The sequence below is a fragment of the Achromobacter sp. ACM03 genome, assembly GCF_014851665.1.
Taxonomy (GTDB): Bacteria; Pseudomonadota; Gammaproteobacteria; order Burkholderiales; family Burkholderiaceae_B; genus Achromobacter; species Achromobacter aegrifaciens.
This window is the reverse complement of sequence record NZ_JACVAD010000011.1, coordinates 114,580-168,869: the sequence shown is the minus strand read 5'-3', so window position 1 is coordinate 168,869 and position 54,290 is coordinate 114,580. Positions and strand designations below refer to the sequence as shown.

64 protein-coding genes, 1 tRNA gene and 1 other RNA gene (2 of these 66 only partly in view) are annotated in these 54,290 nt (G+C 62.4%); 12 read left to right on the top strand and 54 right to left on the bottom strand.

The annotated features are described in order from the left end of the window. From rfaD to gyrA, 13 genes are all read right to left on the bottom strand, one after another. Window positions 1-918 carry the 5' portion of an ADP-glyceromanno-heptose 6-epimerase gene (gene rfaD / locus IB257_RS30405; protein ID WP_054450903.1) on the bottom strand. Its footprint begins 72 nt before the window's first position, so the window shows 918 of its 990 coding nt (coding positions 1-918); its start codon is at window positions 916-918; its stop codon lies off the left edge, out of view. Further along, window positions 915-1,856 (bottom strand): D-glycero-beta-D-manno-heptose-7-phosphate kinase, encoded by a 942-nt coding sequence (gene rfaE1 / locus IB257_RS30400; protein ID WP_054450899.1) that lies wholly within the window; start codon window positions 1,854-1,856, stop codon window positions 915-917. The genes rfaD and rfaE1 overlap by 4 nt, the downstream gene beginning before the upstream one ends. Further along, on the bottom strand, window positions 1,853-3,067 hold the full coding sequence (gene lapB / locus IB257_RS30395) for a lipopolysaccharide assembly protein LapB (protein ID WP_192493290.1): 1,215 nt from the start codon (window positions 3,065-3,067) through the stop codon (window positions 1,853-1,855). Before lapB ends, rfaE1 begins: the two co-directional genes overlap by 4 nt. Window positions 3,068-3,125: 58 nt before the next feature. Further along, on the bottom strand, window positions 3,126-3,440 hold the full coding sequence (locus IB257_RS30390) for a lipopolysaccharide assembly LapA domain-containing protein (RefSeq protein WP_013392395.1): 315 nt from the start codon (window positions 3,438-3,440) through the stop codon (window positions 3,126-3,128). Window positions 3,441-3,579: 139 nt separating this feature from the next. Continuing rightward, window positions 3,580-3,939, bottom strand: coding sequence for an integration host factor subunit beta (locus tag IB257_RS30385; protein WP_013392394.1), 360 nt, complete (start codon window positions 3,937-3,939; stop codon window positions 3,580-3,582). Between the two features lie 3 nt (window positions 3,940-3,942). Then, window positions 3,943-5,655, bottom strand: a complete 1,713-nt coding sequence (gene rpsA / locus IB257_RS30380) for a 30S ribosomal protein S1 (protein WP_026382780.1) — start codon at window positions 5,653-5,655, stop codon at window positions 3,943-3,945. Between the two features lie 197 nt (window positions 5,656-5,852). Next, the gene (gene cmk, locus IB257_RS30375) at window positions 5,853-6,542 is read right to left on the bottom strand and encodes a (d)CMP kinase (RefSeq protein WP_054450894.1); all 690 of its coding nucleotides are present in this window, start codon (window positions 6,540-6,542) and stop codon (window positions 5,853-5,855) included. Window positions 6,543-6,555: 13 nt separating this feature from the next. Further along, window positions 6,556-7,878, bottom strand: a complete 1,323-nt coding sequence (gene aroA, locus IB257_RS30370; protein WP_119450902.1) for a 3-phosphoshikimate 1-carboxyvinyltransferase — start codon at window positions 7,876-7,878, stop codon at window positions 6,556-6,558. Window positions 7,879-7,883: 5 nt separating this feature from the next. Beyond that, a complete protein-coding gene (locus IB257_RS30365; RefSeq protein ID WP_054450889.1) occupies window positions 7,884-8,786 on the bottom strand; it encodes a prephenate dehydrogenase/arogenate dehydrogenase family protein in 903 nt (300 codons plus the stop codon). Next, entirely contained in the window at window positions 8,783-9,904 is a 1,122-nt protein-coding gene (hisC, locus tag IB257_RS30360) for a histidinol-phosphate transaminase (protein WP_054451323.1), read from the bottom strand. Before hisC ends, IB257_RS30365 begins: the two co-directional genes overlap by 4 nt. Before the next feature lie 11 nt (window positions 9,905-9,915). Beyond that, window positions 9,916-11,001: a prephenate dehydratase gene (pheA, locus tag IB257_RS30355; protein WP_054450886.1), complete on the bottom strand. Its 1,086-nt coding sequence runs from the start codon at window positions 10,999-11,001 to the stop codon at window positions 9,916-9,918. Next, window positions 10,994-12,124 carry a 3-phosphoserine/phosphohydroxythreonine transaminase gene (gene serC, locus IB257_RS30350; RefSeq protein ID WP_192493289.1) on the bottom strand — a complete coding sequence of 377 codons (1,131 nt, stop codon included), beginning with the start codon at window positions 12,122-12,124 and terminating at the stop codon, window positions 10,994-10,996. The genes pheA and serC overlap by 8 nt, the downstream gene beginning before the upstream one ends. Further along, complete coding sequence (gene gyrA / locus IB257_RS30345) at window positions 12,124-14,793, bottom strand: DNA gyrase subunit A (RefSeq protein ID WP_192493288.1); 2,670 nt, start codon at window positions 14,791-14,793, stop codon at window positions 12,124-12,126. Before gyrA ends, serC begins: the two co-directional genes overlap by 1 nt. Window positions 14,794-15,207: 414 nt before the next feature. Here gyrA and ompA point away from each other — a divergent pair, with 414 nt between their 5' ends. The 5 genes from ompA (at window position 15,208) to ssrA (ending at window position 19,346) form a co-directional block, all read left to right on the top strand. Continuing rightward, window positions 15,208-15,789, top strand: a complete 582-nt coding sequence (gene ompA, locus IB257_RS30340) for an outer membrane protein OmpA (RefSeq protein ID WP_013392385.1) — start codon at window positions 15,208-15,210, stop codon at window positions 15,787-15,789. A gap of 160 nt (window positions 15,790-15,949) precedes the next feature. Continuing rightward, window positions 15,950-16,675 carry a bifunctional 2-polyprenyl-6-hydroxyphenol methylase/3-demethylubiquinol 3-O-methyltransferase UbiG gene (gene ubiG, locus IB257_RS30335; RefSeq protein WP_054450880.1) on the top strand — a complete coding sequence of 242 codons (726 nt, stop codon included), beginning with the start codon at window positions 15,950-15,952 and terminating at the stop codon, window positions 16,673-16,675. Then, window positions 16,672-17,346, top strand: a complete 675-nt coding sequence (locus tag IB257_RS30330; protein WP_054450877.1) for an HAD-IA family hydrolase — start codon at window positions 16,672-16,674, stop codon at window positions 17,344-17,346. The genes ubiG and IB257_RS30330 overlap by 4 nt, the downstream gene beginning before the upstream one ends. 341 nt (window positions 17,347-17,687) lie before the next feature. After that, window positions 17,688-18,866, top strand: a complete 1,179-nt coding sequence (locus tag IB257_RS30325; RefSeq protein ID WP_119450907.1) for an MFS transporter — start codon at window positions 17,688-17,690, stop codon at window positions 18,864-18,866. Between the two features lie 91 nt (window positions 18,867-18,957). Continuing rightward, window positions 18,958-19,346, top strand: a transfer-messenger RNA (tmRNA) gene (ssrA, locus tag IB257_RS30320). A gap of 670 nt (window positions 19,347-20,016) precedes the next feature. On the opposite strand, the gene IB257_RS30315 is transcribed toward ssrA, so the two are convergent. Then, a complete protein-coding gene (locus IB257_RS30315; protein WP_192493287.1) occupies window positions 20,017-21,084 on the bottom strand; it encodes a hypothetical protein in 1,068 nt (355 codons plus the stop codon). Between the two features lie 383 nt (window positions 21,085-21,467). On the opposite strand from IB257_RS30315, the gene IB257_RS30310 reads away from it, so the two are divergent. The 4 genes from IB257_RS30310 (at window position 21,468) to IB257_RS30295 (ending at window position 22,985) form a co-directional block, all read left to right on the top strand. After that, on the top strand, window positions 21,468-21,614 hold the full coding sequence (locus IB257_RS30310; protein WP_192493286.1) for a hypothetical protein: 147 nt from the start codon (window positions 21,468-21,470) through the stop codon (window positions 21,612-21,614). A gap of 31 nt (window positions 21,615-21,645) precedes the next feature. Continuing rightward, on the top strand, window positions 21,646-22,326 hold the full coding sequence (locus IB257_RS30305) for an SOS response-associated peptidase (RefSeq protein WP_192493285.1): 681 nt from the start codon (window positions 21,646-21,648) through the stop codon (window positions 22,324-22,326). A 53-nt stretch (window positions 22,327-22,379) separates the two neighbouring features. Next, window positions 22,380-22,673, top strand: coding sequence for a hypothetical protein (locus IB257_RS30300; RefSeq protein ID WP_192493284.1), 294 nt, complete (start codon window positions 22,380-22,382; stop codon window positions 22,671-22,673). 87 nt (window positions 22,674-22,760) lie between these two features. Beyond that, window positions 22,761-22,985, top strand: a complete 225-nt coding sequence (locus IB257_RS30295; RefSeq protein ID WP_192493283.1) for a CrpP-related protein — start codon at window positions 22,761-22,763, stop codon at window positions 22,983-22,985. Between the two features lie 51 nt (window positions 22,986-23,036). Here IB257_RS30295 and IB257_RS30290 read toward each other — a convergent pair whose 3' ends face one another. The 27 genes from IB257_RS30290 to IB257_RS30160 form a co-directional block, all read right to left on the bottom strand. Continuing rightward, a complete protein-coding gene (locus IB257_RS30290; RefSeq protein ID WP_192493282.1) occupies window positions 23,037-23,273 on the bottom strand; it encodes a DNA-3-methyladenine glycosylase in 237 nt (78 codons plus the stop codon). A gap of 269 nt (window positions 23,274-23,542) precedes the next feature. Further along, window positions 23,543-23,953 carry a hypothetical protein gene (locus IB257_RS30285; protein ID WP_192493281.1) on the bottom strand — a complete coding sequence of 137 codons (411 nt, stop codon included), beginning with the start codon at window positions 23,951-23,953 and terminating at the stop codon, window positions 23,543-23,545. Further along, window positions 23,932-24,471 (bottom strand): lysozyme, encoded by a 540-nt coding sequence (locus tag IB257_RS30280; RefSeq protein WP_192493280.1) that lies wholly within the window; start codon window positions 24,469-24,471, stop codon window positions 23,932-23,934. Before IB257_RS30280 ends, IB257_RS30285 begins: the two co-directional genes overlap by 22 nt. After that, on the bottom strand, window positions 24,468-24,719 hold the full coding sequence (locus tag IB257_RS30275; RefSeq protein ID WP_192493279.1) for a holin: 252 nt from the start codon (window positions 24,717-24,719) through the stop codon (window positions 24,468-24,470). The genes IB257_RS30280 and IB257_RS30275 overlap by 4 nt, the downstream gene beginning before the upstream one ends. A gap of 45 nt (window positions 24,720-24,764) precedes the next feature. Then, complete coding sequence (locus IB257_RS30270) at window positions 24,765-25,085, bottom strand: hypothetical protein (protein ID WP_192493278.1); 321 nt, start codon at window positions 25,083-25,085, stop codon at window positions 24,765-24,767. Window positions 25,086-25,826: 741 nt separating this feature from the next. Continuing rightward, on the bottom strand, window positions 25,827-25,994 hold the full coding sequence (locus IB257_RS30265; RefSeq protein WP_192493277.1) for a hypothetical protein: 168 nt from the start codon (window positions 25,992-25,994) through the stop codon (window positions 25,827-25,829). Window positions 25,995-26,007: 13 nt separating this feature from the next. Next, a complete protein-coding gene (locus IB257_RS30260; protein WP_175214197.1) occupies window positions 26,008-26,670 on the bottom strand; it encodes a hypothetical protein in 663 nt (220 codons plus the stop codon). Window positions 26,671-26,672: 2 nt separating this feature from the next. After that, complete coding sequence (locus tag IB257_RS30255) at window positions 26,673-26,957, bottom strand: hypothetical protein (protein WP_125471450.1); 285 nt, start codon at window positions 26,955-26,957, stop codon at window positions 26,673-26,675. Beyond that, the gene (locus IB257_RS30250) at window positions 26,958-30,752 is read right to left on the bottom strand and encodes a host specificity factor TipJ family phage tail protein (protein ID WP_192493276.1); all 3,795 of its coding nucleotides are present in this window, start codon (window positions 30,750-30,752) and stop codon (window positions 26,958-26,960) included. Then, window positions 30,745-31,134, bottom strand: a complete 390-nt coding sequence (locus tag IB257_RS30245; protein ID WP_192493275.1) for an NlpC/P60 family protein — start codon at window positions 31,132-31,134, stop codon at window positions 30,745-30,747. Before IB257_RS30245 ends, IB257_RS30250 begins: the two co-directional genes overlap by 8 nt. Next, entirely contained in the window at window positions 31,131-31,667 is a 537-nt protein-coding gene (locus IB257_RS30240) for a DUF1833 family protein (protein ID WP_192493274.1), read from the bottom strand. Before IB257_RS30240 ends, IB257_RS30245 begins: the two co-directional genes overlap by 4 nt. Before the next feature lie 418 nt (window positions 31,668-32,085). Then, the gene (locus tag IB257_RS30235) at window positions 32,086-34,878 is read right to left on the bottom strand and encodes a phage tail tape measure protein (protein ID WP_192493273.1); all 2,793 of its coding nucleotides are present in this window, start codon (window positions 34,876-34,878) and stop codon (window positions 32,086-32,088) included. Between the two features lie 2 nt (window positions 34,879-34,880). Next, entirely contained in the window at window positions 34,881-35,186 is a 306-nt protein-coding gene (locus tag IB257_RS30230; protein WP_088141933.1) for a DUF1799 domain-containing protein, read from the bottom strand. Window positions 35,187-35,194: 8 nt separating this feature from the next. Continuing rightward, complete coding sequence (locus IB257_RS30225; RefSeq protein WP_088141932.1) at window positions 35,195-35,506, bottom strand: phage tail assembly chaperone; 312 nt, start codon at window positions 35,504-35,506, stop codon at window positions 35,195-35,197. Between the two features lie 2 nt (window positions 35,507-35,508). Next, window positions 35,509-36,087 carry a phage tail protein gene (locus IB257_RS30220; RefSeq protein WP_192493272.1) on the bottom strand — a complete coding sequence of 193 codons (579 nt, stop codon included), beginning with the start codon at window positions 36,085-36,087 and terminating at the stop codon, window positions 35,509-35,511. Window positions 36,088-36,223: 136 nt separating this feature from the next. Continuing rightward, window positions 36,224-36,583 carry a DUF3168 domain-containing protein gene (locus IB257_RS30215; RefSeq protein ID WP_192493271.1) on the bottom strand — a complete coding sequence of 120 codons (360 nt, stop codon included), beginning with the start codon at window positions 36,581-36,583 and terminating at the stop codon, window positions 36,224-36,226. After that, a complete protein-coding gene (locus IB257_RS30210) occupies window positions 36,573-37,100 on the bottom strand; it encodes an HK97 gp10 family phage protein (RefSeq protein WP_192493270.1) in 528 nt (175 codons plus the stop codon). Before IB257_RS30210 ends, IB257_RS30215 begins: the two co-directional genes overlap by 11 nt. After that, window positions 37,093-37,446 (bottom strand): head-tail adaptor protein, encoded by a 354-nt coding sequence (locus IB257_RS30205; RefSeq protein WP_192493269.1) that lies wholly within the window; start codon window positions 37,444-37,446, stop codon window positions 37,093-37,095. Before IB257_RS30205 ends, IB257_RS30210 begins: the two co-directional genes overlap by 8 nt. Beyond that, entirely contained in the window at window positions 37,443-37,919 is a 477-nt protein-coding gene (locus tag IB257_RS30200) for a phage gp6-like head-tail connector protein (RefSeq protein WP_192493268.1), read from the bottom strand. Before IB257_RS30200 ends, IB257_RS30205 begins: the two co-directional genes overlap by 4 nt. Window positions 37,920-37,921: 2 nt before the next feature. Next, window positions 37,922-38,176 (bottom strand): hypothetical protein, encoded by a 255-nt coding sequence (locus IB257_RS30195; RefSeq protein ID WP_192493267.1) that lies wholly within the window; start codon window positions 38,174-38,176, stop codon window positions 37,922-37,924. Window positions 38,177-38,229: 53 nt separating this feature from the next. Further along, entirely contained in the window at window positions 38,230-39,474 is a 1,245-nt protein-coding gene (locus IB257_RS30190) for a phage major capsid protein (protein ID WP_192493266.1), read from the bottom strand. A 2-nt stretch (window positions 39,475-39,476) separates the two neighbouring features. Beyond that, on the bottom strand, window positions 39,477-40,316 hold the full coding sequence (locus IB257_RS30185) for a head maturation protease, ClpP-related (protein WP_192493265.1): 840 nt from the start codon (window positions 40,314-40,316) through the stop codon (window positions 39,477-39,479). After that, window positions 40,294-41,580, bottom strand: coding sequence for a phage portal protein (locus IB257_RS30180; protein ID WP_192493264.1), 1,287 nt, complete (start codon window positions 41,578-41,580; stop codon window positions 40,294-40,296). Before IB257_RS30180 ends, IB257_RS30185 begins: the two co-directional genes overlap by 23 nt. A gap of 8 nt (window positions 41,581-41,588) precedes the next feature. Further along, window positions 41,589-43,295 (bottom strand): terminase large subunit, encoded by a 1,707-nt coding sequence (locus IB257_RS30175; protein ID WP_192493263.1) that lies wholly within the window; start codon window positions 43,293-43,295, stop codon window positions 41,589-41,591. A gap of 3 nt (window positions 43,296-43,298) precedes the next feature. After that, window positions 43,299-43,838 carry a terminase small subunit gene (locus IB257_RS30170; RefSeq protein ID WP_192493262.1) on the bottom strand — a complete coding sequence of 180 codons (540 nt, stop codon included), beginning with the start codon at window positions 43,836-43,838 and terminating at the stop codon, window positions 43,299-43,301. 117 nt (window positions 43,839-43,955) lie between these two features. Continuing rightward, window positions 43,956-44,093 (bottom strand): hypothetical protein, encoded by a 138-nt coding sequence (locus IB257_RS30165; RefSeq protein ID WP_192493261.1) that lies wholly within the window; start codon window positions 44,091-44,093, stop codon window positions 43,956-43,958. A 121-nt stretch (window positions 44,094-44,214) separates the two neighbouring features. Further along, window positions 44,215-44,547: an HNH endonuclease signature motif containing protein gene (locus tag IB257_RS30160; RefSeq protein WP_192493260.1), complete on the bottom strand. Its 333-nt coding sequence runs from the start codon at window positions 44,545-44,547 to the stop codon at window positions 44,215-44,217. Window positions 44,548-45,121: 574 nt separating this feature from the next. On the opposite strand from IB257_RS30160, the gene IB257_RS30155 reads away from it, so the two are divergent. Next, a complete protein-coding gene (locus tag IB257_RS30155; RefSeq protein WP_192493259.1) occupies window positions 45,122-45,454 on the top strand; it encodes a hypothetical protein in 333 nt (110 codons plus the stop codon). A 103-nt stretch (window positions 45,455-45,557) separates the two neighbouring features. Here IB257_RS30155 and IB257_RS30150 read toward each other — a convergent pair. The 11 genes from IB257_RS30150 to IB257_RS30100 all read right to left on the bottom strand — a co-directional run bounded on the left by IB257_RS30150 (window position 45,558) and on the right by IB257_RS30100 (window position 51,084). Continuing rightward, window positions 45,558-45,677, bottom strand: a tRNA-Ser gene (locus IB257_RS30150). A 62-nt stretch (window positions 45,678-45,739) separates the two neighbouring features. Further along, window positions 45,740-46,015: a hypothetical protein gene (locus IB257_RS30145; RefSeq protein ID WP_192493258.1), complete on the bottom strand. Its 276-nt coding sequence runs from the start codon at window positions 46,013-46,015 to the stop codon at window positions 45,740-45,742. 242 nt (window positions 46,016-46,257) lie between these two features. Further along, on the bottom strand, window positions 46,258-46,911 hold the full coding sequence (locus IB257_RS30140) for a hypothetical protein (protein ID WP_192493257.1): 654 nt from the start codon (window positions 46,909-46,911) through the stop codon (window positions 46,258-46,260). Beyond that, a complete protein-coding gene (locus IB257_RS30135; RefSeq protein ID WP_192493256.1) occupies window positions 46,911-47,324 on the bottom strand; it encodes a hypothetical protein in 414 nt (137 codons plus the stop codon). Before IB257_RS30135 ends, IB257_RS30140 begins: the two co-directional genes overlap by 1 nt. 8 nt (window positions 47,325-47,332) lie before the next feature. Next, on the bottom strand, window positions 47,333-48,097 hold the full coding sequence (locus tag IB257_RS30130; RefSeq protein WP_192493255.1) for a replication protein P: 765 nt from the start codon (window positions 48,095-48,097) through the stop codon (window positions 47,333-47,335). After that, window positions 48,069-48,920, bottom strand: a complete 852-nt coding sequence (locus IB257_RS30125; protein WP_225589300.1) for a helix-turn-helix domain-containing protein — start codon at window positions 48,918-48,920, stop codon at window positions 48,069-48,071. The genes IB257_RS30130 and IB257_RS30125 overlap by 29 nt, the downstream gene beginning before the upstream one ends. After that, window positions 48,917-49,411 carry a nuclease domain-containing protein gene (locus IB257_RS30120; RefSeq protein WP_192493254.1) on the bottom strand — a complete coding sequence of 165 codons (495 nt, stop codon included), beginning with the start codon at window positions 49,409-49,411 and terminating at the stop codon, window positions 48,917-48,919. Before IB257_RS30120 ends, IB257_RS30125 begins: the two co-directional genes overlap by 4 nt. Further along, window positions 49,408-49,707 (bottom strand): hypothetical protein, encoded by a 300-nt coding sequence (locus tag IB257_RS30115; protein ID WP_192493253.1) that lies wholly within the window; start codon window positions 49,705-49,707, stop codon window positions 49,408-49,410. Before IB257_RS30115 ends, IB257_RS30120 begins: the two co-directional genes overlap by 4 nt. Then, the gene (locus IB257_RS30110; RefSeq protein ID WP_192493252.1) at window positions 49,700-49,915 is read right to left on the bottom strand and encodes a hypothetical protein; all 216 of its coding nucleotides are present in this window, start codon (window positions 49,913-49,915) and stop codon (window positions 49,700-49,702) included. The genes IB257_RS30115 and IB257_RS30110 overlap by 8 nt, the downstream gene beginning before the upstream one ends. 83 nt (window positions 49,916-49,998) lie before the next feature. Further along, complete coding sequence (locus IB257_RS30105; protein ID WP_192493251.1) at window positions 49,999-50,514, bottom strand: phage regulatory CII family protein; 516 nt, start codon at window positions 50,512-50,514, stop codon at window positions 49,999-50,001. A gap of 252 nt (window positions 50,515-50,766) precedes the next feature. Continuing rightward, the gene (locus IB257_RS30100) at window positions 50,767-51,084 is read right to left on the bottom strand and encodes a hypothetical protein (RefSeq protein WP_225589299.1); all 318 of its coding nucleotides are present in this window, start codon (window positions 51,082-51,084) and stop codon (window positions 50,767-50,769) included. A gap of 74 nt (window positions 51,085-51,158) precedes the next feature. Between IB257_RS30100 and IB257_RS30095 the strand changes: the two genes are divergently transcribed. Continuing rightward, entirely contained in the window at window positions 51,159-52,238 is a 1,080-nt protein-coding gene (locus IB257_RS30095; protein WP_192493250.1) for a S24 family peptidase, read from the top strand. 3 nt (window positions 52,239-52,241) lie between these two features. On the opposite strand, the gene IB257_RS30090 is transcribed toward IB257_RS30095, so the two are convergent. Both IB257_RS30090 and IB257_RS30085 read right to left on the bottom strand, forming a co-directional pair. After that, entirely contained in the window at window positions 52,242-52,610 is a 369-nt protein-coding gene (locus tag IB257_RS30090; RefSeq protein WP_192493249.1) for a hypothetical protein, read from the bottom strand. Window positions 52,611-52,612: 2 nt separating this feature from the next. Then, window positions 52,613-53,482, bottom strand: coding sequence for an exonuclease domain-containing protein (locus IB257_RS30085; protein ID WP_192493248.1), 870 nt, complete (start codon window positions 53,480-53,482; stop codon window positions 52,613-52,615). A 371-nt stretch (window positions 53,483-53,853) separates the two neighbouring features. Between IB257_RS30085 and IB257_RS30080 the strand changes: the two genes are divergently transcribed. Further along, a protein-coding gene (locus IB257_RS30080) for a hypothetical protein (RefSeq protein ID WP_192493247.1) crosses the window boundary here: on the top strand, window positions 53,854-54,290 show its 5' portion. 274 nt of this gene lie beyond the right edge of the window; 437 of the gene's 711 nt are visible here — the first part of the coding sequence; the start codon lies at window positions 53,854-53,856; its stop codon lies off the right edge, out of view.

Genomic DNA, 54,290 nt, shown 5'->3' with positions numbered 1-54,290 from the left:
CCCCGCTGCGCGCAGGCGCGTGACATCGGCCTGCGTGTAGCTCTGATAGCGCCCTTTCAGGTCGTCCGGGAACGGGATGTAGCGGATCAGATCCAGTTCCACCAGTTGCGCCAGCGTCAGCTCGGCTTCGCCGCGCTCCGCGCGCAGCGCATTGACCACGCCGGCCGCCACATCGTTGAAGGGCTGCGCGCGGCCCGTGCCGCAGTTGAAAATGCCCGACTGCTCGGGGTGGTCCAGGAAATGCAGGTTGACCGCGACCACGTCTTCGACGGAAATGAAGTCGCGGCTCTGGCCGCCATCCACGTAGCCGTCCCAGCCCGCGAACAGGCGCACGTGCCCATGCTCCAGGAACTGGTTCATGTTGTGGAACGCCACCGAAGCCATGCGGCCCTTGTGCTGTTCGTGCGGACCGTAGACGTTGAAGTAGCGCAGGCCCACCACCTGTGCGGTCAGGCTGTCCATGCGCTGGCGCAGGACCTGATCGAACAGCAGCTTGGAATAGCCATAGACGTTCAGCGGGCCTTCGTTGGCGGGGTCTTCCACGTAGATCGAGGAACCGCCGTAGACCGCCGCCGACGAGGCGTACAGGAACGGAATGCGGCGCTCCTGGCAGAACTCGAACAGCTCCAGCGTGACGCGGTAGTTGTTGTCGAGCATGTAGCGGCCGTTGCGCTCGGTCGTGTCCGAGCACGCGCCCTGGTGCAGCACGGCACGCACTTCCCGCAGGCTGCCGTCGAGGACGCGGCGGCGGAAGTCGTCCTTGTCCATGTAGTCCGCGATCTGGCAATCGACCAGGTTGACGAACTTGTCGCCTTCGGTCAGGTCATCGACCGCGATGATGTCCTTGATGCCGCGGCGGTTGAGCCCGCGCACCAGGTTGCTGCCTATGAAGCCCGCGGCTCCGGTAACGACGATCATGAGAGTTCTCCTGCCAATTCCGCGGCGGTGACGATGGACGTGCCAAGCTTGCCCACGGCGATGCCGCCGGCCTTGTTGGCCCAGCCCATCGCGTCGACCCACGGCAGATCGATGGCGCGCGACACGGCCAGCGTCGCCAGCACGGTGTCGCCTGCGCCGGACACGTCGAACACTTCGTGCGCCTGCGCGTCGATGTGGTCGCGTCCCGCGTCGGTAAACAAAGTCATGCCCTGCTCGGAACGGGTCACGAGCAAGGCTTCCAGATCCAGGTCGGCGCGCAGGCGCTGCGCGCGATCGGTGAGTTCGGCCTCGGAACTCCAGCGGCCCACGGCCTCCTGCATTTCCGAGCGGTTGGGGGTGACGAGCGTCGCCCCGCGGTAACGGGTGTAATCGTGGCCCTTCGGGTCCACCAGCACCGGCACGCCGGCGTTGCGGGCCAGCGCGATCAGCGATTCGACCCGCGCCAGCACGCCCTTGGCATAGTCGGACAGCACGACGATGTCGTGGTTGGCCAGATGGCGCGCGAAAGCGGCATCGACGTTGTCCAGCGCGGCCTGTGCCGGATGCTGTTCGAAGTCCACGCGCAGCAGCTGCTGCTGGCGACCCAGCACGCGCATCTTCAAGGTCGTGTGCAAGGACGGATCGGCGACCAGCTCGGCCTGTATGCCGGCTTCGGCGGACAAGCGCCGGACGCTGTCGCCCGCCTCGTCTTCGCCCAGCACGCCGACCAAGGTCACATGGCCGCCCAGGGCCGCCACGTTGCGCGCGACGTTGGCCGCGCCGCCCAGGCGGTCTTCGCGGCGCGCCACGCGTACCACGGGCACCGGCGCTTCGGGCGAAATGCGTTCGACTTCGCCGAACCAGTACCGGTCCAGCATCACATCGCCCACCACGAGGACGCGGCTATGCGAAATGGCTTCGGCGGGAAATGCATTCATTCAAGTTCTTCCAAGCGGCGCGGCGCGTAGGTTTCCCAGGCGTTGCAGCCGGGACATTGCCAGTAAAAGCGACGCGCCTGAAAACCGCAACTGCGGCATGCGTAGCGGTCCAGCCGCTGCGTATGCTTGTGGATCAGGCTGCGCAACAACGTCAGGTCGGCGCCCGGCACTGGCGCCTGCTCGGCGCCGCTTTCCGGATTGGCCAGCTCGGCCTCCAGCAGACGGTCCAGCCCCAGCAGCGACGGATGGCTGCGCAAGGCATTGCGGGCAAATGCCCATGACGGCGCGGAGCCCTGCTGGGCGCGCAGTTCGCGGAACAGCACGTTGAACAGGTCCAGCGACGCGTGGCGCGCATACTGCTTCTGCAGCACGTCGAGCCCGGCCGCTTCCTGATTGGCGGCGCGGTAGTTCGCCAGGACCTGCTCGGCCACCAGGCCAGCGTACTCGGGAGCGTCGGTCATGATCGACTCCAGGTACAGGCGTTCGCGCTTCGGGTCCTGTTCGATCAGGGCCAGGCGGGCGCGCAGCATGGCGGTGCGCACCATGGCGCCTTTGCTCGACGCCGGATCGATGGTCGACAAGGCATGGTCGGCGGCATCCAGCGCCTTGTGGGCCGCGTCGATGTCGGCGGGCTTGGCCGACAGCGCGGTTTGCGCCTGTTCGCAGTAATAGTGCACGAGCTGCGGCACCGGCTCGTCGACCAGGCCCTGCAGCGTCTTCACGGCTTCGATGGCGCGCGGCCAATCGTGCTCGGATTCGTAGATGCGGATCAGCGAACGCAGCGCGGGCAAGGCGTAGCGGGTGTCCTTGAGCTGCTCGAAGCCGTGTTCGGCGCGGTCCAGCATGCCGGCCTTGAGGAAATCCTGCGCCAGCTCGTGCTGCGCATGCTCGCGTTCGGCGGCGGGCAGGTCGGAACGGTTCAGGAGGCTCTGGTGCACGCGGATGGCGCGCTCCATTTCGCCCCGGCGGCGGAACAGGCTGCCCAGCGCAAAGTGCAGCTCGGTGGTTTCCGGGTCCAGCTTGGCCACTTCGACGAAGGCGTCGATGGCGCGGTCCGGCTCTTCATTGAGCAGGAAGTTCAGCCCGCGGAAATAGGAGTCGGGCAGGCTGCGGGTTTCCCGCAGCATTTGCCGGATATCGAAGCGCGCGGCCAGCCAGCCCAGCGCGAACAATACCGGCACGAAAATCAACCACCAAGGTTCAAAATCCACTATGCGGGCTCTTGCGGTAATTCAGTGCGGAAAGGGATTCAGTGCTGACGCAACGGCATCACAGCGGCGACATCGGGGCCACGGCCTCCGGCGGCACGGCGGGCGTGGTGCCGGCGACGGCGGCCTGGACACGGTCCAGCTCGCGGCGCAGGCGCATGGCTTCGCGGCGGCGGCGCATGGCGGCGGGCACGGTCAGCAACAAGCCAAACAAGGCGCCCAAGACGAACACGACCAGCATCACAACGATGAGGGGCACGTCCTGCACCACGTAATCGGCGTAGAACTTCACGGCGACCGGATCCGTGTTTTTCAACGCGAACATCAATACTGCAACAAACACGAGCAATCGCAGGGCCCAGACTAGGTAGCGCATGGCGCATGCTCCAAAGAATTCAAGACTATCAATTGTAAGCGACGGATCCCGCCTGGCGCCAAAAAACAAAGCCCCTTGATTGCTCAAGGGGCTAGGTTCTCGGTCCGATCCGCCCGAAGGCGGCCTTACTGCCGTGCCGTCAATGCATGGCGTGCAGACTCACCATCGACGGCATCGGTTCACTCGATCCAGAAGATTGAGCGTCCTCGTCATTGCCGCCGGCCAAGTCCACCCGCTCGCGCAATTCCTTGCCCGCCTTGAAGTGCGGCACCTGTTTTCCAGGCACCAGCACCTGTTCGCCGGATTTCGGATTGCGACCGATGCGCGGAGACCGCTGCGACAGCGAGAAGCTGCCAAAACCGCGGATCTCGATGCGCTGACCCGAGGCCAGGGCCTGGGTCATTGCGTCGAGCACGGTCTTGACCGCGTAATCGGTGTCGCGGGCGGCCAGCTGAGGATAGCGGGCCGCCAAGGCGGCGATCAGCTCCGACTTGGTCACGAATTAACCGTCGTTGCGCTGTTGGTCCAGCTTGGCCTTCAGCAGCGCGCCGAGGTTGGTGGTGCCGGACGAAGCGCTGGCGTCGGACATGCGCTGGATCGTTTCGGCGGTTTCGGCGTTGTCGCGGGCCTTGATCGACAGCTGGATCGAACGCGTCTTGCGGTCGATGTTGACGATCATGGCTTCGATGTTCTCGCCGGCGGTCAGAACGGTGGTGGCGTCTTCAACGCGGCCCGAGGAGATCTCGGAAGCGCGCAGGTAGCCTTCAACGTCCACGGACAGCGTGACAACAGCGCCCTTGGCTTCGACCGACTTGATGGTGCCCGGAACAACGGCGCCCTTGTCGAACGTGGCAACGAAGTTGTTGAAGGGGTCGCCTTCCAGCTGCTTGATGCCCAGCGAGATGCGTTCCTTGTCGGTATCGATGCCCAGAACCACGGCTTCGATCTCGTCGCCCTTCTTGAAGTTGCGCACGGCTTCTTCGCCGGTTTCCGTCCACGACAGGTCGGACAGGTGAACCAGGCCATCGATGCCGCCGGGCAGGCCGACGAACACGCCGAAGTCGGTGATCGACTTGATGGCGCCGCGGACCTTGTCACCACGCTTGAAGTTGGTGGCGAACTCTTCCCACGGGTTCTGGCGGCACTGCTTCATGCCCAGCGAGATGCGACGACGGTCTTCGTCGATTTCCAGGACCATGACTTCGACTTCTTCGCCCAGGGTCACGACCTTGCGCGGATCGACGTTCTTGTTGGTCCAGTCCATTTCGGAGACGTGCACCAGGCCTTCGATGCCGGCTTCGACTTCAACGAACGCGCCGTAGTCGGTCAGGTTGGTGACCTTGCCGAACAGGCGGGTGCCTTGCGGGTAGCGGCGAGCCAGGCCCACCCACGGATCTTCGCCCAGCTGCTTGACGCCCAGGGAGACGCGGCTCTTTTCCTGGTCGAACTTGAGCACCTTGGCTTCGACTTCCTGACCCACTTGCAGGACTTCGGAGGGGTGACGCACACGGCGCCAGGCCATGTCGGTGATGTGCAGCAGGCCGTCGATGCCGCCCAGGTCCACGAACGCGCCGTAGTCGGTGATGTTCTTGACCACGCCCTTGACCACAGCACCTTCGTGCAGGGTTTCGAGCAGCTTCTGGCGCTCTTCGCCCATGCTGGCTTCCAGCACCTGGCGACGCGACAGAACGACGTTGTTGCGCTTGCGGTCGAGCTTGATGACCTTGAATTCGAGGGTCTTGCCTTCGTACGGGGTGGTGTCCTTGACCGGACGCAGGTCCACCAGCGAACCCGGCAGGAACGCGCGGATGCCGTTGGTCATGACGGTCAGGCCGCCCTTCACCTTGCCGGTGATGGTGCCGGTAACCAGTTCGCCGTTTTCCAGGGCCTTTTCCAGTTGCAGCCAGGCCGACAGGCGCTTGGCGCGGTCACGCGACAGGATGGTGTCGCCGTAGCCGTTTTCCAGGGAATCGATGGCCACCGAGACGAAATCGCCAGGTTGCACTTCGAGCTCGCCCTGGTCGTTCAGGAACTCTTCCAGGGGGATCAGCGCTTCGGACTTCAGGCCGGCGTTGACGACGACGAAGTTGTGGTCGACGCGCACGACTTCGGCGCTGATGACCTCGCCGGACTTCATGTCCTGGCTCTTGAGGCTTTGTGCGAAAAGGTCGGCGAAGCTTTCGCCGCCGGTGGCGGTAGTGGAAACGGAAGACATGGGGTTGAAATCCATTGGGCCGAAATGGCCGTTAAAAACACACCGCAGCGGATTGCCCGCCACAGTGGAGTCAAAATGCCTGCTTGCCGGTTTACCCTTGCGGGGTGTCCCGTGGGGGCTGCGCCTGGCTTGAACAGGGCCGATAAAAAAAACAGAAAACTGCGGAGGATTCGAGAGAAAAGTCCGGGACCGGTAATTCAATCCGCGGCGGCGTTCTTCCAGAAATCCAGTATTGCCTGCACCGTTTCTGCAATCGTCAAATCAGACGAATCCAGCACGTGTGCATCCGCTGCGGGAGCCAAGGGAGCGGTAGTCCGCCCCATATCGCGGGCGTCCCGCTCGCGCATATCCCGTAGGAGGTCATCAAGATTAGCAGAAATTCCCTTTTCGATCAACTGCTTACAGCGCCTCTGCGCCCGCGCGACCACATCGGCTACCAGGAAGACCTTCAGGGGCGCATCGGGAAACACCACCGTACCCATGTCGCGCCCGTCCGCAACCAGGCCCGGAGCCAGCCGGAAGGCGCGCTGGCGCTCGAGCAGCGCCTGGCGCACGCCCGGGAAGGCGGCCACGCGCGAGGCGAAGTTGCCGACTTCCTCGCGACGGATATCGTGGCCGACATCCACGCCCTCGAGGTAGACATGAGGCCCTTCGAAACGCACATCCAGGGTTTCGGCCACGCGCGCCACGGCGGGCTCGTCCTCGGGGGACAAGCCGCGGTTGAGCGCCGCCAGCGCGGTCAGGCGATAGAGCGCGCCGCTGTCGAGCACGGCCCAGCCCAGGGCCTTGGCGACGCGGTGGGCCACCGTGCCCTTGCCGGACGCGGTGGGGCCGTCGATGGTGATGACGGGGACAGTGGAGGAAGTTGCAGGGGAAATCGAAGTCATGGGCGATTCTTCGCTAGGCCGCTACCAGGCCCGCGTAAACATCAAAGTAACCCGGGAAGGTCTTGCTGACGCAGCCCGGGTCGAGAATACGGACGGCCGCCGGCCCGAAAGCCGCCAGCGAAAAGCACATTGCCATGCGGTGGTCGTCCCAGGTGCCGATGTGCGCATCGCGCCAGGCATCCTGCGCCGGCGGCGTCACGCGCAGCCAATCCGGCCCCGATTCCACCTGCGCGCCCAGCTTTTCCAGTTCGGTCTGCATGGCGTGGATGCGGTCGGTTTCCTTGACGCGCCAACTGCCGATGTTGCGCAGGCGGCACGGGCCGTCGGCGTACAGCGCCAGGGCGGCCGCGGTCATGGCGGCGTCCGGGATCAGGTTGAAATCGGTGTCGAAGGCCTTCAGGCGTTCGCCCTGGGCGACGCGCGCGCCCGTCACCTCGATCCAGTCGGGACCGTAGGTCACGGTGGCGCCCATGTCGGCCAGCGTGCCGGCAAAGGCGACGTCGCCCTGGATGCTGTCCGCGCCCACGCCGGTCACGCGCAGCGGCCCGCCGCCGATCGCGCCCAGCGCCAGGAAATAGGAAGCCGTCGAGGCGTCGCCTTCGACCGCGATCTGCCCGGGGCTGCGATAGGCCGCCCCGCCGTCGATGACGAAACGGCTCCAACCGTCGCGCCGCACCTGCACGCCGAAGCGCGCCATCAGGTTCAACGTGATCTCGATGTACGGCTTGGAGATGAGCTCGCCCAGCACTTCGATCGTGACCGGCTTGCCGCTGCGGCCCGCCTGCAGCGGCGCGGCCATCAGCAAGGCAGTCAGGAACTGGCTGGACACCGAACCCTGCACGCGCGTGACCGCGTCCGCCGCGATGTCGCCGCGGCCGATATGCAGGGGCGGATAGCCAGGCTGGCCCAGGTAATCGATGCTGGCGCCCAAGCCCTTGAGCGCGTCGACCAGGTCGCCAATGGGGCGCTCGTGCATGCGCGGCACGCCCGACAGGCGGTAATCGCCGCCCATAAGCGCCAGCGCCGCGGTCAGCGGCCGGATCGCGGTGCCGGCGTTGCCCATGAACAGGTCGGCGCTTTCCACCGGAAAGCGGCGCACGCCCTGCACCGTGACACTGCCCGCCTCCAGTTCCGACACCTGCACGCCCAGCTGGCGCAAGGCGCCTAGCATGACGCGGGTGTCGTCGGAATCCAGCAAACCGGTGATGACGGTGCTGCCCTCGGCGATGGCGGACAGCAGCAGCACGCGGTTGGAAATGCTCTTGGAACCCGGCAGGGCCATCACGCCCCGCGCTTGCCGCACGCGCGGCAGATCGAGATAAGGCAAAGCGCCCATGTCAGCTACTCCTTGCGCCAGTTGCGGCGGGCGCGGGCCGCCGTGTCCAGCAGCGTCAGCAAAGCCGCGCCATCGCCATCGGCAATAGCGCGTTCGGCACGATCCAGCACCGTGCGCACGTCGGCCAGTTCGGCCAGCATGGCGTCGCGGTTGGACAGAAAAATGTCGCGCCACATCTCGGGCGAACCCGCGGCGATGCGCGTGAAGTCGCGAAAGCCGCTGCCCGCCAGCGCCAGGCGCGTGGAAGCATCGGTGGCCTCGGCCACTTGCTCCATGTACACCGCCGATAGCAGATGCGGCAAATGGCTGACCGAAGCCAGCACGCGGTCATGGGCGTCGGCGTCCATGTCGATCACGTCCGCCCCGCAAGCCTGCCATGCCCGGCGCACCAGCTCCAGCGAGGCCGCGCCATTCTCGGCCAGCGGCGTCAGGATGACGGTGCGCTTGCGGTACAGGTCGGCATCGGCCGCCTCCGGTCCGGTGCGCTCCGCGCCGGCGATGGGATGGCCAGGCACGAACTGCGCGATCCGGTCGCCCAGGGCGGCGCGTGCGGCCTCGACCACTTCGGCCTTGGTACTGCCCCCATCCGTCAGCACGGTATCGGGGCGCAGATGCGCGCGCATGCGCGACAGCACGTCGCCCAGCCCGCCCACTGGCGTCGCCAGCAGGATCAGATCGGCGCGCGCCGCGGCATCCTCTGCGGAAGCGGCTTCGTCGATCAGCCCTAGTTCAACGGCGCGGGCCAGCGATTGCGCGTTGCGCCCTACCCCAAGCACCCGGCCCACCTGCCCCGCCCGGCGCAAGGCCGCGGCGAAGGATCCGCCGATCAGGCCCACGCCTACTACGGCCAATACAGGAATCAGGGGGCCAGCGGCCCCCTGATCGGATTTCGGTGACGCGTCGTTCATGCGGACAGGATGGCGCTCAAGGCTTCGATGAACCGCTCGTTTTCCTGCGGCAGTCCGATGGACACCCGCAGCCACTCCGGCAAGCCGTCGCCGGCAACCGGGCGCACGATCACGCCGCGCTTGAGCAGCTCCAGGTTGATGCGCGGGGCGTCGCCCACATGCACCAGCACGAAGTTGCCGTAGCTGGGCACGTAGCGCAGCTTCAGGCGCTCGAACGCGGCGCACAGCTGCGCCTTGCCCGCCTTGTTGGAGGCATAGGCCTCTTCCAGGTAGGCCGCGTCGCGCAACGCGGCGATGGCCGCGGCCTGCGCCAGCGTATTGACGTTGAACGGCTGGCGCACGCGATTCAGCAGATCCGTCAGGGCCGGCTGCGCCACCGCGAAGCCCACGCGCAGCCCCGCCAGGCCGTAGGCCTTGGAGAAGGTGCGCGACACGATCAGGTTGGGATAGCGGCGCACCAGCGCGGTGCTGTCGAAGCGGAACTCGGGATCGAGGTACTCGTTGTAGGCCTCGTCCAGGACCACCGTCACGCGATCGCCGTGGGCGGCGTGGACGCGCTCCAGGAAGGCCGCGACCTGGTCGCCCGGCACGAAGGTGCCGGTGGGGTTGTTCGGGTTGGCGATGAACAGCAGCCGCGTATCGTCGGCGATGGCATCGAACATCGCATCCAGGTCATGCCCGTAGTCCTTGGCCGGCACCACGATGTGGCGGGCGCCGCGCGCCTGGGTGGCCAGGCGGTAGACCGCGAACGAGTGCTGCGCATAGACCGCCGACACGCCCGGCTCCAGCAGCGCCAGCGCCGCGATTTCCAGGATGTCGTTGGAGCCGTTGCCCAGCGTGACCCAGCTCATCGGCACGCCGTAGCGTTCAGCCAGCGCCGACTTCAGGTCGAAGCCGTTGGGATCGGGATAGCGCGCCAGCGACTCGGCCGCGGCCAGCATCGCCTCGCGCGCCGACTTGGGCATGCCCAGCGGGTTTTCATTGGACGCCAGTTTGACGATCCCGGCCGGGTCCAGCCCGAATTCGCGGGCCAGTTCTTCGATGGGCTTGCCGGCCTGGTAAGGCGCGATGGCGCTGACGTGCGCCGGAGCAACGAGGGGCTTGGATGCGGTGGTCATGTCGGAAGGGCTCACGGCGCCGGGTAGGAACCCAGCACTTTCAGGTAGGCAACCTGCGCCTGCAAGGCGGCCAGGGCGCGTTCGACGTTCGGGTCATTGCGGTGACCCAGGACGTCCACATAGAAATAGTATTCCCACTGGCCGGTGCGGGCCGGCCGCGACTCGAAGCGCGTCATGGACACGCCATTGGCCGCCAGCGGCGCCAGCATTTCGTAGACGGCGCCAGCGCGGTTCGGCACGGCCAGGATCAGGCTGGTCTTGTCCTTGCCGCTGACCAGCGGCTCGATGTTGCCGATCGCCAGGAAGCGCGTGCGGTTATGTGGGTCGTCCTGAATGCCCGCGGCCACGATCTGCAGGTTCCAGGCGGGCGCCGCCACTTCACCGGCGATCGCCGCGATGCTCGGGTCGCCCGCGGCAGCGCGCGCGGCCTCGGAATTGCTGGACGCGGCCACGCGGGCCACATCGGGATAGTTGCGCGTGAGCCAGCCCTGGCACTGGGCCAGCGCCTGCGGATGCGCGGAAATCGTCTTGATGCCGTCCATGCTGCCGGACTGCGACATCAGGCAATGGCGAATGACCAACGAACGCTCGCCCAGAATCTTCAGCGGCGTGTTCAGCAGCAGGTCCAGGCTGCGGTTGACCGCGCCTTCGGTGGAGTTTTCGACCGGAACCATGCCGACGTCGGCCTGCCCCGCCTCGACGGCGCGGAAGACTTCGTCAAACGAAGCGCAAGGCAGCTTCTGCACGGCGTGGCCGAAATGCTCCTGCGCCGCCTGTTCCGAGAACGAGCCCTGCGGTCCCAGGAAGGCGACCGTCATGCCGCGCTCCAGGCCGCGGCAGGCCGAGATGATTTCGGTCCAGACCGCGGCCACGCCAGCGTTCGGGAACGGGCCGGGATTGGTCTGCTGCAGGCGGCGGATGACCTCGGCTTCGCGCTCGGGGCGCAGCACGGGGCCATCGGCATTCGCGGCGTGCTTGGCCTCGCCCACTTCCAGCGCGGCGCTTGCGCGCTGCGTCAGGAGGTCGAGGATCTGGGCGTCCAACGCGTCGATGCGCTGACGCAAGGGGAGCAGCTTGCGCTGCAGATCGTCATCCATAGCGACGCTCGAATTCCTTGAGGTACTCGACCAGCGCCGTGACCCCAGCCAGGGGCACCGCGTTGTAGATCGAGGCGCGCATGCCGCCCACGCTCTTGTGGCCCTTGAGCTGCGTCAGGCCGGCCGCGTCCGCGCCTTGCAGGAAGGCGTCGTTGAGCGATTCGTCGCGCAGCACGAACGGCACGTTCATGCGCGAGCGCACCGGTGCGTGGATGGGATTGCGGTAGAAGCTGGTGCTGTCCAGATAGCCGTACAGCAGATCGGCCTTGGCCTTGTTCGCGGCTTCCATGCCGGCCACGCCGCCATTGGCCTTGACCCACTTGAAGACCAGGCCGGCGACGTAGATGGCGAAGGTGGGCGGCGTGTTGTAGCGCGAATGCTCCGCGGCCACGTTGGCGTAATCGAACGCGGACGGGCAGATCGGCAAGGCGTGGCCGATCAGGTCGCGGCGCGCGATGACCATGGTCACGCCCGCCGGGCCGGCATTCTTTTGCGCGCCGGCGTACATCATGCCGCAGCGCGTCACGTCCATCGGACGCGACAGGAAATGCGAGGACGCGTCGACGACCAGCGGCACGTCGGGCGCGCCCAGCACGGCGGTGTCGGGCCAGTCCAAGAACTCGACGCCGCCGATGGTTTCATTGCTGCACAGGTGCAGATAGGCCGAATCCTGGCGCACTTGCCAGGTATCGACCGGCGGCACCCAGGTCAGCGGCGCCTGCTCGCGGCCATCCAGCTGGATGGCCTGCTCGCTGCTTGCCGCCACATGGGTGCTGCCGTAGCGGCCGGCTTCCTTGTACGAACGCTTGGACCAATGGCCCGTCACGACGAAGTCGGCCGCCGGCGTACCGCGGCGTCCCATGAGATTCATGGGAACGATGGCGTTTTCCCCGGAACCGCCGCCCTGCATGAACATGACGGCGTAGTCCGCCGGCAGTCCGAGCAGGTCGCGCAGATCGGACTCTGCTTCATCGCAGATCTGCACAAAATGCTTGCCGCGATGGCTCATTTCCATCACGGACATGCCGCTGCCGTGCCAGTCCAGCATTTCCGCAGCGGCTTGCTGCAGCACCACCTCGGGCAAGGCCGAGGGGCCTGCCGAGAAGTTCCAGGGGCGGGCCATTATTGCTCCGTAGGTTCCGTCGAATCCGTCGAGTCCGCAGCGCCGTTGTCGTCGCCGCCGTCCGCGTCCTGGCCGTCTTCGCCCAGGTCGCCGTCATCGTCCGCATCGCTTTCCACGACGCGGCGCACGCCGGACAGAGAGCTGCCGTCGTCGACGTTGATGAGCGTGACGCCTTGCGTGGCGCGGCCCATTTCGCGGATTTCAGAGACGCGGGTGCGCACCAGCACGCCGCCGGTCGTGATCAGCATGATCTCGTCCGAAGGCATGACCAGCACCGCGCCCACGACCTTGCCGTTGCGCGAGCTGGTCTGGATGGCGATCATGCCCTTGGTGCCGCGGCCGTGACGCGTGTACTCGGTGATCGGGGTGCGCTTGCCGTAGCCGTTTTCGGTGGCGGTCAGCACGCTTTGCGTTTCGTCGCCAGCCACCAGCAGCGCGATGACGGTCTGGGTGTCTTCCAGCATCATGCCGCGCACGCCGCGGGCGTTGCGGCCCATCGGACGCACGTCGTTCTCGTCGAAGCGCACGGCCTTGCCGGCGTCCGAGAACAGCATGACGTCATGCTGGCCGTCGGTCAGGTCGGCGCCGATCAGGTAGTCGCCGTCGTCCAGGTCCACGGCGATGATGCCGGCCTTGCGCGGGTTGGAGAAGTCGGACAGCGGGGTCTTCTTGACCGTGCCGCGCGAGGTCGCCATGAAGACGTAGTGGTCTTCGCTGAATTCCTTGACGGGCAGCACCACGGTGATCTTCTCGCCTTCGGCCAACGGGAACATGTTGACGATGGGCTTGCCGCGCGAGTTGCGCGTGCCTTGCGGCACTTCCCAGACCTTCAGCCAGTACACGCGGCCGCGGTTGGAGAAGCACAGCAGGAAGTCGTGCGTGTTGGCGATGAACAACTGGTCGATCCAGTCGTTTTCCTTCATGGCCGTGGCCTGCTTGCCGCGTCCGCCGCGCTTTTGCGAGCGGTACTCGGACAGCGGCTGGCTCTTGATGTAGCCGCCGTGCGACAGGGTCACGACCATGTCGGTCGGCGTGATCAGGTCTTCGGTGTCGAGCTCGGTGGCGTTGAGTTCGATTTCCGAGCGGCGCGTATCCTTCGCGCCGGTCGAGAACTCCGCCTTGATGGCCTGCAGCTCTTCGCCAATGATCGTGGTGATGCGCTCAGGACGCGCCAGGATATCCAGCAGGTCGGCGATGGTGGACATGATGTCCTTGTATTCGCCGACGATCTTGTCCTGCTCCAGCCCGGTCAGGCGTTGCAGGCGCATGTTCAGGATTTCCTGGGCCTGCGTGTCGCTCAGACGGTACAGGCCGTCGCCCTGGAGGCCGAACTCGGCGCCCAGGTCGTCCGGACGGAAGGCCGCGCGGCCTCCCGGCGTGTCGCCGTCGGCGCGCGACAGCATTTCGCGCACCAGCGACGAATCCCACGACTTCGCCATCAGTTCCTGGCGCGCGACCGGCGGGGTCGGAGCTGCCTTGATGATGGCGATGAAATCGTCGATGTTGGCAAGCGCGACGGCCAGGCCTTCCAGTACGTGGCCGCGTTCGCGGGCCTTGCGCAGCTGGAACACCGTGCGGCGCGTGACCACTTCGCGGCGATGCTGCAGGAAGTAGTCGATCATCTGCTTCAGGTTGAGCAGGCGGGGCTGGCCATCGACCAGCGCCACCAGGTTCATCCCGAAGGTATCTTGCAGCTGCGTGTTCTTGTAGAGGTTGTTCAGGACAACCTCGGGAACCTCGCCGCGCTTGAGCTCGATGACCAGGCGCATCCCGTCCTTGTCGGACTCGTCGCGGATGTCCGAGATGCCTTCGATCTTCTTGTCGTTGACGAGCTCGGCGATGCGTTCCTGCAGCGTCTTCTTGTTGACCTGGTAGGGGATCGCGTCGACCACGATGGCCTGACGGTTGCCCTTCTCCATGTCCTCGAAGTGGGTCTTGGCGCGCATGATGACGCGGCCGCGACCGGTGCGATAGCCTTCGCGCACGCCGGACATGCCGTAGATGATGCCGCCAGTGGGGAAATCGGGGGCCGGGATGAGCTCCATGAGCTCATCGACCGAGCAGCCCGGATTGCGCAGGCAGTGCAGGCAGCCGTCGACCACTTCCTGGAGGTTGTGGGGCGGAATATTGGTGGCCATGCCCACCGCGATGCCCGAGCTGCCGTTGACCAGCAGGTTGGGCAGGCGCGACGGCAACAGCAGCGGTTCTTGTTCGCTGCCGTCGTAATTGGGGCCGAAGTCCACCGTTTCCTGGTCGATGTCGGCCAGCAATTCGTGGGCGATCTTGGCCAGGCGAATTTCGGTGTAACGCATCGCCGCGGCGTTGTCGCCGTCGATCGAGCCGAAGTTGCCCTGGCCGTCGACCAGCATGTAGCGCATGGAGAAATCCTGCGCCATGCGGACGATGGTGTCGTAGACGGACTGGTCGCCGTGGGGGTGGTATTTACCGATGACGTCCCCGACGATACGCGCCGACTTCTTATAGGCGCGGTTCCAGTCGTTGTTCAGTTCGTGCATCGCGTAGAGCACGCGCCGGTGGACAGGCTTGAGGCCGTCCCGCACATCCGGTAGCGCCCGCCCGACGATCACGCTCATCGCGTAATCGAGGTAACTGCGGCGCATCTCTTCTTCCAGCGATACCGGAAGCGTCTCCTTGGCAAAGGAATCCATATATATAACGACAGAATCGTGTAAGGAGGAACCCGGGCCGGGTAAACAGGAAATTCTATCATCCGATTCCCGCGGCGGTCAGAAGGCGCTCCCCAAGCGGCGCCTCGACCGGCCGGACGGGAAGATATGGGGCGGCGACCAACCGCGCGTCCGCCCGCGTCCCGCGGCCCTGTTGTCAAAAACCAACATGGAAAACCGAAGGAGCGCCGAAAACGTCATATCCAGCGCCAATGCGCCTCTCCAGGGAAGCCAAAGCCCCCCAAATGCCTTAAGATTGTTTCCAGCACGCAGGAAACCCAGTAGCTATTCCTTTGAACCAGCTCTTGGCGTTGCTATACTGGCCCCGTTTTCCTGATATGCGGCGGGGGTTCGCTGCGAGTCACTTATCCAGCTTCAAGCTCAACGAGGAGAAACATGAACAAACCCTCCAAATTCGCTCTGGCGCTCGCCTTCGCCGCCGTCACGGCCTCTGGTGTAGCTTCCGCGCAAACCGTGGACAACTGGCGCAACCCGTTCGGTGACGTTTGGAAGAACGGCACGAACGAACTGTGCTGGCGCGATGCATTCTGGACCCCGGCCACCGGTATCCCCGGTTGCGACGGCGTGCCGGTTGCACAACAGAAGGCGAAGCCGGCCCCGATGGCGGCCAAGGTCGTGTTCAATGCTGACACGTTCTTCGACTTCGACAAGTCGACGCTGAAGCCCGAAGGCCGTCAGCTGCTGGACCAAGTCGCCCAGCAAGCTCGCGGTATCGACCTCGAAACCATCATTGCTGTGGGCCACACCGACTCGATCGGTACCGAAGCCTACAACCAGAAGCTGTCCGAGCGCCGCGCCGCTTCGGTCAAGACCTACCTGGTCAGCAAGGGTATCGACCCGAACCGTATCTACACGGAAGGCAAGGGTGAGCTGAACCCGATCGCTTCCAACAAGACGAAGGAAGGCCGCGCCCAAAACCGTCGCGTTGAGATCGAAATCGTGGGTAGCCGCAAGTAATTGCTGGACTAGCTACAATAAGGGGGCCTCGCATAGCGAGGCCCTTTTTTTCGCCAGCCACGCACCAAAGCGGTGCAGGGCTGCGCCGCCCCTCCCTCGCCCGGCGCGATGGACCCCTCTATATATAGAGTCATAGAGTCGCCTTACGCTGAACCTGCCCATGACTACGCAAACCCACGATACCGCCCGCCCCATCAACGCCGACCAGGCCGAAATCGACAAGTTCGGCGCCCTGGCCAGCCGCTGGTGGGATCCCGAAAGCGAGTTCAAGCCCCTGCACGCCATCAACCCGCTACGGCTGGAATGGATCCAGGAATGCGCAGGCAGCCTGGCGGGCAAGAAGGTGCTGGACGTGGGCTGCGGCGGCGGCATCCTGTCCGAAGCCATGGCGCGCAGCGGCGCCGAGGTGACCGGCATCGACCTGGCCGACAAGTCCCTGAAGGTGGCTCGCCTGCATGGCCTGGAATCGGGCGTGAAGGTGGAGTACCGCAAGGTTCCGGTGGAGGAACTCGCAGCGGAACAACCCGGCCAGTACGACGTGGTGACCTGCATGGAAATGCTGGAACACGTGCCGGATCCGGCGTCCATCGTGCGCGCCTGCTCGACCCTGGTGAAACCGGGCGGCTGGGTGTTCTTCTCGACGCTGAACCGCAATCCCAAGTCCTTCCTGTTCGCCATCGTGGGCGCGGAATATGTCCTGCGCCTGCTGCCGCGCGGCACGCACAGCTATGACCAGTTCATCAAGCCCAGCGAGCTGTCGGCAGCCGCGCGCGGCGCCAACCTGGAACCGGTCAGCATGCGCGGCATGGAATACAACCCGATCACCCAGATCTACACCCTGTCGTCCGACACCTCGGTCAATTACCTGATGGCTACCCGCAAATGAGCGCCCTGATCCTGTTTGACTTCGACGGCACGCTGGCCGACACCGCCCCCGACCTGGCCGCCGCAGCCAACCGCCAGCGCACCCGCAAGGGACTGGAACCCATGCCGTACGAGGCCCTGCGCCCGGTCGCATCCCAGGGCGCCCGCGGCCTGCTGCGCGTGGCGCTGGACCTGAAGCCGGGCGACGCCGACTACGAGCCCACCCGTCTGCAGTTCCTGGAAGACTACGCCGCCGGCTCCACCGTCCACAGCAAGCTGTTTCCCGGCATCGAAGCGCTGCTGGCGGACATCCGCAACCGCGGACTGTCCTGGGGCATCGTGACCAACAAGGTCACCTATCTGACCCTGCCCATCGTCGAATACCTGGACCTGACGCGCGACAGCGCCGTCCTGGTCTGCGGCGACACCACGGCTCACGCCAAGCCGCACCCGCTGCCGCTGCAGCACGCCGCGCGCGAAGCCGGCTTCGCCGTAGACCGTTGCGTCTATGTCGGCGACGATCTGCGCGACATCCAGGCCGCGCACGCGGCGGGCATGCCGGCGGTCGCGGCCGCTTACGGCTACGTCGGCGAAGACGACAACATCACGGCCTGGGAAGCGGAAACCTGCGCCAATTCCCCCGCGGAACTCTGGTCCGCCATCCAGCCGCTGCTGCCCAGCGACCTGCGGTAAGCCTGCCTGACCGGGCCGCCACGCGGCCCGGCTCCTGTCTTGCTGTTGTTCGCGAAAATTAGTTGAGTTTCCCGAACAATATTTCCGAAACCAGGGCCTTTATCCTGAAACCAAAGTCACTTAAAGTGTGGCTTATGCAAGGCATGCGGGTGCTTCCCGATTGCCTTTTCCGGCTGATGCCGGAGGTTGCGGACACCGCCGTCCGCCACTGATCCCTGCCACGGCGCCCTTCGGCCCCGTTGCTCTGCCCGGCATTCAGGCCGGCGCACACCTGACCTTTTTTAGACCGCCCACAACGCCCCCCGCGCGCCGCCTTGCCGCGTCGCGCCAGAGGAATGCCTATGCTATTGCCCATCCTGTTACTTTCCGCCGCCGGCTTCACCATCCTGACGACAGAGTTCCTGATCATCGGGCTGCTGCCCGGCCTGGCCCGCGACCTGAACGTCACCGTGTCCCAGGCCGGCCTGCTGGTATCGCTGTTCGCCTTCACGGTAGCGGCGACCGGTCCGCTGCTCACGGCGCTCATGGCCAACATAGAGCGCAAGCGCCTGTTCATTGGCGTGCTGGTGCTGTTCGGCCTGTCCAACGCCCTGGCGGCCGTCGCGCCGAACATCTGGGTCATGGCCGTGGCGCGCCTCGTCCCTGCCCTGGCTCTGCCGGTGTTCTGGTCGCTGGCCAGCGCCACGGCCGTGGAACTGGTCGGCCCGGCGCGCGCCGGCCGCGCCATCTCCATGGTTGCCTTCGGCATCGTCGCGGCCACGGTATTCGGCATCCCCATCGGCGTGCTGATTTCCGACGCCTTCGGCTGGCGCGCCGCCTTTGGCGTGCTGTCGGCGGTGGCGTTCGCCAAGGCCCTGCTCTTGCTGTTCGCCTTCCCCAGCACCCGCATCCGCGCCGACAGCGTCAAGCTCATCACGCAGCTGCGCATCCTGCGCAACCCGATCGTGGTCGGCCATGTGCTGCTGTCGCTGCTGGTTTTCACCGGCATGTTCACGGCCTACACCTACCTGGCGGACATGCTGGAGCGGCTGGCCGGTTTCAACGGCCAGATCGTCGGTTGGACGATGATGGCATTCGGCGCCGTCGGTTTGATCGGCAACACCCTGGGCGGCCGCATGGTGGACCGCAGCCCCCTGGGCGCGACCGCCTTATTCTCGGCGCTGATGGCGGCAGGATTGGCCGTGATCGCCCCCGTGATGCAGTCGCACGGACTGCTGGCCGTGGCGCTGGGCGTCTGGGGCATTGCGCAAGCCGCGCTCTTCATCGTCTGCCACGTGCGGCTGATGAAGTCCGCGCCGGAAGCGCCGGCCTTTGCCGCGTCCCTGAATATCTCGGGCGCCAACACCGGCATCGGCCTGGGCGCCGTGGTCGGCGGGTACGTCATCGACAACTACGGACTGGCCTCGCTGGGCTGGGCCGCGGCCGTCATCGTCGGCATCTCCGTGGTCCTGGCCTTCGCGCTGATGGCGGCTTCGCGCCCGCGCCGGGAGCCCAAGGCGGCCTGCGCCAACGCCGTGTGACGGCCCGCCTGTATCGTCTGCGCCACGCCCGGGCATGGCGGCGCAGACGATGCAGCAGGCTATGGCGTTTCCCAGTACAATAGATCCTCTTGGGGCCGATCCGGATTCGACGTGGGTCGCGAAACAACTCAGGGCATGCCGAGCACCAGTACGCTCGTTAAACCACTGGAACACTACAAACGCCAACGACGAGCGTTTCGCTCTCGCCGCTTAAGCGGTGAGCCGCTGCACTGATCTGTCCTTGGGTCAGGCGGGGGAAGGCAACTTCCTAGGGGGGCAACCCTCGAACCGCAGCAGCGACATTCACAAGGAATCGGTTTGAACTGGGGTCACACGGTTCAAATTTAAATTACGTGAATCGCTCTGGTCCGGCCTGTCGGTTGGCTAAGTCCAGGGTTAAAACCAAATAAATCGACTACGCATGTAGAACTGGTTGCGGAGGGCTTGCGGACGGGGGTTCAATTCCCCCCGGCTCCACCAAATACCGCAGTGTTATCAAGCACTTAGAAAAGGCCAACCCTAAAAGTTGGCCTTTTTTTTGGGCTGTTTTGGGCTGAATGGTCAGCTTTTTGGTCAGCATCCAGAACTCAGAGATAAGTGCGGTGTTGCCATCATTGTTGGCAACATCCAGCGGTTGGCGGTTGACCTAGCGTCGACACCCCCGCAGTTGAGATGAATGGCTCCGTCGTTGGCTTAGCGCTTGGGCCGACCGTTGTGGGTGACGCATCAACCTGTTGTGCCTCCGCGACAACCTAGCAAGTCTAGCGAAGATCTATCGCACACTCAGTAGACGTAGGCTATCAACATCATCCACGAAAAGAATTGCCAGCTGGCCGCGCCTACATGTAGAGTTCGGTTGTGCAACCAACGTTGAAAGCCTTCCCGAACTAGGATTTCAATTGTGGTAGCATTCGGCTGCGCTTAGATCTGTGTAAGGAACTTTGTACGCTCATTGGCGTCTCACTTACATGTCGATCAACGCAGTGATCAACGTAATGTTGCTTCCGCTGATGCAAACAAGGAGAGGAAATATGGTCAACAAGTTCAAGGAACTCGCGATGGACGTTCGTCCCTGGGCGTAAGTAATTTACGTGTCATAGAGAAGCCCGCCTTACTAGCGGGCTTCGTGCTTTTTGGAAGGAACGTTTTGCTAGTTCTGCGGAACATCCCGCCGAATAGGTTGAGGGTCCGGACGAGAATCTCCAACAAGAACAATCGTTGAGAAAGTAGTTCCGTGAATGTTGTGAGCTCTCAACCAACGTAGATCATGTTCTTCTTTCGCCTGAGCAAGAAATCGCTGATGAAGTTTGCCCGCTTCTCTTAGTGATTCAAAGGCCAGTTGGACGTATTCCTGAACGTGTGACGCCTCATCATCGGAGCTGCACCTTCCTGCCTCTTGCTCAGCAGCTAACGATGCGTAGCAAGCCACGTTGTAATGTGCAGAAGGATCCGTGGCGTCATGCTCCACGACTCGTTTGGCTGCACCAAGCGCACCTAAGGTGTCATTGAGTCGCTTTTTCACATTTCCAACGGTACCCAACGCTCGGCATTTGACCTTGATGTCCAGATTGTTTTCGTTCTTGAGCGCACGCTCAAGGTACATCAAGCTGTCTTTTAGGCGTGCTCTCCGTTCAGGAAAGGTGAACGCTTCACCCGCTTCCGTACGTAGCTGTTTGCCCACCGCATCGTAAACCTCAGCAATTTCTCGCATGATCAATCCATGCGCGACATTGATCTCTGCTGAAGTATTTTTGGGATAGTCAACGTCCAAGAACTGTTCCTGCTTGGCGACAGCCCCCTTCGCCAGGTCGACTGCATCTTCTGCTTCGATCACCGCATCGCTTGCGCTCTCCTTCGCGCGGACAAATGATTCGAATCCCTTAAACCCCAAGAACGCGAGCAATGCCCCTAGCGTTGCAATCATTGCAAAAAGTCGATCGTAGGTGTCCTTCATAGCATCAATGCGCTCCTTTGTCGCATCTAATGCCATACGAGCAACAGCCGATACGGCTTGCGCCTCACCTGTCGAATGCCCGCCCAACTGCGCACCTGGCGTTGCGATGGGGGGGGTGGCTATAGCTTGAGGTTCGGAGCCTTCGACTTCCGAAACTTTCGCGGTCGGCACGGCTGGCTCCCCCCCAGAAGAGGGGCCCGCAGCGGCTTTTGCTACAGGGTTCGATTGCCCAGTTGTTGGCGTGCGTGAGCTTTCAACGTCCATGTGGGGCAAAGGCGCCTGCGGACTCGCCCTTTGCGCCCCATTGCCAAGACCTTGATAGGCAATAACTAGGAGCAGCCCCATGATTGCGTACATCGGGAGCAAATGCCCGAAGAACCATTGCCACCCCGACCTAGATTCAGCCCGCTTTTGAACGCGCTTCGGCGATGTCTTCTTAGTCCCGTCTGCACTCTTACCCGTGCTGTCCTCGGAAGGGGGATCAGCTTTGCCTTGCTCCGCCATCTTTGAATACCTCCTCCTAAATATTGAAATGTAATTTTACTTTGAACAAGAACGGTAAATCGGTCGCTACGCATTCGGAAATCAGTCTGATATCCGAAGCTAGCTGCTAGATCAGGGCGACATGCTCACCGTACATTGCTAGGATGAAACCCTGGCCCTACGACGAATACTTCACCTTGGCGCAATTCGACGCCCTACCCATCGCTCAGCAGCGCCTGATCGTTTTGATCGTCCGCGCGCTGGTCTACTACCTTGAGCGCTTCCCGGACGAAGCCGCCGGCTTGGACTGATCCTATACTGGCCCTTCCGATGGGAGGGACCATGTGCAGCCACTATCAGACCCTGAAGGATGCCGAGTACCTGCTGAAGAAATTCGGGGTGCCAGAGAAGCCGAAGGCCATGGGCGAGTACGACATGTGGCCGAAGTATCAGGGGCTGTTCGTGCGGCGGCCGCCCGAGCATGATGCGGGCGATGAGGCTGTGCCGGAAAGGGAGGCAGTCGTGGGCCGCTGGGGCATGATCGCGCCTGGCACACCGCCGGAAAAATTGGCGCAGGCGGAGAAAATCTACACTTTCAACGCCAAGAGCGAGACCGCACACACCCTGTGGACGTTCCGCCTGGCTTGGGCCAAGGGCCGGCGCTGCATCATCCCGGCCGACGCGATCTTCGAGCCCGACTGGCGGTCGGGCGCTGCGGTGGCAACCCGCTTCACCCGCGCCGACGGCGCGCCGCTGGGCATCGCCGGCCTGTGGGACCGCTACCGGGACGCCGTCGGCCAGTGGCAGGAGAGCTACACCATGCTCACCATCAACGCCGACCAGGATCCGCTCTTCCAGAACTACCACCAGGTCGGCAAGGAAAAGCGCATGGTCGTGATCTTGCCAGAGGGCGCCTATCGGGACTGGCTGACCGCGCCGGTCACCGATACCCGGGATTTCTTGGTGCCCTACCCGGCTGAGCGCCTGGTGGCCACGCCCATGGGGGACGGGAAAGCCCGATAGCTGACCCCAATTGCAGACGGAATATACTGGATATTCAACCAGTGTTTTCCGCCATGCCGTTCAAAGACCCGCTCACCTTCGCCGACCTCCGGGCCATCCGGGAGCGTCAGCCCTGGAACCCTGATGTCCTCTCCCTGCTATGGGAGGTGAAGCGCCTGCGCGCGGCCCTGCTGCGCCTGCACCAGGTGTCCTTCGAACTGAACCGGCCCGCAGGCCTGACGGGCGACATCTACGACGATCTGCTGGCGGGCCTGGCCATGGAGCCCTGTGTGCTCGAGCGCGACCAGATGACGGCCGAGCTGCTGGAATCGCCGCGCAAGCTGCGCAAGGGGATGCCGCCGCGCTAGCGCCCCTGGTACGGACACACTATTGCGTTCGCCTCCCGACTCGTTTCATACTTGGCCCTCGATCATCGACTTTTGGAGGGTTGCGCAATGTACGACGACATCCGAAAGCAGGGCGCGGTGGCTGCCCGCCAAGGATTGACCCTTTGGGACTGCCCCTACCTCAAGGCCCAGGCAATGCCCGGACACACGGGAGAATCGCCCAAAATTTGGCAGGCCAAGGTCGATGCGTGGGAAGCAGGATGGGCGAAGGAAAAGGAAGTGACAAGACCGCCGCCCAGCCACGTTCAATCTACAGACCTACATACGGTGTAAGTGTCAAGCACGCGTCACATTACGGGGCGCGTGGCTGAATCGCCGCGAGGTTCACTCCGTGGAAGGATGACGCGTAAACGTGCGGCGATAGTCTTCAGCGCGCGCCAGAGTCCGATAGAACTGGCCACCCACGCCAATCAGTTCGTGAGTCTCCTCCACGGTCAACCGAGCTTCTATCCGCTCCAACACTGCAGCGTAGGCGTAGAGCACCTCCGTCCAGTCTCCGAATCCCAAATTCTCAGGGCCGGCCGTCACAATCATCTTAGAAACAAACTCGTCCGTATTCACATCGATCCCCAAGAGTTCTTGCTGAGCGCAGCAAGATTCATACCCAGGGTAGCACTGGATATACAACCGAGCTAAAGACCCGGGTGTCGCCATCCGCTGCGTCTGGCATGGCCCAAGACTTGGAATCACCGCGCATGCTTCGCAAGGGGATGGAGCCCCGCTAGGTCTTGGCCCAGGCGTCCACCACAGTCTGGTGCCGGGCGGCGCACTCGGCATACTGAAACGCCAGCGCGGCATGAGCCTGGGCCAGATCATCCCACGATGGAGAATCAACGCGCGGGATCGGCGGGCATGGGGCGCTGAGGTTGACGGGCAGCGTTGGCCGCATCGATGGCTTCGTTGGTTGCGCGCACCCGGCCAGGGTCGCGCACGCAGTCAGCAGGCAAAGGGCGCTGAACAATTTCACGGGTGTACCTCTCGATGACCTGGGGCCGCGTGGCGGCGAGCTGATCTATGCGGGCCTGCAGGTCGCCGGACAGGCCGGTCAGACGCTCGGCTTCTGACTTGAACTCTTCCAGGCTGGCCACGCGGTGGGCTTCTTGGCACGCAGCCATGCCCGCTTCGCGCTGGCTGTGCCCGTACCAGGCGACTCCCGCGCCGGCCAGGCCCAGCACCATCGCACCTGCGACACCGGCCGCGGCGTAGCCCTTCCAGCCGATTAGCGCAGCCCCGATAGACATAGCGCACGCTCCTCAAGTCGGCGGTTGTACAGGCCCCGCACAAACTTCCCGTCCGCATACGACCAGACTGGTTTGCCGTCAGGGCCATGCGCCAGAGCGTTGCAACCCTCAGCCACATCCCCCGAATTGATCAGACCGACGGCCCGACTCGCGCATGTGCGGGGCACGCCGAAGTTATGCGAATGGCTGCTCAGCGCGTCGAAGATCGGCTGGCTTATGGCCACGTCAATGCAATCGGCCAAGTCGAGCTGCCCCTTGCGAACCACCATCCGCTCCACATCGGCGCAGCGCTCCGGCGACCAGTAGTCGCCCACCACTACGGGATAAGGGCTGGTGTGCTTCGTGATGCCCTTGCAGACGGTGGGCAGCCCCTTGGCCAATTTGTCCGCATACACGATGTTCTGGCCCTCTCCTTCCCACGTACCGAGGAAAGATTGCAGCGCGGGCGAGAATATCGCCAGCACCCCCGACGCAACAAGGGCGGCAGCGCCGCCCGTGACCTTGGTTCCCAGCTTCATGGTTTGCACCTCTCCCGCAAGGCCGCCATGCGGGCCTCGCTTTCTGCTTGCTCGCGCCGATCGCGCCGGCGCTGGTAGTACAGGTTCGCCAACAGGCCGACAACTGCGACCAGAAAGCCCGCCCAACCAATCCAGTTCACCTGAGCCGCCCAGCCGACAACGCCCGTCACGGCGCCGGTCTCGGTGGTGCGATTCGCGGCCTGGATGGCCATATCATCCAAATTCATCTTGCTGATCCCCTGAGGCATGGTGCCTCCCGTATGGACGAAAAAAAGCCCGCTGAAGCGGGCGTATCACTGGGTCGGTATTTCTCTCGGTTTGACCCGAGGCAGTTCAAGCCGCCCATCCGGCGGATCTACGAACGGAGCAGGAAACCGCATCTCGTCGGATGCAAGCTCATCGATGGGAAAGAGAACGGACACATGCACCTGGCCGTCCTGGCGCCGTACCTCGCCAGCGAAGTATGGAGAAGCCATCGTCTCGCGAGACAATGCCGCGCCCTCTTCCAACTGGCTGAAGTCGAATAGCGTTCCGTCAATGATCAGCGCATCGTCGTCGCGCTCGATGCCGGGAACACGTAGCGTGCAGATTTGCGGGGAAAGCGTAATGATCATTTGTACCTCCCTGATGCTATGACACGCAGCGTTGTCGAAATGGGAGAAGTCACGCGGAAGGCGACGTAGCTCGACACGATCCCGCCCGCCACCAGCTGCACACCTTCCGCAGCCGGATCGTAACCAGCCGGCCCAATCAGCCGGCCATCTGCCCAAAACTCACCTGAGAGAAATGATGCCGGCAAAGTCCATTCCACCATTGTCGCCACACCAGCCACCACGGGCAGAGAATGCTGGCAAGACTGCCAGCCGCCTGGCGTCCTGAAGACGGTTCCGTTTGCGGACGTGGTGACGGTGTCCGTTGTCGCTATCCAGGGGCGCCAGGTGCCTGCCTCCCGGCGGCACACTCGAGGCCCTACGTTCCCCGAGTGATATAGCGGGTAAGCCATAAGGCACAGATCGCGGCCACCACTGCCCGAATAGGGAATCATCTCAATCAGCCAGTAGCCGTCGCCGCCCGGCGCGTTAGGCGCCGATCCCGCAACGAGTTCTCGCCACATCCCTCGACCAGTCATCAAACTCGGAATAGTGAAGCAATCCCGAGTAGTCGATGCCGCCGGCACGATCCCCCCAGTCTCCAGGTCACCGAACCTGACGGCAGCACCAATTGCTCCGGAGTCGCGAGCGAGAGGCGTAATCGCGTCGGTCAAGTCGTTGTGCTTCGTAAATGCAAGCCGCGGCGAATCCCCGCGCCTGCCCCCTGGCTGCGGCGTGTCCAGATCTACCTTGAAAAGCGAAAGGTCAGGCATTCTCTGCCCCCTCCTTTACACCATCTTCTTGAGGCTTCGGAGCGCCCGAACTCGCGTTCCGGACGATTCTCAGGATTGTCGCGGCCAGGCCGTTGATGAGCTCAGGCGTAAGCCGATTTCCCAGGTTCTGGATAAGCACATCATGAATCTCTTTCTGCATGCCTTGTTCCTTCCTATTGCCAGCCGGTGACGTCAATTACCGCAATGTCGTTCCCTTCGGCCTTTGAATAAAAAACGTTGTTGCGCAACGGCGCCCAACCGAGATACGTACCCAGGTTGTCTTGGATCCGCGAGTAGATCCCGTTCACCCTGGCCGAGTAGTGCTCGCCCCACAAGAAGCTGCTCCACCCGCCACCCGCTTGCGCGTAGCACTGATACCCTCGACGGTTGTACGCGGCGCTGTAAGCCCATTTCCGGCTGGGCAAACCGGTATAGGTGTAGCCGTCTCGGTAGCCGACACCAGTCCCATCTGAGTTCCAGTACCGCGGGATGGTGAACGTGGTGTAAACATTCATCGGGCGGGCCGTACTCATGAAAATGTGCCTTCCATCCTCCGACCAGATGTCAATCGGCCCACCGGTTACCCAGGGCCTATCGAACACGTAGTATTCACAGGGACCGCCAACAAACACGGCTGTGTAAGTACCATTGCCATTCATCAGCAAGTGCCGAAGCGTGCCGAACTCCCCCAGAGGCCGAAAGAACACCACCGGCTCGGCGGCAGCGAACGTGATGCTGGTCCCTACGCCCATATGGCGCAGAAACATGTTCACGTTCTTGCTATCTACGATCAGATTTCCCACCTCGTCATAGAGCACAATCGCGGCGTCAGCCATAATCACTCCAGCCCGTAATAGACGCGAACGGAAGCCCTCGCTTCATTCGGATTCTCCATAAATTCCCACGAAATCACGGCGCCGTTTCTCTTGATGATCGGTAGGTTGAGGCCACCATGAATTGCCGAGCATACGTACCAGGATTTCGGCAGCCCAAGGGTTGGGATGCTGTTGTAGCTATCCACGGTGCCGGTATCGAAGCTCCCGAATTGGCGAGCCACCTTCGTTCCAAACTGGAAGAGTGGGATGCCGTTCTGATCCCAGATTTCTAAAGGGACAACCGCCATCTATACCCCTCCAAACCTTGCTCCAAGCTGCCCGTTTGGGTAGTAGTAGCGCATCCCCTTGTTGGAAACCTCAGTACGCGAGCCGTCAGCTTCCGTGCCGTTGAATGACATCAACCCCGTTCGCATGTTGATGTTCAATACGGGCACCCCCCATGGATTCACAGCGTCCGACTGGAGGTTGTCGACGAACTTCGCCGAACCGAGCGTCCCATTCTTGATGTAGGCGGTATCGAAATAGGCCGTGTCATTCACCACGTCAAAAATGAAAGGCGTATGCAGCCTGCCATTCAACGACGTGAGAAATGCCACAACGTCCGCCATCACCAGGAACTCGCTGCGGCTTTGGCCGTTCTCGCCAATCGCCGCACCGAGCGCGACACCTGCCTGCACAACACGCCCATCCTGCCGCACCTGGGCCTTGAGCATCCAGTTCGAGCTGAGCGCAAGCTTCGTGGTCTCGGCCAGCAGGCCAGCGCTATTTGCAGAATCCTGCGCATTGACCGCGATACCCCGCGTTTCCTGCAAGGTCGCCTCGTTCGTGCCCACCCGGCCACTCAGCACCAGCATCTGCTGCGCCGTTACGGCACTCAGGTTCGCAGTGACAACCAAGTCCTCACGGATCACGGCCAGATTGCCGTTAACCTGCGCAGCGAGCGCGGTCGTGCGCCGTGCCTCGCGGTAGTCGCCCTCGTTGATGACCGACGTTGTGGAAACGGTTCCGACAAAGTTGCGCCCGTCATCGCCCGCGTACCACTTCTGGTCCAGCACGTCGTCGCCAGACAGATCGCCGATGATGTCCTCTAGAACGTCATCGGTCACCCCTGCCTTGATTTCCTCAATCAGCCCAGGGGCGAGTTGGCCCGCGCCAATCTGGCCCTCCATGTAGCTCAGCAGTACGGACGGGTCGGAAGTGGATTGCCCCCGCACGCCGAACTCACCGGGATACCAGGGGCCAGGCTGATCCGCGTCATCGCGGACGCGTGCCCAGAAATACATTTCCTGGCTGTTGCGCAACCCTGTGAGCGAATGGGAGGTTTGCGGGTGGCTGAACGTACCGAGAGGAGACGCCGCGGTGAAGTCATTGGTCAACGACCGATAGATTTCAATCGCGCGCAGATTGATACCAGACGGCCATACCCAGTGCAGGTCAATGCCCATCACCTGGCCGCTCGCAGTGAGCGAGGTCAGCTTGGGCGGCGGCAGCATAGTGGCACTGATCTGGCCTTGCCACGTCTTCCACGGCCCCGGCAGCGCACCAATGCCACGCGCCCGAACCCACCAGACGCCCATTGATAGCTGCGCCTTCAAGCTCGGCTCAGCTACCGTACCCAGTTGCATCCAGGTCGTGCCCTGATCGTTGCTCGCCTGGAACTCGTAGGCGGTGGCGCCACGCGCCGGCGTGCACGAAATCTGTTGAACGCCGGTAACGGCCGTGGCGAACACGGTAACCTCGTTCACCACCGGCGCTCCGGGCTTGTTCGGCAAGAGCGACGGTGGCGGCGGTGGCGGCACATCGCCGCCCAGCTCGGCGGTATGCACCGAGTCAGCGTAGTTGACGAACGTCAGCGCTACCCTTCCGTTCTCGTCCGGCGTGGCAGACAGCGCGAGCGTGTTGAGTGCCCGCTTTTCTCCTGGGCCAAACTGGTAATACGTCGGCTCCCCGGTATCACCCGAGGCAATTTCAACGTCCACCGGCAAGGCATTAGCCAGGACCACCGAAAACTCATCCTGTCCCTGCGTCACCAGGAAGGGACCACGCACAGTGCCGTCCAGCATACGCAGACTTAGATAGTGGTTCTCGCCGGCCCACCACTCCAATGGCTCGGACATCGTGAGAACGCGCGTAACAGGGTTGTGGCCCCGCACGAATCCCGACAGCCCCCACTTCGGCACGTCGTGCGTGATGGCCACCAGATCAAGAAACTTCGGCAGCAGGCCATCCAATTCGGACGAGAGATTGGGAAATCGGCGCTGGTCGCGGTTGGCCGCGGCCATGCTCATCCCTTCCCGCCACGCCTGCTCTCGGTTGGTGCAACCGAACAGCTCGACGGTGTAAGGACGCTCCTGCGTACCCCCAGGGAGGACACATGGCACATCCACTGGTTGCCATGTTTCCTCATCGATATAGGACACCACGACATGATCGGGGCTGTCCGATTTCATGAACTTATAGTCCACGGAAAACGACTCGGCCACGATATTCATGGGCGTGAACATCGCCGTCGGCACACTACGGGGCTCATTGCGCACGATGTCGATCACACCGGCGTAGTACATGGGCTTGGCACGCCCCACCCGCGCGATCCTGGTCAACGCATCCCAGAACGTGGTGGTCGTGTCGAACACACCGTTGAACTCATCGCCGCGGCTTTCCCACACCTGCGCCAAGCGGTAGAGCTCGTACAAGTTGATGCGGCTGTCCGCCAGCCCTCGCCCATACTCCTTGTTCGTGCACGCATCAGCAATCGCCCAGGCGGGATTACGAGTTGCCTTAGTGGAAAGCGACCAACCATCTACCGGATTCCAGCTCTTGAGCTTGCGCGTTGCGATCACGTTGACACGACGCGCCGTGGACTGGTTCAGGTTGTTGGTCGCCCGCATGACCACCGCCAGCACGGTCAGGTTGCCGTAGGACTGCCTCGGCGGCAGATAGGCACGCATGCCGGACCATTGCAGTACGTTCCCATACCGGGTGTCCATCTGCTTGTTGCTCGTGCGCTGGGCGCGCACCTGGTAGCGCCCCTCGGGCACGTCATAGCGATAGGTCTTGGCCTGAGGTGTAGCCGTGGACGCGCGATAGGACTCCATGCCCAATAGGAACCACTCGCCCACCGGATTGCCTTCGTTGTCGATCGCCTGCGCCTGAACATCCCAGGTCACGGTGAAAGGATCCAAGTCCCCCTTGTCGTCGGCCCGATACAAACCTGCCGGGAAGGCGATATCGATGGCAATTCTGTTGGCAAGTGAATCTGCCGGATTGGCGACGAATGGCCCCACGGCGCCGCTACCCGCCTCGTTCGGCCCCTTCAGCTCCAAACCTTGAACGGCGTTGGAGGTGACCACGTTATCCGGGAAAAGCGTTACCTTGCCGCCAGGAGGGACAACCTCATACCGCACCTCACCGAAGTTATCCATTGGGGTATCTTCGATAAGCCGCTGCTCTATCTCAATCTCCCCCTGGCTGATAGCCAGGAACTGGTACAGATACTGCTGGTTCCCTTCCAGCTCGGTGTATGGCTCGGCGGCGAAGTCGGGATAAACGCGGAAACGTCCGTACAGCACGGGGATCGCCTCAAGCAGGCGCGCACGGTTCCCCTGGGCGTTGATGCCATAGGTCGGGCTCGCCTGTTCGCGGCCAGCGGCAACGTTGGCCGTGGGCGGCGGGAGGACCGCATTAAGCAGCAAGTTGCCGCCTATCATGATCCCCGCCGACATCGCCGACGCGGCTCCCGCCTGCAACCCTATCGCTCCCGGCACCCACATGGAAGCCACGACCAAAGCCACCTGCAACAGCGTCCGCATGGGATTTGAGCCGCCATTGCCCCCATCACCGGGCAGGTAGAAGACCGCAACGACGTCGGACGAGCCGATGCGCCGCGCCCATTGCGCTTGCAGCACGTACTCCCCATTCACCTGCACCACGAAGACGTGGTTGCGCACCAGCTTTTCGCCACGGCCTGTCACCGCGCCGCGCGCCCGAAGCATCGTGTCAAGGCGCGTGCCCGCGCGCACTGCCACCAACTCGCGGCTCATTTGCGGCCGGAAGGGGTTTTCGCAGAAGAGAACTTTAGGCATAGATTCGGTAAAACTGACATCGCCCGAACCCCATGATTCGGAGCTCACGCATATGAGTGAAGATGACGCCGCGGCCGCGCATGGCATGCAGCACGCCACCGCCGTCGATAGCCAGGTAGATGCCAACGTGTGGCTCACTACCCTCGCGCATCAGCACGCCATCGCCGTGCGCCGGCGTCGGGACGATTTCCCATTCGCCCGAACGGAGCTTCTCCGCGTGCAGGGCGCGCGCAGCGTCACCCAGCACGCAAGCCGGGATGCCGCCACCAAAATGAGCAAGGCGTACTGCGCGCAACAGTCCCCAGCAGTCGTAGGCATTCGGGCCGGTCGCGCCAGCCTCCCACGGCTTCCACAAGTACTCGCTGATCTGATCGGCCGTCATCGAACAAGCCCCGGAAAACGGCTGGCCAAGTACTTCTCACGCGGAAATGCCGCGTTGTGCACATCGTCGAGTGTTGCCGCTCCTGTGATCTGGACGCCTGTGGCATTGACGTTGGTCAGCTCCATAACGATGGGCGGGTCCATACCCGGCTTAGATAGGTCCGTCGATACGAATGGTCGATAGATCATTACGATGGGCTCGCTGGGTGTGCTGGCGGCAGCCTCCAGGTGTGCGATGATTTCCTGCGTCACACCATCCAGCGTGACTTTCATCTGCGGCACCTGATCTTCTTCGAACCCCGGTAGCGAGAAGCCGAAAGCTGCCGCAATGAACTCCACGTACTGACCACCATGCAACGGGGCGTCGCTCTCCAGCCGAGCCGTGATGTTCTCGTAGCCGAGCACCACCCGTATCGCCGTGGGAAACCCCTCATCGTTCACGAAAGCCGAGTGAAGGACTTCCAGTGTGTCAAACACCACCCGGTCCTGCGGCGCGCTGGCATAGGCCTCCTTCACCGCCTGATCAAAACTCATCGGGGCACCTTGAAATAGAAAAGGCCCGCCGAAGCGGGCCCTGAAAGTGGCTTTTGAACTGTCAATCGATATTGAGCTTTTCGACTTGTCCGGATAAATGCCAATCCGGTCCGACGTACGTCTCAGCGGGAGCTTTGATAAACCGCACCCGAGAAAACCGCACCCCGCGGCCATCTCGAATCTTCAACATGAACCAGCTTGTCCAACCATTAAGGTCAACTTCCGCGAAGGTCGAATACGTCGCGAAATGCTCCTGCGTCAGTACAAACCTCACTGACTGCGTGATCGGATAAACGCGGAATCGCCGTCGCTGGCGTGCTACTCCGCTGTCCATCGGCGTACGTATGAACGGATCCGCCGGTTGCCGGGATAACTCAAGCAGCGGGAGGTCCGCAGGCCATGTCGGTAATTCCATGTTTCACCCCAACTGTGGTTTCAATCCAAATCTATGTTGCATTGCACGGCCGGCTTCACTGCTCCCAGACCTGATCGCTCCACCGAGACGCTTATCGATCTGTCGCCACAGCATGTCGACAGACAGTGATCCGTCCGTGTGCTGGCGGACTTGAACATCAGGCTCCGATGGAGCCCCAGTCATGTTTATGTTCACTACTGGGCTACGCCCCGCCATCGAGTTCCCACCGAAATTCGAGACAACGGGAGTCACGTACCCCCCATCCGCACCGCTCATGAGATAAGTTCTCCCTCCCTCCGAATAGAGCTCCGGACCAAGTTCATTAACCCGGTACAGCGAATTGGCCGCAGTCGGGCCGCCTGACGCGCGCGAGCCCGCGATCGAAGTTCCGACTCCCCAGGGGCTACTGCGCAACTCGGACACGTCCCCAATCATTGTTCCGCCCACCTGCGACGACGAGAAACCCCCGCCCCGCGATTCGAGGAGATTCCCAATCAGTCCCGCCATGGCTTGGCGTGTAGCGATCCTCGCCAAGTCAGCGACTACCGAGTTCGCGAAATCCGCGAACGATAGTTTCCCTGTCGTCGCAAAGCGGACAATCGCATCCTCCATGCCCTGGAATGCGTTCGAGAAAAGTCCCTTCGTCTGATCGGCAACGTTCGAAGCCGAGTTCAGATAGTTTTCAAGCGCCGACTTGGCGCCGTTCTTCCAATCTTCCTGGGCACTTCGCACCAGGTCGAAGTACTCCTGCTGCATAGACAGCCGGAGCTGGAGGTGTTCCTGTAGGAGCTTGGTTTCGCTCTGGTAGGTCTCCTGCGTTATCTGGCCGGAGGCCATCGAACGATCAAACTGCGCCTGCTGGCGTTGGTAGTCCCGCAGGATTCCTTGGCGCGCCCGAAGCTCTTCCTGGGCGCGATCACCCCGCCCCACCCCGGCAACTTGATCCGCGTACTGCTGCTGTTCAAGATCCCGGGTGGCGACCAAGCTGGCGCGCAAGGCTTCGACCTTGGCGGTTCCCTGCTTGGTGCGTAGCTCCTTCTCGGCGGCCACGTTCAGGTCAAGCTGGCGGCGCAGCAGATCTTGCTGGGCCAGCAGACTCTTCTGATCCGCCGTCAGGACTTTCTTGTCCTTCAGGTCGGCGATCTGCTGTTCGAACTCAGCGCGCTTCTGTCCCCAGGTTGCCAGCTTGCCTTCGCTGGTGATCTGAGCCTGCAAGGAAGCTTCTGCTTCTCGGTATTGCTGGAGGAGCTTAGTAGCGGCATCGTCCGTGTGAGGCCTTTTGGCGCCCTTTTCCTCGAACTGCCGATCAACGGCGGCGCGTGCGGCCTTTATCTGCTCATCCGAGAGCTTTGTGCCATCCTTTTGCGACTTGATGATCCACGCATCTAGATCGGCCACTGCCTTCCGATACTTGTCCGCTTTGGATGCACCCTCTTCGATGATGCGCGCAATGTGTTCGCGGGACTGGATCGCCTCGCGGTTAATCCGCACAAGTTCCGATTGCGCTTTGGCTGCGTCTTCCGCCTCTTTGCGCTGGGCGATCAGCGCATCACGACGCCCTTCTGCGTCCTTGAGGCCAGCCCTCTCCTTATCGCTGATCGTCGCGCCAGCCTCAGAGGCGATCCGAATATTCTCAGCACGCTGGCGAATCTCACGCTCAACCACCCGCAAGGTCTCATCGACCGTGGTCTCACGACCGATGTCCAGCATCTTGTCCCAAGCCCAAGAGGCGGCTGAGCCCAGCTTGTTCCATGCCGATTCGAGGGACCCCAGGTTCTCCTTCTGCGCGGCGGTTCTGCCAGCGAGTTCCGATGCCGCCTGCCTCGCGACAAGCTCAACGGCCTCCTGCGCCCGACCTTGGTCCGTCAAGGCTTGGGCCTGAGCGTAGATGGAGCCCGTCAGGATCCCATACCGCTCGTTGAGTTCCACAACCGCGGCAACCGGGTCCTTTCCAAGCTTTGCGAAGACCTCAACGGTCTTTTCAATCTCCACGCCAGTCGCACGCTGCATCTCAGCAGCAATGAGCGCCACGTCAGCTAGCGCGGTGCCGGACAGCTTCCCGGAGGCGGCAACCGCATTCAATGCCTGAACTGCGCGTGAATGGCTACCCGTGACTTCGCCCAAGCCGCGCGCCAGCAAGCCCAAGTTATCCGCCGTAACACCCGCAGCATTCCCATTCAGAATCAGTGCTTCACGGAAGCTCTCGGCTTCGGAGGATCCCTTTACCCACGCCGCGGCTACTGCGGCAACGGCGCCCGCCGCAAGGGTGTACGGATTAACTAGGCCCATTAACGCGCCACCCAACGCGCGTGCCGCGGGCACGATCCCGCCGAACATGTCCTTTAGCTGGCCGCCTTGCTGGAGCAACACCGTCAGCGGCTGCTGCCCGCCCTGGAGGGACACCACAATGTCGGTCAACTGCGCAGGCACGCCACGCAGGGCAGCTGCCTGTTGGGCGGCGCTGATCCCGTACTGGTTGAGTTGCTTCCCCGCGCCGGCCGCCGCTGCGCCCGTCGCGGCGAGCTTCGATTTCAGCTCGTCCAGGATCGAAGTGGGTACTTCACGCAGCGCAGCGTTGTACAGAATTTGCTGCTTCCGCGTGTAATCGATGGTGTTCGCCTGGTTCACCAGGGCGTCCACTCGGCGACGCTCGGCGGCGCTCAGCCTGGCATAGTCCGCCTGGGCAGATTGCGACATGTCGCTGGTGCCGCGCTTCGCCGTCGCAATGGCGGTATCGAACTGCGAAGTATCGACAACAATGTCTAACCGTGCAGTCCCTATGCTTTCCTGTGCCATATTCAGCTCTTGTGTAGAAACTCCAGGGCCGCACGCTCAACCATTCGCAGCACGTCCATGACCTGCCGCTGGCGTTTGCGCCGAACACCCCGCAAACGCAGATCGGCTTGCAGCGCCAAGTAGTCCAGTCCGATAGGACCGCCCGCGCCAACACGCCATTGGGTTTGATTGCGGATGAAGAGCGCGAAGGCATCAGCCAGTTCCGGTAACACTTCGGGAACGGGCCTCTTAAACAGCGCGGGCCGAGATCGAATGCCGGCCAGCGCGAGCGCAGTGGCGGATGGCGGCGTCCAATAGAACGCCGCCACCGCCGCCTTTAGTTTTTTTCTAGTTCGACCTGCAGCGCGCGGTTGTAGGCCTGCACGATGGCGAGGTCAGCCCCTGGCTGGTGCTGCCGCAGCGCATTAACACCCGACTCGTCCAGCGGCATGTCTGCATTCCAGCGCTCGACCAGCTCCAGCAAGAGCCCGCCCGTGGAAAGCTTGCCCTTCTCGACCTTTGCCATGAGCGCGCGGTACTCGTCGTCAGTCTTGTGGCGAAACGCCAGCTCCAACTTTTGAGTGCGGCCCTGCCCGGTGATCGTTACCGTCGCTTCGATGACGGGATTCCCTTTGATGATGAACGTCATGCTTAGACCTCGTCGTAGGTCACGGTGTCGGCGATCAGCGACAGCGTGAAGGTGTTCTGCAGGTTGACGTTCTGCCCGCCGGTCGCTTCCTTGCGGAAGGAGGGATAGCCGTAGTAGTACGTAACGCTTCCGTCCGGATAGGTGGTTTCGAGCACCACCGGCAGGCGCAAACGGTCGGCAGCGATGAGCGCCTTGTACCAGGGCTTCTTGCGGTCGTAGTCGTGCGTGTAGGTCAGCACCAGAGGGGTCTTCACCGTGGGCTTTTGCTGTTGCTTGCCGGTCGGGTCTTCGGTGTACTGGTAGGTGTGGTACTGCTGCTCGCCGCCAGTGATCTGCACGTCAGTGATCTGATCAAGGCTGACCCATTCACTCACTTTGCGGTAGGTGCCAGCGCCCTGCCCGGCCGGATACAGCCGAAGTTCCGTGGTATCGGTGCCCTCGATCTTGAAGCCATCGGCTGTGACGTCAGAGGCGCGAAACACGGAGTTGTCCAGCGCCGGCCAGCCTGAAGACAGCACCAACACGTCGCCCGCCGAGGGCGGGGTAGCCGTCGATCCGGTCGGGTCAACCCCGTTTGTCACCGCAGTGATTGCCACCGCCTGCGCAAGCGCCGTCGAAATGCGAAATTGCGATCCGTTGATAAAGATGGAAGACATTTGTTTTCCTCAAATGAAAAACCCGGCGCGGAGCCGGGTTTGATGTAGAAGCGGGAGAAAGTCAGGAGGGATGGAACCAGATGCCGAAGTCCTGGCGGGTGCCGTACTTCTTGATCGCCTCTTCGTAGAGGCTGGTGGGAGAGCCGTAGGGCTCCACGGCCGGAAAGTCGCTTTCGCACAGCGTTGTGCCGATCTGATCGGCGAGGGCGCTCGCCTGCACCCGCGTGGCAGCCCAGACAAATACCTGCAAGCGCTGGTTCCGCTTCTCGCGGCGCTTGCCCTCGACGTACCAACGCTCTTGCCCGCCCGCGCCCTGGTAAACGATCAGCGGGAATTCCGGCTTGTCCGGTGTGACATCCGGATACGCGCGCCCGCCGACCAACGGCCCCAGAAGCGCTTTCAATTTGGACTCAAGTGTCATCGTTCACCTCCCTCCCCGCCAGAAGCTCAGGCAGACGTTGCCGCCCGCGCTGGATCATTGCCGCCTGCGCCCGAGGCGAAGCGGCTTCGTACGCCGGTCGAAGGAAAGGTGAGGCTGGCACCCATTTCGGCGTCGCAAGCTTGCGGCGCTTGTCCGTGACATAGATGCCGTCCGACTTCTTTATCACCGGATAGATCTGCCAGTGCCCGAACTCGACCAGGTGCCCGTGCGGCGCCTTGCGCTTGTTCCAGGTGACCGCGTACTGGACCTCTTTGTCACCCGAGTACCGCTCGCGGAAGGCCAAGTAAATCGCCTCCGCAAGGGGAATTCTCGGTCCCGACTCCCCGACCGCCCCCTGGCCGCTTCGCGGAGCCCGCACCTTCGCCTCGTCTCGCAGCACCTCGCCTCCAGCAACGGCCATGGATCGCGCCAGGCTGACCCGTGCGGGTCCCAACAGCCGATCCAAGCCCGCCGACCAGCCGGAGGTGTCGAAAGTCGCCTGCAGCCCTCTAGCCATCGTTGCCCCCCTGCTCGCAGATCAAATCCGTCCACTGTCGTCGCGCAAGGTCCATCCGTACGTTCTTGATATCGAATGGATCGCCAACCGGCTGGCCGTCGAAGAGTTCCAGCACGCGCATTCCCTGGTCAATTCCGCGACGGAACCGGATGCGAAAGCTGTATGCGTTGATGGAAGCACCCATGTTGTCCTGGTTGCGTGTGATCGCGCCCATGCCTGTCTGACCGCGCGGATCTGATCGAACGGTTACCACCTCAACCCAGGCACCATTGGGCTGGCCGACTTCGTCAGCGCTGTCCTCGCTCCGTTCGATTCGAATCCAGGTGCGTAAGGTTCCGGCCCTCATGGCATCATTTCCCGGCGGTCAGCGCGCACCAGTTCCGAAATGCCCTGCGGCAGTCTTATCGCACTTGTTCCGATCACCACTTCTTCGCGGTTCGCGTAGAGGTTCCCGAGCGTCAGCCGCACCGCCGCTTCAATGCGCGGCGTGGCGACCATGCCGTATAGAACACGGTGAAAGCCGATCTTGGCTTCCTTCAGCCGTTCTTCTGCCAGATCGACCGCCATCTTGCGCGCCGCCGTGTTGTTGATCGCCCCCGCCCCGGCCATCGCCGCGTCGTAAGCATCCTGCGCTTCACCCGCAGCGGCCGGCAGAGCATCCTGCGCCGCAACAAGTTCGGCCGCAGTGGCAAAGAACGCGCGATTCAGGTAACCCGCGATGGCGCTTTCCGCGCTAGCTAGCAGCTTTTCGAGCAGTGGCGCGTCCGCCGGATCAGCGCTGCACTGGATAATGCACTCCTCCGGGGTGAGCAGTGCCATGGTCAGTCCTTCTTGCCTTCGGCCAGGGCCAAGCGCAGCTTGTCCAAGCCCCAGCGCTTGTCATACTTGATCTCGTCCGCGTCGAGTTTCGCCATGAGTTCGGCCTTTTCGCTCGCGTCGCCCTCAGGCTCTTCCAGTGCGTCCAGGTCATGAGCGGCCGGCAGCAGCCACACCGGACATTCATCGCCGGCGGGATATTCGACCGGGTAGATTTCGCCTTTCGGCACAGCGCGGATCGTCTTGATCAGCTTCGGCATTTTTTTCTCCGATGTAGTGGAGGGACGCCCTTCTGGCGCCCCTCCTTGGCTCGTTACGCCGCCGCGATCTTCATCGCGCGCATCGGCTCGGGGTTGTGGACACCGCCGCCCACGCGCTTGGTCGTGTAGAACAGCACGAAGGGCTTGTTGGTGTAGGGATCACGCAGCACCTTCACGCCTACGCGGTCGTAGATGGTGTAGGTCCGCTTGAAGTCCCCGAACAGCACGGCGGCCGCGCCAGCGACCGCATCAGGCATATCCGGAACCTCGCTGAGCGGGAAGCCGCCGAGAGTGGAGGGCTGGCCCGCCACCATGGACGGCTGCCACAGATAGTTGCCTTGGCCGTCCTTCAGCTTGCGAACCAGCCCCTGGGTCTTGCGGTTCATGGCGAATCGCGCGTTGCCCGTGAAGGCCGAGGGCAGGTCATAGATCAGGTCGATGACGCCGTCCGAGGTGATGGCCGCCGCAGCGCCGCTGTTCACCACCTTGATCGCGCCGAAGGGATGCTTGGTGGCATTGGCCCCGCCAACAATGTAGGTCAGGATGCCGAAGGGCTTGTTGGCGCCATCGCCCGAAACATAAGCCAGGCCTTCCTGCTTGGCGAACTCGGTTTCCACTTCCCCGGCGAGCCAGCTTTCCAGGCTGATCGCGGAATCGTCCAGCAGTTGCTGCGTGGCGGCCGGATTGGCGTAAATCTCGCCCCAGCCGAAACCCAGCGAGGCAAAGCCCGCGGTATTCGTCTGCGGGCGCGCGGCAGTTTCGCCAACCCAGCCCGAGGCCGTACCGCCCAGGTTGTACAGCTTGGTGAGGCCGGCGCCAGACACGGGCTGAACGGTTGCCAGCTGGCGCATGGGCGAAACCAGCACCAGCTTGTCCGTGATCGTGCGGTCCCACTCCACCGGAGCGAGGTAGCCGCCCTCTTCCGCGGCGCCCTTGTTCAAGGCGGCCTGCACATCGCCCTTTTTGAAGTGGGCATTGAACGCGTCGCTATACTCCGCGTCCTTCAGCCGTTGGCCGCTGCCGTCGCCCATCTGGGCCGATGCGATCTTCAGATTGGCGTCATCGATGGCCGATTGGAGCCGGCTGATGTCGGCGTTGATCTTTTCGACCTTGAGCGCTTGTAGGGCGTCGTGCGTGCCCTTTTTGACCTCGTCCAGCTGCTTCGTGTGCTCGTCCTTGAACGTGGCGAAGGCTTGGTTCAGCTGGTTAACCAGATCCTTGATATCCCCCGGAGCGCCGGCGTCAGCGCGAACGGAGACCAGCCCGCGGGGTACGCGGGCATTCGATTGTTGCTTCATGTTTAACCTCGCAGGGTTGTAAGTGTGGTTTGCAGCAGGGCTGCTACGTCGTCACCAGCGCACGGCGTGGTGGTTGTGGCAGCGCTCGGCTTGCCGGAAAAAAGTGCTTTGAACGTGTCGCGACGAGAGGAGCGGCTGTATCCGGCGCGAGCCATTGCCGCTTCCACCTGGGCCAAGGCCCGCCGTTCCCCGGTCGACTGCGGCTGCTCGGTGACTGCGGCGCCATCGAGCAGGCCAGTGGCGAAACGATCCTCCACCGCCTGATCAGCGCCGATCCAGGTTTCCTTGTCCATAAGCGCCGCGGCCTGCTTCGACGTCAAACCCGTTCGGGCTGCGTAAACCTGGGCCATCGCTTCATCGAACGGCTCCAGCTTCGCGGCCGCGTCGACCAGGTCGTGCCGGTTTCCGATCGCTACTGCCCAGGCGTTGTGGATCATCAGGAACGATCCCTGACCCATCAGGATTTCATCGCCCGCCATCGCAATGACAGACGCCGCCGACGCTGCAAGCCCCAGCACCTTGATAGTGACCTTGGCCTTGTGCTCGCGCAGCGCGTTGTAGATCGCGACCCCTTCGAAGAAATTACCGCCGGGTGAATTAACGTTCACTGTCACGTCCCGCGTCCCGACAGATCGCAACGCCGCCTGAATGCGTTTGACCGTCACGCCACTGCCATCCCAGGTTTCCCCGATGGCATCGTAGATAGAAATGGTTGCGTCTTCGTCCCCGCCGGCGGCGCGCACCTGAGGCGCCCACCGCTCCAGTGCGTCTGGACGTAGATCGAAGTCGGCGGCACCAAGGCGGGCATCCGCCTTGATCTCAGGCAATTGCAGCAGGCTCATTGGATTTTCCTTTTTGGGTAATGGGATCGCGCAGCTTGTTTGCCTGCGGGTCATCGCTCGCTGGGAGGTCTGACAGCTCCCGGATCTCGTTCTGCCACATCCACGGGGCATGGCCACCCGCCCCGGACGCTTTGGCGAAATAGTCGGCCTGGTCCTTCAACGTGCCGCGCATCAGTGCCCGCTCGTTGAACTTGTAGGCGAGCTCGTCCAGTTCCTCGTCGGTCAGGAAGGTGCGCATCGCCGCCTGTTCCCACGCGGTAAACCAGAACTGCAGCCCGTACTGCACGAAGAAGATCCCAAGCTGCTCGATGCCCGACCCCCAACTGGTGTCGTCCATCATCAAGAGGGGCCGCGGCACGCCGAAGGCCCGCGCCACCTCTTCGATCTGCGCGTTGCGGTTCTCGATGTGCTGCGCTTCGGCGGCGGTTACCTTGAACTTGTTCGCCTTGGCGCCTTCCTCCAACAACATCCAGCGCTCGGCGTTCTCAGCCCCAGCAAAATCCGTGTCCAGGGAATTGCGCATCCGCCCATAGGCCGTATCCGAAAGCGCCTTGGGCACCTCCACCGCGCCGCCCGCCAGGTTGCCCGTGCGAAAAACGCGACCGGCGGCGCGCTCGGCATCACGTGCTAGAGCGATGGCATCGCGCGCGAGCTTCATGCGGCTCAGCCCTTCCACCCCATCAATGGTGATGTCCCTTAGGTGGAACACTTCCTTCTGGGATAGCTTTACCTGCTGGCCATCCGGCCGGGTGTACGTGTAACGCATCTCCCAACCCGCCAGCTCGGCCTTGACGGACCCCAGCGCCATCGGCACCAAGGCAATGGGCCTGCCCGCCGACCAGACAACCCTGGCGTAGGCGTTGCCTTGCTGCAAAACATGCAGCTGCATCATGCTCTTGAATTCGAAGGGCGTTTGCCAGCCGTTCGGCTTCAGCTTCATCAGCCGATACCCCGGGTGGTCTTTCGCTGCCGCCTTGGATGCGTCGTTTCGAATCAGATTGAGCGGGAGCATTCCAAGCGACGTGACGATCAGAGACACACACCGCAATGCAGCCATGTTCCGCAGCGACTCCACCCGGCTGCTGTAGTCGCCGCTGCGGATGTACTCCAGCAGCGCCGGATCATCCAAGCCTCGGAAGGCCTGCCCCCTAGGCTGCGACGAAGCCTGCGCGCTTTCGAGCGCAATGGTGGGCTCAAGCCGCGTGCCTGCTTCAGGCGCCAACTCGCCGGCTGAGCCGCCCAGAAAGCGGTCCAGTAATTTCATGGGTTCTCTCAGATAAATCGAATCCCGCGGGACTCGTATACCGACCGGCCGGAGGCCTCGGGATTAAGGACCATCAACTGTGCGGCATCGAATGTCGCCATCAAGGGATCAATCTTCGCTGTGCCGCTCGCCTGCTTGGTGATCAAGATGCCGTTAGCGCGCAGCTCGATACGAGCATTACCAACAGCCCAAGCCATCAGCGCCTGATCGCCATGCAAGAAGGAGCCTTCGGCAAGCTTGCGCTCCACCGTCTTGATGATTCCTCCCAGCTTCCAACCCTGAGACACTCCGACGATCAATTCCTCGGGGATTTCGGCCTCCACAAGCGCGTCGTTGAAGGTCACGCCGTTTTGGTCGGCACCGATGCCACATTTCTCGGGGAACAGGCCCGCGTCATACACCTGGCGGATGAGGGTCGCCAGTTCTGCGGTGTCATCGCCGATCTGCTTGACTATGACCAGCTCGCCAGCCCGTTCGAAATCACGCAATCTGGGCTCAATCTCTTTGCGGCGCTCCAGAACAGACGGGTGCGCCCAGGCTCGCGCCCAGTGCAGCCAGTTTCCCGTCCCTCGCTCGCGCCCTAGAAATGCCAGGCCCAGCAGGTCATCCAGACCGCCGCCGTCGATACCGGCCGTGACCACTTCGGAACGCTCCATCAGCGCGCGAAGCGTCAGTTCCCGCTTCCCGCGATTTAGCCAGTGATCAGCACCTGCCCAGCGGTCAGAACGCAGATTCAGCCCGATTTCGACATTCAGATGCTTGGCCAGGAACTGTTGGAACGCTCCGTCCGTTCTGGCCTGCAATAGCTTGAGCTGATCCCCCAACCATTCGGCGCTGACTGAGCGGCCGAGGTGCGGATTGGTGATGTAGAAGTTCGCCGGGTCGAGATAAGCTTTTGCCTCGACCATGTCTTCCGGAAACTCGTACAGGATGCCCAGCGTCTTCGGATCGACCACCCGCCCGTCTCGCACGTCGCGCCAGTAGACGAGCTTTTCTTTGAAGACACCCGCCGGTGGCTCATCGCTTTGCGTCGTCAGGTAAATCACCCAACCTTCATCCCGCGATATCTGGCCTCCCAGCGCCTCAAGGAACATCGCCACGGCGTTTGCACGCTTGCCGAACAGCCAAAGCTCATCTACGAGGATTCGGCCCGACTTCTTCCCTGAAACTGTGTCGGTATCAGCAGCTACCACCTTCAGGCTGTTGCGCGTTACTCGGTGCGTGATCGTCCGGACGTGATCCTGAACATGAAACATCTCCGACAGTTCTTCGTCCGCGCGCACCATCGCCGCAGCCGGCTTGAAGCTGTTGTCGGCCACCTCTTTCGTGGGCGCCAGGATCAGGTGTTCCTCTTCCTGGCGCCAGCAGATGATGACCGCCGTCAGCATGATGCCGGCGGCGATAGTCGATTTCGTATTCTTCTTGCTAATGAGCAACCCATATTCACGGATCAGCTGCTTTCCCGTGTCAGCCTCATAGCCGCCAAAGATGGCGCGCACGAAGTCGAAGACCCATTCCTCGGAACATTCCCCGAACGTCTGGTTACGGTATCCGCCGATGGCTTCGTCATACACTTGCGGAAGGTCAACCACCTTCAATTGCTTGAAGATTCCCAGCGCGTACTCGGCCTGGTCGGGGAAGATAGGCGGCGGAATTATCGACTTGCGCGCCCGCAGGCGGTCCGCCCAGTCTGGGCATGCGGTTGTCCAGGCCATGACTTAGCCTTTCCCGACAACACGCAGATGCGTGGGCGGAGGCGGAGGATTGAATCGACCGCCAGCAGCCACCTTAGTAGCTGCGGCCTTTTGCGCGTCCTTCTTGCCCTGATCGGCAATCTTCCCGTGCGTGAACGGCATGAGGGCCTTGGCAGCCTCCAGGCGAAGCTTCGGCTCCTCGTTCGCATCGTTCATGATGGCCACCAACACCGTCCGCGGATCCGAGGTGAGCCCGAGGGCCTTCAGGCCGATTCCACCCAGCGGGATCTCGCCGGCGACTTTCGGCGGCGTCTCTTCCGTAGGAGGTATCTGCTCGGCCGGTGCCTCTTCCTTGGCCTTTTTGTTAACCGCCTTTTTGTTAACCGCTTTGTTAACTTCGGCGATGCGCCCCAGGGCAGCCAGAACATGCTTGTCGCGCATCAATCGGGCGGCTGCTTGGGCCGCCCCGTTTTCGCTGTAGCCCGCATGGATAGCGGCTTTCGCACCGGATAGACCCGACAGCAGCGCATCGACGAAACGGCGCTTTTTGTCGGTTAATGCCATAGCTTGTGGTTAACAAAAGAGGGTTAACAATTTTCCAAAAGGGAGAAATTTTCCGTGCGTGAGGGAACAGGTGGTTTCCGGAAGGCGAGCCCGCCAGACTTTCACCCGCCCCCCCCTTCAGTCGTGGTCCAACAGGCCCGCGCACAGGCCGACCAGGGCGCGATCCCACAGGCACGAGGTCCGCACCACCACCGTGACAGCGCAGCGCGCTACGGCCTTCTGATGGCGCGAACGGACAGCCCGCGCCTGATCCATCGCTCCACTTTGCCCCAATGCGGCGTTGCGCCAGTCATGCGGGCAACGAAAGCCCCGCCAGAGAGATACCAACGCACCCACCACGCGATATGAATGGAAACCGTGACTGTCTGTTGCACCATCACTCTCTGCCCCTGTAGCCCATGTCCCGCCGCGTCTTGGCGTCATGGCATCCGGTCTTCCGCCCGTTCACATCGCGTGACACGCACAGAATCTGCGTGTTCGCGTCGGTGTCTTCGCCGCCGTCGAACAGGCTTACCTTGTGGTCCAGTTCAAATCCATACGGGTAGATGGTCAGCGTCCGGCAATGCGCACAGTGCGGGTCAATAGACCAGACGCGCACCCGACGCTCTTGCAGCTTGCGCCCCGTCATACGCTTCGCGCTCGGCGTGGGGGCAGCTGCCAGCCTTGATCCAGCCATCGCAATGCGCGGCTTGAGTGTCTTGAGCTTCATGCTGGGATCGCCTCGCCACGACGAAACGCGGTATAGGTTCGAACCAAACCGCCAATAGCATCCACACGGTTGATGTACTGAGCCATGCAGCGCGCTCGGCATTCACGCCTGACGCCAGGTGCCAACCGATTCAGGCCGGACACCTTGTGTCGGTACATCAGGTCGCACTCCTTCAACAGCTGGCGGGCCGCTGCACACAGCGCCGGATCTGCGCCCGCACGCTCCGCTTTGCGGATATCCCGACGCACAACCGCCTCAAAGTCTCGCCTACACATGATTCGTACCCCTGAATATTCCTGCCGGGTGCTACCTACTGCACACAGCCCGGCGGCGATGACCGAATCCCCGCGCGCCATGCCCAGCGCGCGGCCCTCAGTAGCGAGAGGGTATGAGAATGGTTGCAGCGGCAGGGAGCGAGCATGCGAGCTCCGGGGCATGAACCCGGCGCGCTAAGACTGCGCGACGCCGCGAAAGCGAAAAGCCCCGACCGGATTTCCGTATCGGGGCTTGGGTTTAATTAACATACTTATTCTTTATACCTATAATGTCGCCGGCCAGTTTTTAGGCATTAACCATGATCGTCATAGGAACTAAAGACCCTAGCAAGCTGTGGCACAGCATCTGCTGTGCTGCCGGTGAGCGCCGCTTAGAATGTTGGGAAAAGCTCCCTGATGGGCGACTCGCGCTGTTTCAGTGGCCTACCAGGCACACCAAGATATTCTTGCTGGCAAGTGCCAACGAAGCACGACAACGACTAACTATGGTCGAGTTTGATGGCGACGTTGCACCCTCGGCCGACGAGCAAGTCCAAGCTCAACACGAGTTGGCAAGTCAGCTCCAGGATCTGTTTTCGATCGAAATCGACACTTGTGTGGTCACGGTGGCGACGACAAACAGTGTCGGCTAAACGTCAGCTTGGTCTAACCCTATAGAAACTGGAGGGGGCTGCGGGGATCGAACCCGCGTAGGCGGCTTGGAAGGCCGCAGCCTGACCACTCGGCCAAGCCCGCTGGTTGCGCGGCTGGGATTCGAACCCAGGGCCTCCCCAGTATTGGGCGCGCGCCCCACTGGAAAGACTGTAGCGGCGTCACCCTTTGACCGGCCTTTCGGCAACTCTCAGGCACCGCGCAAAAACGAAAAACCCGCCAGCGTTCGCTTGGCGGGTTTGTCTTTTCTAGCACCAGCCGAAATCTTACCGTCCGGCCTTGGCGTGACGATCCAAACGAAGTACGGCCGTTTCCACCCGCGACGCCGCGACACTCACCTCGATAACTTTCGTCGTGCCCATTTTCCGGTCAGTGATATGCACGATCGCGCCGGATTCCATTGGCGCAGCGGCATCCAGCTCCTTCAATTGAGTCATGCGGCGATACAGCGTCCAAAGCGGGACATCGATTCCAAGCTTAGAAAGCTCCTGTCTAACTGTCGGCCCCTTTTGGTACTCGTGAGACCGAATGACACGATCCATCACTTTCCTATCCTTAGCTGAAAACTCGGAATACAACTGCCGGTGCGCCATATCTCTGGACCCCTTCCGCGTGACTTTCGCCAAGTGTAGCGAGAGTACGCCCGGGCTTCATTTAACAGGCCGAGAAGTGCAAAACCCGCCGGCTTTCGCGTGGCGGGTTTGTCTGGACGCAGTAATACACCGTATCCGTTAGAGGCCTATTCTGCGGGACTTTTCCGCAGAGGTCAACCGGAATCCTGAAATCAACCTCTGCCGATGAGCATGCCACCAGCTTGCAGACGTTCTAGTAGCGCTCGATGAGCTTGCTGGTGAATGCCGGGCTTGGCCTCTTCGTCTCCCTTGGCCGGGTAGCCGAACAACCAGCGCTTTAGCTTCGCGTTATGAGCTTCGGCTGTCCGCTCACTTACCTCGTAGCGTTCAGCCAGCTTCGACAGCGAAACCTCTGCGCCGAGTAGGCGTTGAATCAGCGCCGACCGGAGACGCCCGTTCGACACGCAACCCGAGAGCGCGCCTGCGACCGCAGCGGATACCACCTGGCTCATTGCGTCCTGCCATTCCGGATTTATCTTCCAGCCAGAGCAGCAAGACACTCGGCACTCGCAGAGAATCTGAGACGGGGCCGCCGCCGCGATCAGGACAGCGCGGTGAAGCGGTGCCAACTGGTCCAATTCGGCGCGGATCATGCCTGCTTGGCCTGCGCCATCAACCCCGCTGAGGCCCTTTCCTTCTCCCGCGGACGGCCCGGCCGCCACGCGGTTCATCAACGGACGGTCATACTGCTGCATACGGAAATTGAAGGCGAACGTCAGCGCCGCGTGGAGGTTCTTGAACAGCGGTTCCTCATCGCCGGACGTATGCCGCATAGCCGCCGGGCTCGTAAGTGTCATGGTAGTCATCAGATAATCCCCGGGGAGTAAGTCACTTTCGCGGGCAGCATTTCCCGCATCCATTGCATTGCTGCTTCCCATGCGAAGGTGACGGTATGCCGCCCCCGGACAGGAAAGGTTCTTGGGTTGACGTGGTGGGCATCGACCATCACCGATTCGCCACGCGCCCCCGTTTGTCTGTAGACCAGCACCGGTACGCCCTGCTCGCCAGCCTGCTGCTGCGCCTGGCGCCACCACGCGGGCAAGCAAAGCGTGTTGGCGTGCTTGCATTCGATGACTATGTGCGCGAAAGCGGGATCATCGGCAACCACATCGCTATCGTCTGCGGCGTTGCGCACGCGCCGACGCCACACCTTCCCGGTTGCCTCGGTCAGCATGTTGGCAACCTTGCGCTCATACGACGCCCCCTTGTTGCGTGCCATTGCGCCGCTCATGACTGCGCCCCGTGCCCTGCGCCCAGGCGCAATGCATTCCGCGCCATTGCCACGATTCCCGGCGAGTACCGCTTGCCCTTGGGGTTCTCGGTTTCGGCAATCACCCGCTTCCAACCGCGCATCGGATCACGGCCAGACTGATTCATGATTCCAGTCGCACCGATCTTGCGCATTTGCTCTTCGGCTTGGGCGCGGGTCTGCGCGGTAGCGGGCGGCGCTGGCAATGCCTTAACGATTGCGGGAATGGGCTTCCACTCACCACGGGCCAACACCTCATTCAGAGACCGCTCCCAGCGGGCCTTCATCGTCATGTAGGGGCAGTGCTGGAGATCGTGCGCCCCCACTTCCACTGCTGCCCAGAAAATGGCAGGGTGCGGCCACGTGCCTTGCTCGCCGTTGTGGCGCGCCGCCATTCCCGCGACAGCCGTGTAAAACGCCACCTCTGGTTCCAGCGCGGGGCGGCACGCGCGAATGAATTCACCCACGGCAGGCGGCCAGTCCGGGAACATGCGGCGGCAGGCCCGCAACCCATCCGCAACCTCATGCGGCGTGACGTGATCATCGTGCAACGCCTCGGCCCACGCGGTCTTCCAGTTCTCGATGCTGTCCATGTCCGGGAAGTCCTTGAGCCAGCGCCCCCCATACGTCCCAGAGAGGCGGTTCCAAAGGTGATCGATTGCCGAAATGCCTTCGAGCTTCGTGCGAGGCAGCAGCCACGCGTTGACGGCCTGCTCAGCCGTCGATTGTGCGACCGTCGTCATAGTCGTTGCCTCCTTGGGCGCGATTTCGATTCACGTATTGCGTGGGGTTGAACTTGCCGCCCCGGCCGGATGGTCCGGTGACTTGCCCACCTGGGGCGAACAGCCCTTGCCAGCTTTTGCCGATGGCATGGGCAATGACCGCTTCCGGCGTGTGGCCCTGCTGCCGGAACCCGGCCAGGTCTTTCACCTGCTGCTTGGCAGCCTCTTCGGTCAACGGCTTTCGGATCTGCACCCGGTGACGCACCCAGCGCCCCCACAGTTCCGCATCAAGCCAGTCCGGCAATTCCAAGGTCATCGGGTCAAACCCCGGCAAGCGCTTGCGCGCGCCTTTGGGTTTATTGATGGTTCCTTGATGGTTCAATGACGGATCGGGTGCAGCACGTTCACCCCGTGACGTCGTCAGATTCACCCCGTGGCGTCGTGAGCTGCACCCCGTCGTGTCGTCAGATGCACCCCGTTCGTCACGGGGTGCAGCAGATTCACCCCGTGATTGACCTTCAAAATGTTCCACGCGGGGCGCAGCTGGTGCACCCCGTGAAAGATCCATGTCGTAGCAAACAGGCCGCTGATCCGCGCGACGGATGTAGGCCGCCACCAGATCCTGGTTGCCACGCTTGATCACCTGCATGGCCTCCAGTTCGCGGAGCTTGTTCTGCACCGTCCGCGTCGATAGGCCAGTGTCTTCCGCCAACGTCGCCACAGCGGGGAACGCGCCCTCGCCGGTGGGTCCGACGTAATTGGCCAGACAGAGCAGCACGTGACGCGCGGTCGGCTCCTTGACTATCTGCTGAGCAAGCGCCCATGTCATGCCCTGAACGCTCATGACGTCTCTCCATACAAAAGTTGATACCCGCGCTCGGCCTCTTCGGGCCATTTGCCCAGATCCATGATTCGCTGGCGCGTAAGCCGCAAGCCCGGGATGAAATAGGACAGCTTCATTTCCATCGTGGCTTTGGAGTGGTCAATGAACCAATGGCACCCGCCGCAGCCGAAGGCGATAGCCCAGTCGTGGGCCTTGATGCCCTTCCCTTTGCCGTCCCGCAGGCGGTTGGAATGGCAGGCGACCGTGGTGTCCGTGCCGCCCTGGCAGTACTTGGGCACGCGCAGCAAGCATTCCTCGCCCTTGGCAAGGTCCAGCAGCGCCGCGTTGCGATAAACGGTCTTCGGCGGCTTCTTGCCCTTCTTGCGCGCCTTCATGGAGGCGCGGGGCGGCGGCAGCGGCTCGGCGCGCATCATCGGCGCCTTGGCCTTCAACGGCGCGCCACGCTTCATCGGCGTCTTCTGCTTGAGCGGCGTTTTGCGTTGCACGGTCATGCGGCACCCCGCTGCTTTCGGACACGCGACCAGTGCGAGAACTTCCAGCCGTTCGTGTGGCGTCTGACCAGGCCGGCGCGCACGGCGTCGAACAGGAGCGACTCCACCGCAGCCGCCGCCGCGTCATCCCGGGTGGTCCGCAGCCAAGGGCTGACCGCCACCATGGCAGGCGACACCATTGCCCGCAATGCGCTGACTTGGACTTGCCGCGGAGTGTCGATGATGGCCTGGCGCACTGCCTCGACCGTCTCCGGTGGCACGCGGTAGCCCTTGAACATGTGCAGGCAATCAGCCATAGATGCCGCTCCATGCCACGAAGGGCTTGCGGATGGCCGTATGGAACAGCTCTGCTGCTGCCGCGTTGTGGTCCAACTCCGCGCGACTGGTGACCCCGCACATGTCGCGCACGTACTGCGCGGCATGCTGGCTCTGGGGCACGCCCTCGGGGACGGCGCCGATGCGGGAAACAACCCACCGCTGGAACTTCGCGCTGCTGCACATCATTGCAGCCGTGCGCGACAGCGCCGCCCCCTTCCGCCCTGCGGACGCGTCACGCGCCCGCACCGGTACACCAGACGTTCCACGGGTCAGCATTGCACCCTCGACACATTGCGAGCGCCACGGAATGCAAGGACGGCCAACTCCATGAACAGCGTGTACAGCTCGCTGCGCTCAGTGGGGTCGATCCGGCCATCTGCCATCGCCTCCAAGGTGGAAGCATTCAGGCCCCCAACCTTCGCGCCCGCCTGCATCACCTTTTGAAGGATCGCCTTCAACTCGTCCGGCCATCCACCCTCAGGAGGCGGCGGCACGTCCAGGCAGGTAAGTCCATGCTCGACAGTTGCGTAGGTCTGAGCCCAGCGATGCGCAAAATCCGCCGACGCCGCGTACTGCAACATCCACTCGGTCAGCAAGTCGGCCATCTCGAATGTCATCGACTCGCCTTCTTGCCCGTTCAGCTTGGCCCGCAGGGACTCGTAGTGAATCCGCTTGCCGCGGCGCTCCGTCAGGAACGAAGCAGCGTCCTTCACGCCCCCAGGCGTACTGCGGACATCGTTGTAGAGAACATCAAGCCAGTTGTGGGAGGGATGGCGGCTAGTCATTAGGTCTTACCTTGGAATCTGGAAATAACAGGGTTTCGCTCTTGCCGCGCTGTCCATAAGATGCGCAGCATGGAAAACAACTTTCAAACGTCCAATGGACCGATCTGCACCTTGGCGGCCATGTTGTCTGCCTCGGGTTGCTGGGGCTCGGTGTCGCCCGCGGACTCTGGCGGGACGTTGAAGAACCAGACACCCTCTTCCCGCTTGAGTGGATGGGATGCGAGTCGGGCACCGAAGGTCACAGGGCCGGTGTTACGCATGGTCTGGGCCCTCCATGGGCAACTGGTCATCGCCATCGTCCTTCCGCTCAGGCGAATAGGTTTGCCCGACAAGTTCCGGCCATATCTCCTGCCAATCCTCTGGGCGCAAATCCTGGCGGCGCATCTTCCAGCCAGAGGCCAATTCCAACCCAACGCAGTTGGTGGGCGATGGGCGCCGCCCCCTAAATCGAATGCGCCACTGGCGTATCTGCGCATCGTTTTTGACGACATAACCCAGTTCAGCCATGCGCGCACGCAGTTGCGACACGCTGAGGGAACCAGGTGAAGACAGGTATGAGTTCAGATTCATCCACGCATACTAGTAGCGTTTGCTACGTTAATCAAGTAGCAAACGCTCCCGTAGCACATGCTACTTTTCCGCGCATGAATGAGGTTGAACTAAACGAGTTCCGGATCGCCCGCCTTTTGGCTGCCGTGAACCACGTGTCCCAAGGGAACAGGACCGACTTTGGACGCCGGCTCGGCTACAAGGACGGAGCTTTCGTTCGCCAAATGATCGCCGGCATTCGGCCGATCACTGAAAAGACCGTATGGGCAATCGAAGCCATGCCCGGCATGAAAGGCTGGTTTGATACCGAAGACGTTGCGGTTGCGCCTGTGGAGTCCCGACGAGGGGGCGAGTGGCCCTTCCGCTCGATTCTGGAGGCTGATATTCGTGCACTGCCAGCTACTCAGCTGAGCGAGCTTGAGGGCGCCATAGCCCTAGCCGTCGCGCAACTGAAGCTTGGGATCAACGTTTTGCCGCCGACACCTGGCACGCAGCCTTCGAGCGTCGCGGCCATTCGAGAACACGAGCCAGGCGGCCTTGTTGACATGGACCACGCGGACGATGCGTTCCCCATGCGCACCAAGGGCCGGACCCCTGCCCCATGGGAGGGCGGCAAAACCCAACCCGAGGCGGAGCGTGATCCAACGATCCGCCTCAGCAGTCAGACGGGCGTCGTTGGCAACGTCGGTGCTGGCGAACCGCCTGCCGCCAACGACAAATTCGAGAAAGTGCCCGAATTGGCGGACGTGCGACTGGCGGCGGGCGATCCGATCGAAAACCATGCCGAAGAGCAAACGGGAATGATTCAGTTCCGACGCTCTTTCCTGAAGGTTGTCGGTGCGGACAATGGCAAAGCGCGGGTGGTGTATGCCAAAGGCGACAGCATGGAGCCCGTCATCCGCGACGGCGCCGCCTTGCTCGTCGTGCCGAACGAAAGCCTCACGCTACGTGACCTAGCCGCTGGCGGCGTCTATGCCATCAATTACGACGGCCGGATGATTGTGAAGACGGTAGTGCGCGACAAATTGACAAAGCGCTGGGTGGCGCGGTCATTCAATTCGAACTACCCCGACATCCCATTGGAAAATGGCGTGCCTGTGCGGGTGCTAGGGCAAGTGGTCTGGGCAGGCTCGCGACTGCGCGACAATGTCGCGGGCCAGTGGACACGGGTGTAGCTTTTAGTCTGGCAAGGCGTCCCAAAGGGCAGCATCACTGAGAAAGATCACTTTGGTGCCATGCTTGGCACATGTGATTTCCACCTGGGATTCAGAATCAATGAACAGGTCACACGCGCGCAGGCCGAGCCACATTGCCACGTAGCGATGTGAGCCGTATTTTTTCCCTTTCACGGCCGCCTCAACGCCTCCTCGCCACGGCAGCGCGACAAGTTCCCCGCCTTGGGCACACTTGGCCAGCTCAGGCTGCTCCCGCGCCACCTCCCTACCCCGCTCCCAACAAGCGATTAACCCCCCGTCCTCGCCGTTCCATAATTGGTCAGTGGTGAGGCCGACTCTGGGGGGTACAGTCAACTGTCGCTCAACGATCATTGCTATTGCTCCTCGTTCATCATTGCAGCGAAGTCGCTTTCGCCAAGAATTCTCAAATCGAAACCCTGGGCTATTAGGGATTCGGCCTTCAAGTGCTTGGAGCTCTTCTCTTTACCGGCCAGCTTCGAGATATCTTGATCCCCAACGACCAGAATCGTTGTGTTCTTCGTCACGCTGTTGGCAACAGTGCACCCGGCTTCGGCGGCTACACGCGCCGCCTGGGCCCGAGGCAGCGCCAGCTCGCCCGTGAACACAACGACTTCGCCGGAAAACCGGCCATCAACATTTCCCTCTTGCGCGATAGGCGCCGCCGAGCTGCCGTCAGCGCCGGGCAACCCTAGCGCAACTCGCTTTAGCCACCAGTCAAGCGTCTCCCCGCTTTCTCTCACCGCTCGCACCACGATCAGGCCGGCGACAGTGGCGTCCTCTAAGGCGTCGTGGTGCTGGAACTGAATATCAAGCATGCGCGCCACGTTAGCAAGGCCATATCCCTTCCGCGCAACAGCGGGCCAGGCTCTCCTTGCAACTCTTGCAGAATCCAGCCAAATGCAGGGAGCAAGGGCCTCGCCATTCGCCGCGAATGCTCGGACAAGAGCGGTTCGATCAAAGCCTGTATGAGCTACGACAACGTTTCCAGCAAGACGGCGTTGTAGTTCCTGCGTCACCCCGCGAAACGTCGGAGCGCCGGCAATTGTCGCCGCATCAATTCCATGTACCGAGACATTGATCGGGTCGAAATAATCATTGGGATCAACTAGCGTTGACCACCGCTCCACAATCTCGCCCCGGCGGAAAACCGATAAGCCAATCTGGCAAATGCTCGCCATGTTTGGGTTGGCGGTTTCAACATCAATAGACACGAAGCTCGGCATAGGCCCTGCCCTCGGCGTAACAAAGTCATTCCTGATCGTACAACAAGCACAGTCCGCTGTTACAAAACAGCGTAGCATTTGCTATTGTTCGAAACAGTAGCGTTTGCTACTATCAATCCACTGAATGACCGCTCTTTAACAACCGAGGCCGCCCGCCCCCACCGGGGAAGGGCGAAACAGGACAACCAGGCGCCAGCGCGCCCACGGACCCTGTGTGCTTGGCCCTCGCGGCCAGGCAACGCCCAGCCGGGCGTGGCGACGATAACCCCGGCCTCTTTCCGATTCCGCTGAAAAGCGGGTTTCGGCCAGCGCCGCGTGCGGCGCTTACCGAAGCCCTCCCACCCCAGCGCATGCCCGCGCAAAGGAATCTCATGGAACTGAAAGTCACTATCGACCTGGAAGCAGCACTGGCCCAGGCACTCGCCCCCGAAAAGCTCCAGCCCATTTTGGACAAGCACATCATTGGAGCCATCACCAGCGCCATTGATGACGCCACAGGCTATCGCAGCACTTTCCGCACAGCACTGAAGGAGCAACTTGCTGGCGCAATGCCGCACGGCATCGAGATAGCCGATGTCGCGAAGTTCCAGCATGTCTTGAACGATGTGTTGCGCAATGCGGTTCACGGCCAGAACGCAGCCTCCCTAAACACCGCACTGGAGAAAGCTGCCGCGAGCGTAATGCCCGACATGCCGGCCACGGTGAAGCTTTCCCAACTGATGGGGGATGCGCGACACGGCTTGCATGTCGAAGAACGCGAAGCGTTCTACGCGCTATTTGAGCAAGAGTACGGCTTTTCGCACCTCTA

Coding starts and splice junctions, on each gene's coding strand:
- IB257_RS30330 (WP_054450877.1), top strand. CDS start 16,672: ATGAGCGCCCTGATCCTGTTTGACTTCGACGGCACGCTGGCCGACACC.
- gyrA (WP_192493288.1), bottom strand. CDS start 14,793: ATGGATTCCTTTGCCAAGGAGACGCTTCCGGTATCGCTGGAAGAAGAG.
- cmk (WP_054450894.1), bottom strand. CDS start 6,542: ATGACTTCGATTTCCCCTGCAACTTCCTCCACTGTCCCCGTCATCACC.
- IB257_RS30390 (WP_013392395.1), bottom strand. CDS start 3,440: ATGCGCTACCTAGTCTGGGCCCTGCGATTGCTCGTGTTTGTTGCAGTA.
- IB257_RS30160 (WP_192493260.1), bottom strand. CDS start 44,547: ATGAAGCTCAAGACACTCAAGCCGCGCATTGCGATGGCTGGATCAAGG.
- IB257_RS30145 (WP_192493258.1), bottom strand. CDS start 46,015: ATGGATCGTGTCATTCGGTCTCACGAGTACCAAAAGGGGCCGACAGTT.
- IB257_RS30120 (WP_192493254.1), bottom strand. CDS start 49,411: ATGACCGTGCAACGCAAAACGCCGCTCAAGCAGAAGACGCCGATGAAG.
- IB257_RS30125 (WP_225589300.1), bottom strand. CDS start 48,920: ATGAGCGTTCAGGGCATGACATGGGCGCTTGCTCAGCAGATAGTCAAG.
- IB257_RS30325 (WP_119450907.1), top strand. CDS start 17,688: ATGCTATTGCCCATCCTGTTACTTTCCGCCGCCGGCTTCACCATCCTG.
- IB257_RS30200 (WP_192493268.1), bottom strand. CDS start 37,919: ATGGCACTGCTCACCCCGGAGGAGTGCATTATCCAGTGCAGCGCTGAT.
- IB257_RS30115 (WP_192493253.1), bottom strand. CDS start 49,707: ATGGCTGATTGCCTGCACATGTTCAAGGGCTACCGCGTGCCACCGGAG.
- IB257_RS30090 (WP_192493249.1), bottom strand. CDS start 52,610: ATGATCGTTGAGCGACAGTTGACTGTACCCCCCAGAGTCGGCCTCACC.
- IB257_RS30250 (WP_192493276.1), bottom strand. CDS start 30,752: ATGCCTAAAGTTCTCTTCTGCGAAAACCCCTTCCGGCCGCAAATGAGC.
- IB257_RS30185 (WP_192493265.1), bottom strand. CDS start 40,316: ATGAGCCTGCTGCAATTGCCTGAGATCAAGGCGGATGCCCGCCTTGGT.
- IB257_RS30245 (WP_192493275.1), bottom strand. CDS start 31,134: ATGACGGCCGATCAGATCAGCGAGTACTTGTGGAAGCCGTGGGAGGCT.
- IB257_RS30190 (WP_192493266.1), bottom strand. CDS start 39,474: ATGAAGCAACAATCGAATGCCCGCGTACCCCGCGGGCTGGTCTCCGTT.
- IB257_RS30295 (WP_192493283.1), top strand. CDS start 22,761: ATGTACGACGACATCCGAAAGCAGGGCGCGGTGGCTGCCCGCCAAGGA.
- IB257_RS30095 (WP_192493250.1), top strand. CDS start 51,159: ATGAATGAGGTTGAACTAAACGAGTTCCGGATCGCCCGCCTTTTGGCT.
- ubiG (WP_054450880.1), top strand. CDS start 15,950: ATGACTACGCAAACCCACGATACCGCCCGCCCCATCAACGCCGACCAG.
- IB257_RS30180 (WP_192493264.1), bottom strand. CDS start 41,580: ATGAAATTACTGGACCGCTTTCTGGGCGGCTCAGCCGGCGAGTTGGCG.
- serC (WP_192493289.1), bottom strand. CDS start 12,124: ATGGCCCGCCCCTGGAACTTCTCGGCAGGCCCCTCGGCCTTGCCCGAG.
- IB257_RS30270 (WP_192493278.1), bottom strand. CDS start 25,085: ATGATCATTACGCTTTCCCCGCAAATCTGCACGCTACGTGTTCCCGGC.
- IB257_RS30110 (WP_192493252.1), bottom strand. CDS start 49,915: ATGATGTGCAGCAGCGCGAAGTTCCAGCGGTGGGTTGTTTCCCGCATC.
- ompA (WP_013392385.1), top strand. CDS start 15,208: ATGAACAAACCCTCCAAATTCGCTCTGGCGCTCGCCTTCGCCGCCGTC.
- IB257_RS30255 (WP_125471450.1), bottom strand. CDS start 26,957: ATGGCGGTTGTCCCTTTAGAAATCTGGGATCAGAACGGCATCCCACTC.
- IB257_RS30140 (WP_192493257.1), bottom strand. CDS start 46,911: ATGACTACCATGACACTTACGAGCCCGGCGGCTATGCGGCATACGTCC.
- IB257_RS30165 (WP_192493261.1), bottom strand. CDS start 44,093: ATGGATCAGGCGCGGGCTGTCCGTTCGCGCCATCAGAAGGCCGTAGCG.
- IB257_RS30275 (WP_192493279.1), bottom strand. CDS start 24,719: ATGCCTCAGGGGATCAGCAAGATGAATTTGGATGATATGGCCATCCAG.
- IB257_RS30195 (WP_192493267.1), bottom strand. CDS start 38,176: ATGCCGAAGCTGATCAAGACGATCCGCGCTGTGCCGAAAGGCGAAATC.
- IB257_RS30105 (WP_192493251.1), bottom strand. CDS start 50,514: ATGACTAGCCGCCATCCCTCCCACAACTGGCTTGATGTTCTCTACAAC.
- IB257_RS30215 (WP_192493271.1), bottom strand. CDS start 36,583: ATGACACTTGAGTCCAAATTGAAAGCGCTTCTGGGGCCGTTGGTCGGC.
- IB257_RS30170 (WP_192493262.1), bottom strand. CDS start 43,838: ATGGCATTAACCGACAAAAAGCGCCGTTTCGTCGATGCGCTGCTGTCG.
- IB257_RS30235 (WP_192493273.1), bottom strand. CDS start 34,878: ATGGCACAGGAAAGCATAGGGACTGCACGGTTAGACATTGTTGTCGAT.
- IB257_RS30155 (WP_192493259.1), top strand. CDS start 45,122: ATGATCGTCATAGGAACTAAAGACCCTAGCAAGCTGTGGCACAGCATC.
- IB257_RS30135 (WP_192493256.1), bottom strand. CDS start 47,324: ATGGCACGCAACAAGGGGGCGTCGTATGAGCGCAAGGTTGCCAACATG.
- rpsA (WP_026382780.1), bottom strand. CDS start 5,655: ATGTCTTCCGTTTCCACTACCGCCACCGGCGGCGAAAGCTTCGCCGAC.
- IB257_RS30240 (WP_192493274.1), bottom strand. CDS start 31,667: ATGAGTTTTGATCAGGCGGTGAAGGAGGCCTATGCCAGCGCGCCGCAG.
- IB257_RS30300 (WP_192493284.1), top strand. CDS start 22,380: ATGCCGTTCAAAGACCCGCTCACCTTCGCCGACCTCCGGGCCATCCGG.
- IB257_RS30225 (WP_088141932.1), bottom strand. CDS start 35,506: ATGACGTTCATCATCAAAGGGAATCCCGTCATCGAAGCGACGGTAACG.
- IB257_RS30315 (WP_192493287.1), bottom strand. CDS start 21,084: ATGGACGTTGAAAGCTCACGCACGCCAACAACTGGGCAATCGAACCCT.
- IB257_RS30305 (WP_192493285.1), top strand. CDS start 21,646: ATGTGCAGCCACTATCAGACCCTGAAGGATGCCGAGTACCTGCTGAAG.
- IB257_RS30365 (WP_054450889.1), bottom strand. CDS start 8,786: ATGAACGACGCGTCACCGAAATCCGATCAGGGGGCCGCTGGCCCCCTG.
- IB257_RS30310 (WP_192493286.1), top strand. CDS start 21,468: ATGAAACCCTGGCCCTACGACGAATACTTCACCTTGGCGCAATTCGAC.
- pheA (WP_054450886.1), bottom strand. CDS start 11,001: ATGGATGACGATCTGCAGCGCAAGCTGCTCCCCTTGCGTCAGCGCATC.
- IB257_RS30100 (WP_225589299.1), bottom strand. CDS start 51,084: ATGAATCTGAACTCATACCTGTCTTCACCTGGTTCCCTCAGCGTGTCG.
- hisC (WP_054451323.1), bottom strand. CDS start 9,904: ATGACCACCGCATCCAAGCCCCTCGTTGCTCCGGCGCACGTCAGCGCC.
- IB257_RS30130 (WP_192493255.1), bottom strand. CDS start 48,097: ATGACGACGGTCGCACAATCGACGGCTGAGCAGGCCGTCAACGCGTGG.
- rfaE1 (WP_054450899.1), bottom strand. CDS start 1,856: ATGAATGCATTTCCCGCCGAAGCCATTTCGCATAGCCGCGTCCTCGTG.
- aroA (WP_119450902.1), bottom strand. CDS start 7,878: ATGGGCGCTTTGCCTTATCTCGATCTGCCGCGCGTGCGGCAAGCGCGG.
- IB257_RS30085 (WP_192493248.1), bottom strand. CDS start 53,482: ATGCCGAGCTTCGTGTCTATTGATGTTGAAACCGCCAACCCAAACATG.
- IB257_RS30210 (WP_192493270.1), bottom strand. CDS start 37,100: ATGGCTAGAGGGCTGCAGGCGACTTTCGACACCTCCGGCTGGTCGGCG.
- IB257_RS30205 (WP_192493269.1), bottom strand. CDS start 37,446: ATGAGGGCCGGAACCTTACGCACCTGGATTCGAATCGAACGGAGCGAG.
- IB257_RS30285 (WP_192493281.1), bottom strand. CDS start 23,953: ATGTCTATCGGGGCTGCGCTAATCGGCTGGAAGGGCTACGCCGCGGCC.
- IB257_RS30265 (WP_192493277.1), bottom strand. CDS start 25,994: ATGCAGAAAGAGATTCATGATGTGCTTATCCAGAACCTGGGAAATCGG.
- IB257_RS30280 (WP_192493280.1), bottom strand. CDS start 24,471: ATGAAGCTGGGAACCAAGGTCACGGGCGGCGCTGCCGCCCTTGTTGCG.
- IB257_RS30260 (WP_175214197.1), bottom strand. CDS start 26,670: ATGGCTGACGCCGCGATTGTGCTCTATGACGAGGTGGGAAATCTGATC.
- IB257_RS30175 (WP_192493263.1), bottom strand. CDS start 43,295: ATGGCCTGGACAACCGCATGCCCAGACTGGGCGGACCGCCTGCGGGCG.